The 57671-nt window shown below is 55.8% G+C and carries 55 protein-coding genes and 1 pseudogene (2 of these 56 only partly in view); 20 read left to right on the forward strand and 36 right to left on the reverse strand.

Going from position 1 to position 57671, the window contains the following annotated elements:
- The 5 genes from FY156_17285 to FY156_17305 all read right to left on the reverse strand — a co-directional run.
- A protein-coding gene (locus FY156_17285) for a glycoside hydrolase family 28 protein (protein ID UXS03318.1) crosses the window boundary here: on the reverse strand, nucleotides 1-1165 show its 5' portion. The gene continues 389 nt to the left of window position 1, outside the view; the window shows 1165 of its 1554 coding nt (coding positions 1-1165); it begins with the start codon at nucleotides 1163-1165; the stop codon falls past the left edge of the window.
- A gap of 77 nt (nucleotides 1166-1242) precedes the next feature.
- A complete protein-coding gene (locus tag FY156_17290) occupies nucleotides 1243-2508 on the reverse strand; it encodes a carbohydrate ABC transporter substrate-binding protein (GenBank protein UXS03319.1) in 1266 nt (421 codons plus the stop codon).
- 43 nt (nucleotides 2509-2551) lie between these two features.
- Nucleotides 2552-3652 carry a sn-glycerol-3-phosphate ABC transporter ATP-binding protein UgpC gene (gene ugpC, locus FY156_17295; protein UXS03320.1) on the reverse strand — a complete coding sequence of 367 codons (1101 nt, stop codon included), beginning with the start codon at nucleotides 3650-3652 and terminating at the stop codon, nucleotides 2552-2554.
- Nucleotide 3653: 1 nt separating this feature from the next.
- The gene (locus FY156_17300) at nucleotides 3654-4538 is read right to left on the reverse strand and encodes a carbohydrate ABC transporter permease (GenBank protein UXS03321.1); all 885 of its coding nucleotides are present in this window, start codon (nucleotides 4536-4538) and stop codon (nucleotides 3654-3656) included.
- A 4-nt stretch (nucleotides 4539-4542) separates the two neighbouring features.
- Nucleotides 4543-5424, reverse strand: coding sequence for a sugar ABC transporter permease (locus FY156_17305; protein ID UXS03322.1), 882 nt, complete (start codon nucleotides 5422-5424; stop codon nucleotides 4543-4545).
- A gap of 209 nt (nucleotides 5425-5633) precedes the next feature.
- On the opposite strand from FY156_17305, the gene FY156_17310 reads away from it, so the two are divergent.
- Nucleotides 5634-6563 carry an AraC family transcriptional regulator gene (locus tag FY156_17310; protein UXS03323.1) on the forward strand — a complete coding sequence of 310 codons (930 nt, stop codon included), beginning with the start codon at nucleotides 5634-5636 and terminating at the stop codon, nucleotides 6561-6563.
- A gap of 30 nt (nucleotides 6564-6593) precedes the next feature.
- On the opposite strand, the gene FY156_17315 is transcribed toward FY156_17310, so the two are convergent.
- The 8 genes from FY156_17315 to kduI all read right to left on the reverse strand — a co-directional run bounded on the left by FY156_17315 (nucleotide 6594) and on the right by kduI (nucleotide 14204).
- Nucleotides 6594-7874 (reverse strand): TRAP transporter large permease, encoded by a 1281-nt coding sequence (locus FY156_17315; protein ID UXS03324.1) that lies wholly within the window; start codon nucleotides 7872-7874, stop codon nucleotides 6594-6596.
- A complete protein-coding gene (locus FY156_17320; protein ID UXS03325.1) occupies nucleotides 7874-8395 on the reverse strand; it encodes a TRAP transporter small permease in 522 nt (173 codons plus the stop codon). The genes FY156_17315 and FY156_17320 overlap by 1 nt, the downstream gene beginning before the upstream one ends.
- 72 nt (nucleotides 8396-8467) lie before the next feature.
- The gene (locus tag FY156_17325) at nucleotides 8468-9445 is read right to left on the reverse strand and encodes a TRAP transporter substrate-binding protein (GenBank protein ID UXS03326.1); all 978 of its coding nucleotides are present in this window, start codon (nucleotides 9443-9445) and stop codon (nucleotides 8468-8470) included.
- A gap of 140 nt (nucleotides 9446-9585) precedes the next feature.
- On the reverse strand, nucleotides 9586-10464 hold the full coding sequence (locus FY156_17330; GenBank protein UXS03327.1) for an amidohydrolase family protein: 879 nt from the start codon (nucleotides 10462-10464) through the stop codon (nucleotides 9586-9588).
- Nucleotides 10461-11597, reverse strand: coding sequence for a mandelate racemase/muconate lactonizing enzyme family protein (locus FY156_17335; GenBank protein UXS03328.1), 1137 nt, complete (start codon nucleotides 11595-11597; stop codon nucleotides 10461-10463). The genes FY156_17330 and FY156_17335 overlap by 4 nt, the downstream gene beginning before the upstream one ends.
- Before the next feature lie 25 nt (nucleotides 11598-11622).
- Nucleotides 11623-12534: a 5-dehydro-4-deoxyglucarate dehydratase gene (gene kdgD, locus FY156_17340; GenBank protein UXS03329.1), complete on the reverse strand. Its 912-nt coding sequence runs from the start codon at nucleotides 12532-12534 to the stop codon at nucleotides 11623-11625.
- 105 nt (nucleotides 12535-12639) lie between these two features.
- Nucleotides 12640-13383 (reverse strand): 2-dehydro-3-deoxy-D-gluconate 5-dehydrogenase KduD, encoded by a 744-nt coding sequence (gene kduD / locus FY156_17345; GenBank protein ID UXS03330.1) that lies wholly within the window; start codon nucleotides 13381-13383, stop codon nucleotides 12640-12642.
- Nucleotides 13380-14204 (reverse strand): 5-dehydro-4-deoxy-D-glucuronate isomerase, encoded by an 825-nt coding sequence (kduI, locus tag FY156_17350; protein ID UXS03331.1) that lies wholly within the window; start codon nucleotides 14202-14204, stop codon nucleotides 13380-13382. The genes kduD and kduI overlap by 4 nt, the downstream gene beginning before the upstream one ends.
- Before the next feature lie 131 nt (nucleotides 14205-14335).
- Here kduI and FY156_17355 point away from each other — a divergent pair, with 131 nt between their 5' ends.
- The 3 genes from FY156_17355 to FY156_17365 all read left to right on the forward strand — a co-directional run bounded on the left by FY156_17355 (nucleotide 14336) and on the right by FY156_17365 (nucleotide 16359).
- On the forward strand, nucleotides 14336-15133 hold the full coding sequence (locus FY156_17355) for an NAD(P)-dependent oxidoreductase (protein ID UXS03332.1): 798 nt from the start codon (nucleotides 14336-14338) through the stop codon (nucleotides 15131-15133).
- 140 nt (nucleotides 15134-15273) lie between these two features.
- On the forward strand, nucleotides 15274-16017 hold the full coding sequence (locus FY156_17360) for a FadR family transcriptional regulator (protein UXS03333.1): 744 nt from the start codon (nucleotides 15274-15276) through the stop codon (nucleotides 16015-16017).
- Nucleotides 16018-16044: 27 nt separating this feature from the next.
- Nucleotides 16045-16359: a cupin domain-containing protein gene (locus tag FY156_17365; protein UXS03334.1), complete on the forward strand. Its 315-nt coding sequence runs from the start codon at nucleotides 16045-16047 to the stop codon at nucleotides 16357-16359.
- Nucleotides 16360-16379: 20 nt separating this feature from the next.
- Here the strand turns inward: FY156_17365 and FY156_17370 are convergent, their stop codons facing one another.
- From FY156_17370 to FY156_17395, 6 genes are all read right to left on the reverse strand, one after another.
- On the reverse strand, nucleotides 16380-17612 hold the full coding sequence (locus FY156_17370) for an aminopeptidase P family protein (protein UXS03335.1): 1233 nt from the start codon (nucleotides 17610-17612) through the stop codon (nucleotides 16380-16382).
- Nucleotides 17613-17725: 113 nt separating this feature from the next.
- Nucleotides 17726-19729 carry a Gfo/Idh/MocA family oxidoreductase gene (locus tag FY156_17375; protein UXS03336.1) on the reverse strand — a complete coding sequence of 668 codons (2004 nt, stop codon included), beginning with the start codon at nucleotides 19727-19729 and terminating at the stop codon, nucleotides 17726-17728.
- 39 nt (nucleotides 19730-19768) lie between these two features.
- Entirely contained in the window at nucleotides 19769-20854 is a 1086-nt protein-coding gene (gene ugpC / locus FY156_17380) for a sn-glycerol-3-phosphate ABC transporter ATP-binding protein UgpC (GenBank protein ID UXS03337.1), read from the reverse strand.
- Between the two features lie 12 nt (nucleotides 20855-20866).
- Nucleotides 20867-21703, reverse strand: a complete 837-nt coding sequence (locus FY156_17385) for a carbohydrate ABC transporter permease (GenBank protein ID UXS03338.1) — start codon at nucleotides 21701-21703, stop codon at nucleotides 20867-20869.
- Nucleotides 21700-22560 carry a sugar ABC transporter permease gene (locus FY156_17390; protein UXS03339.1) on the reverse strand — a complete coding sequence of 287 codons (861 nt, stop codon included), beginning with the start codon at nucleotides 22558-22560 and terminating at the stop codon, nucleotides 21700-21702. Before FY156_17390 ends, FY156_17385 begins: the two co-directional genes overlap by 4 nt.
- Before the next feature lie 91 nt (nucleotides 22561-22651).
- On the reverse strand, nucleotides 22652-23923 hold the full coding sequence (locus FY156_17395; GenBank protein UXS03340.1) for a carbohydrate ABC transporter substrate-binding protein: 1272 nt from the start codon (nucleotides 23921-23923) through the stop codon (nucleotides 22652-22654).
- A 92-nt stretch (nucleotides 23924-24015) separates the two neighbouring features.
- Between FY156_17395 and FY156_17400 the strand changes: the two genes are divergently transcribed.
- Entirely contained in the window at nucleotides 24016-24906 is an 891-nt protein-coding gene (locus tag FY156_17400) for a helix-turn-helix domain-containing protein (protein ID UXS03341.1), read from the forward strand.
- 56 nt (nucleotides 24907-24962) lie between these two features.
- On the opposite strand, the gene FY156_17405 is transcribed toward FY156_17400, so the two are convergent.
- Entirely contained in the window at nucleotides 24963-26411 is a 1449-nt protein-coding gene (locus FY156_17405; GenBank protein UXS03342.1) for an alanine:cation symporter family protein, read from the reverse strand.
- A gap of 142 nt (nucleotides 26412-26553) precedes the next feature.
- Nucleotides 26554-27393: an AraC family transcriptional regulator gene (locus FY156_17410; GenBank protein UXS03343.1), complete on the reverse strand. Its 840-nt coding sequence runs from the start codon at nucleotides 27391-27393 to the stop codon at nucleotides 26554-26556.
- Between the two features lie 124 nt (nucleotides 27394-27517).
- On the opposite strand from FY156_17410, the gene FY156_17415 reads away from it, so the two are divergent.
- A complete protein-coding gene (locus FY156_17415) occupies nucleotides 27518-28714 on the forward strand; it encodes an MFS transporter (protein ID UXS03344.1) in 1197 nt (398 codons plus the stop codon).
- A gap of 17 nt (nucleotides 28715-28731) precedes the next feature.
- Here FY156_17415 and ugpC (FY156_17420) read toward each other — a convergent pair whose 3' ends face one another.
- From ugpC (FY156_17420) to FY156_17445, 6 genes are all read right to left on the reverse strand, one after another.
- On the reverse strand, nucleotides 28732-29808 hold the full coding sequence (gene ugpC / locus FY156_17420; GenBank protein UXS03345.1) for a sn-glycerol-3-phosphate ABC transporter ATP-binding protein UgpC: 1077 nt from the start codon (nucleotides 29806-29808) through the stop codon (nucleotides 28732-28734).
- A 6-nt stretch (nucleotides 29809-29814) separates the two neighbouring features.
- Nucleotides 29815-30645: a carbohydrate ABC transporter permease gene (locus FY156_17425; GenBank protein ID UXS03346.1), complete on the reverse strand. Its 831-nt coding sequence runs from the start codon at nucleotides 30643-30645 to the stop codon at nucleotides 29815-29817.
- 3 nt (nucleotides 30646-30648) lie between these two features.
- Nucleotides 30649-31581: a sugar ABC transporter permease gene (locus FY156_17430; protein UXS03347.1), complete on the reverse strand. Its 933-nt coding sequence runs from the start codon at nucleotides 31579-31581 to the stop codon at nucleotides 30649-30651.
- A gap of 152 nt (nucleotides 31582-31733) precedes the next feature.
- Complete coding sequence (locus tag FY156_17435; protein UXS03348.1) at nucleotides 31734-32993, reverse strand: sugar ABC transporter substrate-binding protein; 1260 nt, start codon at nucleotides 32991-32993, stop codon at nucleotides 31734-31736.
- A 37-nt stretch (nucleotides 32994-33030) separates the two neighbouring features.
- Nucleotides 33031-34203: a hypothetical protein gene (locus FY156_17440; protein ID UXS03349.1), complete on the reverse strand. Its 1173-nt coding sequence runs from the start codon at nucleotides 34201-34203 to the stop codon at nucleotides 33031-33033.
- The gene (locus FY156_17445) at nucleotides 34200-34892 is read right to left on the reverse strand and encodes a FadR family transcriptional regulator (GenBank protein UXS05132.1); all 693 of its coding nucleotides are present in this window, start codon (nucleotides 34890-34892) and stop codon (nucleotides 34200-34202) included. The genes FY156_17440 and FY156_17445 overlap by 4 nt, the downstream gene beginning before the upstream one ends.
- 292 nt (nucleotides 34893-35184) lie before the next feature.
- Between FY156_17445 and FY156_17450 the strand changes: the two are divergent.
- The 4 genes and pseudogenes from FY156_17450 (at nucleotide 35185) to FY156_17465 (ending at nucleotide 37394) form a co-directional block, all read left to right on the forward strand.
- A pseudogene (locus tag FY156_17450) lies at nucleotides 35185-35457 on the forward strand (IS21 family transposase).
- A 264-nt stretch (nucleotides 35458-35721) separates the two neighbouring features.
- Complete coding sequence (locus FY156_17455; protein ID UXS03350.1) at nucleotides 35722-36183, forward strand: hypothetical protein; 462 nt, start codon at nucleotides 35722-35724, stop codon at nucleotides 36181-36183.
- Between the two features lie 327 nt (nucleotides 36184-36510).
- Entirely contained in the window at nucleotides 36511-36825 is a 315-nt protein-coding gene (locus tag FY156_17460; protein ID UXS03351.1) for a hypothetical protein, read from the forward strand.
- 179 nt (nucleotides 36826-37004) lie between these two features.
- Nucleotides 37005-37394: a hypothetical protein gene (locus FY156_17465; protein ID UXS03352.1), complete on the forward strand. Its 390-nt coding sequence runs from the start codon at nucleotides 37005-37007 to the stop codon at nucleotides 37392-37394.
- Between the two features lie 211 nt (nucleotides 37395-37605).
- Here FY156_17465 and FY156_17470 read toward each other — a convergent pair whose 3' ends face one another.
- Together FY156_17470 and FY156_17475 are read right to left on the reverse strand one after the other, a co-directional pair.
- Nucleotides 37606-39546: a DUF4139 domain-containing protein gene (locus tag FY156_17470; GenBank protein UXS03353.1), complete on the reverse strand. Its 1941-nt coding sequence runs from the start codon at nucleotides 39544-39546 to the stop codon at nucleotides 37606-37608.
- Nucleotides 39547-39908: 362 nt separating this feature from the next.
- Complete coding sequence (locus FY156_17475; protein ID UXS03354.1) at nucleotides 39909-41312, reverse strand: ATP-binding protein; 1404 nt, start codon at nucleotides 41310-41312, stop codon at nucleotides 39909-39911.
- 481 nt (nucleotides 41313-41793) lie between these two features.
- Here FY156_17475 and FY156_17480 point away from each other — a divergent pair, with 481 nt between their 5' ends.
- Nucleotides 41794-42024: a hypothetical protein gene (locus FY156_17480; GenBank protein ID UXS03355.1), complete on the forward strand. Its 231-nt coding sequence runs from the start codon at nucleotides 41794-41796 to the stop codon at nucleotides 42022-42024.
- A gap of 49 nt (nucleotides 42025-42073) precedes the next feature.
- On the opposite strand, the gene FY156_17485 is transcribed toward FY156_17480, so the two are convergent.
- From FY156_17485 to FY156_17510, 6 genes are all read right to left on the reverse strand, one after another.
- Nucleotides 42074-42676: a hypothetical protein gene (locus tag FY156_17485; protein UXS03356.1), complete on the reverse strand. Its 603-nt coding sequence runs from the start codon at nucleotides 42674-42676 to the stop codon at nucleotides 42074-42076.
- 135 nt (nucleotides 42677-42811) lie between these two features.
- The gene (locus FY156_17490) at nucleotides 42812-43930 is read right to left on the reverse strand and encodes an ABC transporter permease (GenBank protein ID UXS03357.1); all 1119 of its coding nucleotides are present in this window, start codon (nucleotides 43928-43930) and stop codon (nucleotides 42812-42814) included.
- A complete protein-coding gene (locus tag FY156_17495; protein ID UXS05133.1) occupies nucleotides 43927-46701 on the reverse strand; it encodes a ribosome-associated ATPase/putative transporter RbbA in 2775 nt (924 codons plus the stop codon). The genes FY156_17490 and FY156_17495 overlap by 4 nt, the downstream gene beginning before the upstream one ends.
- Entirely contained in the window at nucleotides 46701-47765 is a 1065-nt protein-coding gene (locus FY156_17500) for an HlyD family efflux transporter periplasmic adaptor subunit (protein ID UXS03358.1), read from the reverse strand. Before FY156_17500 ends, FY156_17495 begins: the two co-directional genes overlap by 1 nt.
- A 219-nt stretch (nucleotides 47766-47984) precedes the next feature.
- Complete coding sequence (locus tag FY156_17505) at nucleotides 47985-49010, reverse strand: class I SAM-dependent methyltransferase (GenBank protein UXS03359.1); 1026 nt, start codon at nucleotides 49008-49010, stop codon at nucleotides 47985-47987.
- Nucleotides 49007-49798, reverse strand: a complete 792-nt coding sequence (locus FY156_17510) for a DUF1295 domain-containing protein (GenBank protein UXS03360.1) — start codon at nucleotides 49796-49798, stop codon at nucleotides 49007-49009. The genes FY156_17505 and FY156_17510 overlap by 4 nt, the downstream gene beginning before the upstream one ends.
- Before the next feature lie 190 nt (nucleotides 49799-49988).
- Between FY156_17510 and FY156_17515 the strand changes: the two genes are divergently transcribed.
- The 7 genes from FY156_17515 to FY156_17545 all read left to right on the forward strand — a co-directional run bounded on the left by FY156_17515 (nucleotide 49989) and on the right by FY156_17545 (nucleotide 55644).
- On the forward strand, nucleotides 49989-51362 hold the full coding sequence (locus tag FY156_17515) for an NAD(P)/FAD-dependent oxidoreductase (protein UXS03361.1): 1374 nt from the start codon (nucleotides 49989-49991) through the stop codon (nucleotides 51360-51362).
- Nucleotides 51359-52177 carry a DUF1365 family protein gene (locus FY156_17520; GenBank protein UXS03362.1) on the forward strand — a complete coding sequence of 273 codons (819 nt, stop codon included), beginning with the start codon at nucleotides 51359-51361 and terminating at the stop codon, nucleotides 52175-52177. Before FY156_17515 ends, FY156_17520 begins: the two co-directional genes overlap by 4 nt.
- On the forward strand, nucleotides 52164-53444 hold the full coding sequence (locus FY156_17525; protein UXS03363.1) for a class I SAM-dependent methyltransferase: 1281 nt from the start codon (nucleotides 52164-52166) through the stop codon (nucleotides 53442-53444). The genes FY156_17520 and FY156_17525 overlap by 14 nt, the downstream gene beginning before the upstream one ends.
- Nucleotides 53441-53818 (forward strand): DUF2147 domain-containing protein, encoded by a 378-nt coding sequence (locus FY156_17530; protein ID UXS03364.1) that lies wholly within the window; start codon nucleotides 53441-53443, stop codon nucleotides 53816-53818. The genes FY156_17525 and FY156_17530 overlap by 4 nt, the downstream gene beginning before the upstream one ends.
- 16 nt (nucleotides 53819-53834) lie before the next feature.
- Entirely contained in the window at nucleotides 53835-54263 is a 429-nt protein-coding gene (locus FY156_17535) for a DUF2177 family protein (GenBank protein UXS03365.1), read from the forward strand.
- Nucleotides 54264-54394: 131 nt separating this feature from the next.
- Nucleotides 54395-54937 (forward strand): sigma-70 family RNA polymerase sigma factor, encoded by a 543-nt coding sequence (locus FY156_17540; GenBank protein UXS03366.1) that lies wholly within the window; start codon nucleotides 54395-54397, stop codon nucleotides 54935-54937.
- The gene (locus tag FY156_17545) at nucleotides 54934-55644 is read left to right on the forward strand and encodes an anti-sigma factor (GenBank protein ID UXS03367.1); all 711 of its coding nucleotides are present in this window, start codon (nucleotides 54934-54936) and stop codon (nucleotides 55642-55644) included. Before FY156_17540 ends, FY156_17545 begins: the two co-directional genes overlap by 4 nt.
- A 44-nt stretch (nucleotides 55645-55688) precedes the next feature.
- Here the strand turns inward: FY156_17545 and FY156_17550 are convergent, their stop codons facing one another.
- Nucleotides 55689-56576, reverse strand: a complete 888-nt coding sequence (locus FY156_17550; protein ID UXS03368.1) for a LysR family transcriptional regulator — start codon at nucleotides 56574-56576, stop codon at nucleotides 55689-55691.
- A 124-nt stretch (nucleotides 56577-56700) separates the two neighbouring features.
- Between FY156_17550 and FY156_17555 the strand changes: the two genes are divergently transcribed.
- Nucleotides 56701-57066 (forward strand): antibiotic biosynthesis monooxygenase, encoded by a 366-nt coding sequence (locus FY156_17555; GenBank protein ID UXS03369.1) that lies wholly within the window; start codon nucleotides 56701-56703, stop codon nucleotides 57064-57066.
- Nucleotides 57063-57671, forward strand: partial view of an MFS transporter gene (locus FY156_17560; protein ID UXS03370.1) — the 5' portion only. Its footprint extends 588 nt past the window's final position; 609 of the gene's 1197 nt are visible here — the first part of the coding sequence; the start codon lies at nucleotides 57063-57065; its stop codon lies beyond the right edge, outside the window. The genes FY156_17555 and FY156_17560 overlap by 4 nt, the downstream gene beginning before the upstream one ends.

Raw genomic sequence — 57671 nt, forward strand, 5'->3', positions numbered from 1 at the left:
ACAGCACGCGCCGCATGGCAATATTGGTAACGGAACCACCTCGCCCACGCCTTGTCTTGAGACGCAGGCCCCGATCAGTCCCGATCATTTCACAGTCCTCAATTGTCACATCGTGGACACCGCCCGACATTTCCGAGCCAATCACGAGCCCACCATGGCCACGTTCCATAAGGCAGTGCTTGACGTGCACACCGCGCGTCTCGGCCAGATGGTCATCTTCGCCATTTGGCCCGCGCTTGCCTGCCTTAACGGCAATGCAATCGTCTCCGACAGAGAAGCGAATGCCTGCAATCGTGACGTTACGGCAGCTCTCGGGGTTGAAACCATCCGTGTTGGGGCTGTCGTGAGGTGCCATAATGGACAGACCCGCCGCGGTAAGATCGTTGCACCCTTGGGGATGGATCGTCCACGAGGCTGCGTTGCGAATGGAGAACCCGAAAAGCTTTACGTTACGGCAGGAAACAAGGTGCAGTCCGCGTGGGCGGCGCGCGCCGTTGCGCGTTTCCTTTGGCCATTGCCACCAGTCTCCCTTATCGCCGGAGCCGTCGAGAACACCATGGCCTTCAATCGTAAGGTTCTCTGCGGCGATGGCATGAACGGGTGCGGCAAAACAGGCATCAGGAAGCCCTTCCCAGCTTCCAAGCATCCTGCCGTGTTCATCGCGGGCCGCCAGAATTGGCCAACCTTCACGGAGAGACGGTGCGCGAAGCACGACATCCTTTTCGAGCCGCAACGTCATGTTGCTTTTCAGGCGGATGGGAAAGGTCGTCCAGTTTCCTGGGCCAAGGCGGAGTGTGCCTTGAGCGGGGATACTGGAGAGCGCCTCCTGAAGACACTCCGTGTTTTTTCGTGCACCCTCAAGGTCATCGAGCGCGATATCGGAAAGAATTCCAAAGTCTGTCGCGTTGACAAGCCCGGTGCAGGCCGATGTCGAGAACTCGAACGGCTCAAGCCCTTCCGCTTCGAAGAGGTATTGCGTCGACGGTTCAAGGTCGTGCAGCAGTGTGACGACCGTGTCTGCCTCACCCAGCCGCTCCTCACTTTCTCGACCCGGCACGCTAAGCCGCCACGCCATTTTTGAAGGCAGGGTGTAGAGTGCACCAGGTACCGGTAGACATAGAGCTGCCGTTCGCGCGGAATGCGCGATTAAAGTAGGTCGAAGCATGATTTGGTCTCGTGTTTACCCTTATGGGCTTCCACAGTCCCGCCACGGCTTCCCGTGGCGGGACTGTTCTGCCTGTGTCAGTCGAACTTCGCCAGAACGTCGTTGACCGTATCGATGATCTGTTCAGCTGCCTCGTCAGCCGGGATCTGGCCGTATGCGTACTCCTCGAGAGTGTCGATGAATGCGGACCGGATTTCCGGATGCTCGTTGAACGGTGAGACGGTTGGACCAGACGCTGCCATGACGATCGCATTTGCTGCGCGCACTTCCGGCTCGCCCTTATCTCCGAGACGTGCAGCCGCAGCCTTGGAGGCTGGTAGGCCACGCGACGTCCCGAGTGCATCAATGCCCTCCGGTTCATTCAGCAGGCAGTTGAGAATCTGGGCCGCGGCCTCCTGGTTCTTCGAGTTTTTCGAAATCGAGAAGACCATGGATGGCTTGCGGTAGACGCCTTCCGTGACACCGTCTGTGAGTTTCAGCATTTTAACCGGCTTCAGCACCTGTCCGTCCTTCAACGGGTCGGCGTATTTCGAATAGGTGGAATCCCATTCATAGGATCCGGCAATCTTGCCTTCCGACCATGAGGGTTTTTCGAAGAGGTTGACGTTACCGTCAGCGGCCTCTTCCTTTTGAGACCGGATCGCGCCGGTTTCGACCAGCTTGCCAAGGAAGGAAATGCCTTCCGCCAGCTCCTCAGGTGTCCAGGCAACACGGTTGGTCTTTGTGTCTACCAGATCCTTGCCGTTCTTCTGGACGACTGCCAGCGTTACCAGAAGCTGCGCCGTTTCCTTCACAGCATTGAAGGTATAGTGGTCCTTGCCGAGCTTCTCTTTAATCGTCTTCGTTGCTGCAAAGAACTCATCCCAGGTCGCTGGAACGGCAACACCCGCCTTTTCAAAGGTTGTCGCGTTGAAGAAGAACACGCGACCCGTTGTCGAGACGGATAGGCCCTGGAGAACGCCGTTCATCGATCCTGCGTCAAGATCGGAAGCATCCCACTGCGACAGATCGAGCGGTTTCAGCTGACGGAGATCGGCAAATCCTTCGCCATTCTTCGAAAAAAGCGGTAGCCACGGCCAGTTGACCTGCACAATGTCCGCCTCGGTCTTGCCGGCCATCTGCGTAGTGAGCTTTTCAAGGTAACCATCAAAGCCCGTAAATTCACCTTTGACGGTGTGACCGTATTTTTCGCCGCAAGCGGCAATCGCCTTCTGCGTCGCGACGTGGCGGCTTTCGCCACCCCACCAGGACATGCGCAGCTCAGCTGCACTGAGAGGGCTGGAAACGGCCATTGCCGCATAGGCGACACCCGCAAGCATTGCCATCGTTTTTGCTATTTTCATTGTGTTTCTCCTCCACGAAATATCAGGCACGCAGGTCTCTTCCTCAAAGCGAGACATTGCGGCCGTCGGCCTTGTCAAAAATATGCAGTTTCTCCGGGTCGGGTCGAAGGTGGACGACGCCGTCCGAACCAAGCGCCTCGAATTCCGCTGCCCCGACGACGCTCACGAGCTTCTGGCCCTGTAGATCGGCATGCAGATAAACCTCATGGCCCATGAATTCTGCATTGGTCAGCTTAGCGCTGAGGACGGGACCATCGCCTTTTGCAGCAAGCGAAAAATGCTGCGGTCGGATCCCGATGACAGCATCGGCAGGACGGCGCGAAAGTCGATTTTCGAGGTGCTTCCCAATCGGCAGGCGTTGACCGGCAATAACGAATTCTCCGCCTTCGATACCAATGTCGATGAGGTTCATTTCGGGGCTACCGATGAAACCTGCGACGAAGAGATTGGCCGGATGATTGTAGAGCTCTTTCGGCGTCGCGACCTGCATGATGCGACCCGTCTGCATAACGCAGATACGGTCACCCATCGTCATGGCTTCGGTCTGATCGTGCGTTACATAGATGACCGTCGATGAAAGCCCTTCCGCCTTCAATTGCCGATGCAGGTCGGTGATCCGCACCCGCATGGAGGCGCGGAGTTTCGCATCGAGGTTGGAAAGAGGTTCGTCGAAAAGGAAGACACCGGGCTTCTTGATAAGCGCGCGACCGAGAGCGACGCGCTGGGCCTGACCACCGGAGAGTTGCTTCGGCAACCGGTCAAGCAGCGGTTCAATCTCTAGAATGCGGGCAACGTTGTCGATTGCCTTTTCGATGTCCGGCTTGGCAACGCCTGCGATCTTCAGGCCGAAAGCGAGATTTCCGCGCACCTTCATGTGCGGATAAAGCGCGTAGTTCTGAAAGACCATGGCAATGGAGCGCTTGCCCGGTGGCAGGTCATTGACCCGCTGGTCACCGATCACGATGTCCCCGCCGCTGATCTCTTCGAGGCCCGCGACCATGCGCAGCGTGGTGGACTTCGCACAACCGGATGGACCGACGAACACCATGAATTCGCCGTCCTCGATATTGAGATTTATGCCATGCACGGCCTTGAAGCTGTTACCGTAGGTCTTTTCGAGGTTTTTGAGTTGAACGCGTGCCATTTTAACCTTTGACCCCGCCAGACGAGATCCCTTCAATGAAATACCGTTGGGCTGCGAAGAAGACGATCAGCGCAGGTGCAATCGTCAGGACCGACATCGCCAGGATGCGGTTCCACTCGAACGCCTCGGTGGTATCGATGGAGAGTTTGAGCGCGAGGCTCACCGGATATTTGTCGACCGAAGACAGGTAGATCAGCGGCCCCAGGAAGTCGTTCATCGTCCACATAAACTGAAACAGACATACTGAAATCAGCGCCGGCGCCAGCATTGGTACGACAATGTAGACGAGGGTCTGCAGACTGTTTGCTCCGTCCACGCGAGCCGCCTCTTCCATGTCGGACGGGAGAGAACGAAGAAATTGCACCAGCATGAAGACAAAGAACGCGTCACCGGCCATGGCCGAGGGAACCCAAAGCGGAAGGAAGCTATCCAGCCAGCCGAGATCGCGGAAGAGGATGTATTGCGGGATACGGGTGACGACATTCGGCAGAAGCAGAATGGCGATGACCGAGCCGAACAGGATCTTCTTCAATGGAAAATCGAAACGGGCGAAAGCATATGCTGCCATCGTGCACGAAATCGCCGTTCCGATAACCTTCGGCAAGATGATCAGGAACGAGTTCCAGAAGAACCTGCCGAACGTATAGGGCGTCGAGGTTTCCCAGCCACGGATATAACCGTCGAGGGTCGGATTTTCAGGGATGAAGCCGGCTCCGGAGAAGATCTCCGAATTCGTCTTGAAGCTTGCTCCCACCAGCCAGATGAGCGGGTAGAGCATCAAAAGTCCGACCGCAAACAACAGCACATAGCGAATGCTGGTGGAAATCAGGTTCAGCTTGGCGCGACGGGCGGCCTGGACTTCGTTGAGGGTTAAAACATCCGTCATGAGATCAGTTCCGCTTGTCGCCGGCGTAATAGACCCATTTCTTCGAAGACCAGAAGGCTACGAGGGTCAGCACGGTGATGATGGTGAAGAGGACCCATGCGATGGCAGAGGCATAGCCCATGTTGAACTTCTTGAACGCCTCGTCATAGATGTAGAGGGGCAGAAGATAGGTGGACTTCAAGGGCCCGCCTTGGGTGATGATGTAGGGCCCGTTGAACTCCTGGAACGCCTGAACCATCTGCATGATGAGGTTGAAGAAGATCACCGGCGTCAGAAGAGGCAAGGTTATGAAGATGAATGTCCTGACCTTCCCGGCACCGTCGATCGCCGCCGCCTCATAGAGCGACTTGTCGATGGATTGCAGCGCCGCCAAAAAGATCACCATTGCCGAGCCGAACTGCCAGCAACGCAGAAGCGTGATGGTAAAGAGCGCATTTGTCGGGTCACCGAACCAGTCAACCGGACCCAGTCCGACATAACCCAGCGCCATGTTAACGAGCCCTTCTGAGGCAAACATGTAGCGCCACAATACGGCAATCGCGATCGAGCCGCCGAGGATCGACGGAACATAGAAGGCCGTGCGAAAGAAATTGATGAACTGCAATCTGTAATTGAGGATCGCGGCAATGAAGAGCGCGAAGGCAAGCTTCAGCGGCACGGTCAGAAAGACGTAGAACAATGTCACGTTCAACGACTTCATGAAGGTGCGGTCACGGGTAAACAGGCGCTCGTAATTGGCAAGCCCCGCCCAGGTCGGGTCGCTCATCAGATCGTAGCGCGTGAAGCTGAGATAGAGAGAGCCGAGAAACGGAATTGCGGTAAAGACCAGCAGTCCGATGATATAGGGCGCGAGATACCCCAGCCCCAGAAGGCGTTGAGATTTCATAACGCTCCCCCCCGCGCCTCGAAGAGGCACGTATTCCTGAATACAATTTCGTACAAGTGATTCTCCCGAAGCGGCCAGCGAAGCACGTGCAAATGCGCGGTTCGCCGCACTCCATCTCCTCCCGGATCGATGCAGCGCTGGTAGGCGGTTTATGTTGTATAAAAACCAAAATTCGCTAGGAAGGTGAATTAACAAAGAGGAGGAAAAAGATGGACGAAATCGAAGGTGGAATTCTATCCACCATTCCGCCTGCCGCTCTCACGCTCAACCTGACGCGTGCCACGATCAAGATGGAACATTCACGTACCTGGCAAATCGACAAGTCCAATCAGGTCGATGACCTCATCATCTGCCTTGAAGGACAGGGGCACTATCTGGTGGACGGTGAGCCGCGTGTGCTCGAGCCAGGTGACGCCATGTTGATTTCCAGAGGACAACGTTTTGTCGGCTGGAATGAAAAGACGACGACCTATCGGGGTATCGCCCAGCATTTCACGCTCGACATTTACGGACGGCACAACCTGATCGCGCAGATGGATCTGAAGCCAAAGCTTCATCTCAGTCGCTGGCCGTTGCTCGAACCACTTGCCCGCCATTATCGCCAAAGCGCACCGCCGTCCTCCGTCACCCTTCTCCAGCACCATCTGTTCATGGTGCTGTTGATCGCATTCATCGATGATGCGTTCCTCGGCTGGATCGACCGCCCGAGCTTTCAGCCGGAAGGGGCGGAAGCACTTGATCTCGCCGTCATGAAAGCTGTCACGATGATCTCGGCCAACCCTCTCGATCCGGACATCGCTTTAACTGCGACCGAGGCTGCGCCCTACAATCGGGATTATTTCCTGCGGGAATTCCAGAAGCGAGTCGGGAGGACGCCGAGAAAATATCAGGAGTTCAAACGTATGGAACGTGCCATGCATTTCCTCGAAGCGGGGCTTTCAGTTGCTTCGGCGGGAGTAGAGGTCGGCTATACCGATCCCTATTATTTTTCACGTATGTTCAAGAGAACACTTGGGCTCAGTCCACGCGATCACATGAACAAGATCAGACGAAGCAGGCACGGTAACCTTTTGCAACTCGACGAGCGCGAACAACAGGAAGCGCTGGCCCAACAGACTGAAAAAGCCCCGCTGGTTTAGCGAGGCTTCTGATTTGGAGACGATAATCGCTTACCGGAAAAGTGAGGGAAGCCAGAGCGAAAGCGCGGGGATATAGGTGACGGCAAGAAGAACCGCGACGCTTGCCCCGAAGAACGGCCAGATGGTGCGCATCGCCTCGCGGATTGAAATCCCTCCCACAGCACATCCGACGAACAGAACCGTCCCAACGGGCGGTGTGTTGAGACCGATACCGGCATTTAGGATCATGACGACGCCGAAATGAACCGGGTCAATGCCAAAGGCTTTGACGACCGGCAATAGAACCGGCGTCGAAATAATCACCATCGGCGCCATGTCCATGAACGTTCCGAGCACGAGCAAGATGACGTTGATGACCAGGAGAACAATGATTGGATTGTCGGAGATCGCACTGATTGCCGCAATCATCAGCGTCTGCACCTGGAGGAACGCCATCAGCCAGCCGAAGGACGCAGCCGTGCCAATAACAAGCAACACCATCGCGGTGGTGCGGACCGCCCCCATGACGGCTTCGACAAAACCGTGCCAGTCCAGCTCCCGATACACCAGCATCGCGACGAGAAAAGCATAAAGCACGGCAATGCATGAACTTTCCGTCGCCGTGAAGACGCCGGAACGTACACCACCAAAGATGATGCCGATCAGAAGAATTCCTGGGAAAGACGCCAGGAGATAATACATCAGCTTCGAAAAGCCCGGGAACGGCTCAGACGGATATCCCTTGCGACGCGCAACGATATAAGCCGTGACCATGAGCGCCAACGCCAGGAGAAGTCCTGGAATGATGCCTGCCGTGAAAAGATCGGCAACGGAGACGTTACCGCCCGCGGCAATCGAATAGAGGATCATGTTGTGGGATGGCGGGATCATCAAGGCAATGATGGCGGCGTTAACAGTGACGTTGACGGCATAGTCGCGATCATAACCACGCTTGGCCATTTGCGGGATCATCAATCCCCCCACAGCCGATGCATCGGCGACGGCTGATCCCGAGATCCCGCCAAAAAGCGTCGAGGCGACAATGTTGACCTGACCAAGTCCACCTCGAAGATGACCGACAAGGCCGGCTGCAAAGCGGATCAACCGGTTGGCGATCCCACCACGAACCATCAGGTCGCCTGCGAAGATGAAAAACGGGATCGCCATCATGGCAAAGACATTCATCCCGGAATTCATCTGCTGGAACACCACGATAGGTGGCAGCCCGAGATAAAGGACCGTGGCAAAGGACGCGATGCCCAGGCAGAATGCGATCGGCGTGCCGATCATCATCAGCAAGGTAAAGACACCAAAAAGGATAGCGTAGGCCATTATGCCGCCTCCTGCACGAGAACGTCAGCTGCAATATCTTCACCGATGGCGAGATCGACGAAACGTTCTGCCGCAAACAGCGCAATCAGGAAGCCACCGGCAATCAGGGGGAAGAAATCAACTCCGCCCGGCCAGCCCAGAACCGGGATCGTCGCCGTCCAGGTCCCCATGGAAAGAGACGTGCCGTACCACGCCATGCCGACGCCAAAAAAGAAGATCAGCGCAAGGCTTGTCATGTCCATACCGACCTGCACGCGTGGCGGCATCAGATACCGGACGATATCCAGTCCCAAGTGGACGCTCTCACGAACGCCAACAGCGGCACCCAGCATGATGAACCATGACATCAGATGCAGGGAGAGTGGTTCGGACCAGCTTGGAGAGTCATTCAGGATGTAACGGGCAAAGACCTGCCATCCGACGATCAGCGTCATGGCGATCATGCCGATCCCCGCAATATAAAGGGATGCTCGGCTAAGGACACCAAGCACCGGGCGTATCGCCCTCATAAAATGTCGCATTGTGTTTTTCCTCCTCTATTGAGGCACGCCAAGAAAAAACCGGCCCTGTCCCCAGAGCCGGCTTTCCTGTGATCACTTGACCGCTTTGACGCGTTCCAGAAGATCTTTCATCTTCGGATCGGTGACGAACTTGTCGTAGACCGGCGCCATCGCGGCGGCGAATTCCTCCTTGTTCACCTTGATGACATTGGCGCCACCGGCACGAACCTTCTCCTCGGACGCCTTCTCGCGGGCGCTCCACAATTCGCGCATTTTGCCGACAGAATCCTTGGCAGCCTGACGAACAAGCGCCTGGTCTTCCGGCGTCAGCTTGTCCCAGGTGACCTTGGAGATTACGAGAATTTCCGGATTAAGCGAATGTTCCGTCAGAGTGTAATTCTTGGCGACTTCGTAGTGACGTGCGGACTCGTAGGACGGCCAGTTGTTTTCAGCACCGTCGACAACACCTGTCTCAAGTGAAGAATAAACCTCACCCATCGGCATCGGCGTCGGGTTGGCACCAAAAGCCTGCATCATCGAAATCCAGAGGTCTGACTGCTGAACCCGGATTTTCAGGCCCTTGAGGTCTGCCAGTTTCTCGATAGGCTTTTTCGTGGTGTAGAACGAGCGCGCGCCGGAATCATAAAACGCAAGACCGACAAGGCCATGCGGTTCGAACGCTGCAAGCACCTCGTCACCGATCGGGCCATCTACGGTGTTGTGCATGTGCTCGGTCGAGCGGAACAAAAACGGCAGACCAAGAACGGTTGTTTCCTTGACCAGGTTGTTGAAGGGCGCTGCGTTGACGCGGTTCATATCGATGACGCCGAAACGGGTCTGTTCGATCGTGTCCTTTTCACCACCAAGGACGGCGTTGTTCATAACTTGAACCTTGATGCGTCCCTTGGATCGCTCTGCGAGGAGCTCACCCATGTATTTCACCGCTTCGACGGTCGGATAACCGTCAGGGTGAATGTCGGCAGAGCGCAAGGTAATTTCCTGCGCCTGTGCCGAAATGCCGGAAAGCGCCATACCCATGGCGACACAAAGCATGCCTGCTATCTTTTTCATTGTCTTCCTCCTCCGTTGTACGGCCAGACCCTCCCCAGGATCATTGACCGAATTTTCCCGCCCGTCCGGGCCGGTATGCAAGACCTTTCATAGAAATTCGCCCGTAGAAGCCATTCCCCTTCCACCGGTATCAAAATTCATTAAACAGCCGAAAACGGCGGCAACTTGAACAACGCTTCTGGGTTCTCCACCAGTGCCAGATGGCGCGCCTTTTCATCCGGCAGCCATCCGAGGACGAGGTCTGCCAAACGCGCGTCATCAGGATAGAGCGCCGTCTCCCTGATCGAATTATGTGGCCAGTTGGTCCCCCAGACGATCCGCTCTGGTGCGTGGCGGGCGAGCCGGCGCGAAAACGCCCCGACATCGTCATAAGGCCAGGCCTGGCGTGCGCTCTCGTAAACGCCGGCGAACTTGAACCAGACATTTCCGCGGTCGATCAGCTTCAAAAGTGCTGCAACCTCCGGGCCTTCCGGGTCGATCCCCTTGAAGAACTTGCCATGGTGATCGAACACCCAACGTGCACGCACTTTCTCCAGCCGCGGCAGATGTTCGAGAAGATTGTTGCCGTCGAACTGGATCGCAATCATCCAGTCTGCAGAAACCGCCCGTGCATCGACGGATTCCAGATAGGAAAGATCTACCGCTCCTCCCGGCAGATCCATGATCCGGGCACCAACTGCGCCGGCAGCCGAAAGACGCTCGATATCGGTATCCGTCGTCGTGTCATCGATGATCACCACGCCGCGCGCAACATCGCCCATAGCCGCAACGCAAGCCAGAGTGTTGTCGTTGTTGCGCTGATGCGCGTTGCCCTGCGTGATAATCACCCGGTCAACACCGAGCCATGTCATCAGCTTGCGATAATCGTCCGGCTGCGGTAACGCGCCCGGCGGGAGGCCTGGACCACCGGCAAGCGCCGGATATCCGGGAAGATACATATGCATCTGTGCGTCGACCGCCCCCCTTGGAAAGGCAGGGGACGGTGCAACACCTGAGAGTTTGCGTTCGAGCGCGCTCATGCGTCAGGCATCCTGAACTGTTGAAGTGCCTCACGATTGATCTCAATGCCGAGGCCAGGCGCATTCGGGATGGCGACAACACCGTCCACCGCCTCAATCGGGGTCTTCAGGATCGCCTGCCGGAAAGGATTATGGGTGCGGTCAAATTCCATGATTGGTTCGATCGGGTTAACGCGAACCGGGTCCGGCGTCATGGCTGCCATGAATTGCAATGCGGCGGCAATCTGCACGCCCGTCCCCCAGACGTGCGGCACGATACGAACGCCGTGCAGTGTCGCAAGTGTCGCAATTTTCTGCGTCTCGGAAAAACCGCCACATCCGCAGAGATCAGGCTGCAGAATATCGACGGCCCCGCTCGAAAGGGCCTGCCACATGCCGTAGCGGGAATGCCACGTCTCGCCGCCTGCAACCGGAATTGGCTGTCCGGCGCGAACGCGAGCATAGGCATCGAGCTGCTCGGGAACGACCGGCTCTTCAAACCAGTCAATGCCATATTCCGCTGCCCGGTTGCCAACCGTGATGGCTTCCTGAACCGTATAACCGTGATTGCCGTCGATCATCAGACGCATATCAGGCCCGATTGCTTCGCGCACAGCCTTGATCACCGCCAGATCTTCTTCAAGACCGAAACCGATCTTGATCTTGCAGGCATGAAACCCCTGTTTGCGGCGTTCGGACATTTCGGCCGCGTTGTCAGAAACGCGGTCGACACCATCGCGCTTGAAGCTTCCGGTCGCGTAGGCCTTGACACTTTCACGCCAGCGACCGCCAAGCAGCATCGAAACGGATGCACCGTAATGTTTGCCTTTGATATCCCAAAGCGCGATGTCGATACCGGACAGCGCAGTCAAAGTCAGACCGCGCTGCCCCTGATCACGTAGGGCATTGTAGAGGATTGCCCAGATCTTTTCTGTCTCACGCGGATCCTTGCCGATCAGCCAGCCGGAATAGGCTGCGACGGTGGCCGCATTCGGACGCGCCGGACCGAGGCATTCGCCCCAGCCGACGGTTCCGTCATCGCATTCGATTTCCACCAGGACATGGGCCCGCCGATCGAACCGCATGGATGCGCTCTCGAAAGGCGTATCCAGGCGGTGTTCGAGCAAATGCGTACGGACAGCGGTGATCTTCATGGGCTCTCCTCCCCTTTCACCCCTATCAGGCCTTGCGCTTTTGCGCGCCGATCAGCTTGTCGAGCATGCCGACTTCTTCTTCCGTCAGATCCTTGAGCGGCGAGCGCACTGGACCGGCATTGAAGCCTTGCAGGCGTACACCTGCCTTGATGGCGGAAACGGCATAACCCTTGGCGCGATTGCGGATCGCCATGAAAGGATAGAAGAAGTCAACGAGGATACGCTCGCACGTCGCACGGTCGCCGGCGCGAAGGGCCGCGTAGAACTCGTTGGCAAGACCCGGAACGAAGTTGAAGACAGCCGAAGAATAGGTGGTGAAACCAGCACCAAGGTAGGCTTCGGCAAACAGTTCAGCCGTTGGCATGCCGCCGAGATACATCAGACGATCACCCATTTTTGCGGTGATCTGGCGCACCAGGCCGATATCGCCGGTACCGTCCTTGAAACCGATCAGGTTCGGGCATTCATCGCAAAGGCGGGCAAGTGTATCTGCCTGCAGCACCGAGTTGTCGCGGTTATAAACCATGACGCCGATATCGATCGACTGGCAGATCTTCTTGATGTGGGCGTAGAGGCCTTCCTGCGGCGCGTCGATGAGGTAGTGCGGCAGAAGCAGGATGCCATCTGCACCGACCTTCTGGACCGATTGAGCAATATCAATTGCAATGTCCGTGCCGTAGCCGCAACCCGAAACGATCGCAGTTTCGCCTGACACTTCTTTTGCAGCCGAAACAATGCCAGGAATTTCGCTGGGCTTCAGCGAGAAGAATTCGCCCGTGCCGCCGGCAGCAAAAAGCACCGGTGCCTTGTAGCCCGCAAGCCATTCGACATGCGCCCTGTAGCTATCCCCGGCAAAACGGCCTTCAGCATCGAAGTGCGTTACAGGGAAAGAGAGGAGGCCGGAGCCCAGCGCGGCCTTGATCTGTTCAGGGGTCATTTCAGAAGTCCTTTGTAAATCCACTCGCCGCAATTAAGCAGCCTACCCTACCTTTGTCAACAACTCATCATACAACTTGTATGATGAATTTTTTTGGTTGGCGCATCAGCGCGCCAACCAGCCTCCGTCGACATTGAGAATTGCGCCGTGAATGTAGTTCGCAGCCGGCGACGACAGGAACACAGCCGCACCAGCGATATCTTCGGAACGCCCCCACCGGTTGGCAGGGATACGCTCGAGAATCGCCTTGCTACGCGCAGCATCGGCACGCAGGGCTTCGGTATTGTTCGTTTCGATGTAACCGGGCGCTATGGCATTGACATTGATGCCCTTGCCCGCCCATTCGTTTGCAAGGAGCTTGGTCAAACCGGCGACACCATGTTTGGCAGCCGTATAGGCTGGAACACGGATGCCACCCTGGAACGACAGGAGCGAGGCAATATTGACCACCTTGCCGGTTTTCTCCGATGCCAGAAGTTCCTTTGCGAAGGCCTGGGTCGTGAAGAACAACGCCTTGAGATTGACGTCCATCACGTCGTCCCAATCCGCCTCCGAATATTCGACCGAATCGGCACGCCGGATGATGCCAGCATTGTTGATCAGGATATCGAAACCAGCGCCTTCAAAGACGTCCTTGGCCGCAAGCGGGTCAGCGAAGTCGATGAGGAGCGCGCTCGCCTTACCGCCCTCTTTGGCGACGATCTCGAGCGTCTCGTCGGGCGCACGGCGCGCAGCGCAGACCACCTCCGCACCGGCAGCCGCCAATCCGATTGCTATCGCTTGCCCAAGACCGGTGTTTGCACCTGTTACAAGCGCCTTACGCCCTTGAAGCGAAAAGGGATTTGTCATTTCAGGTCCCCCGGCTGAATGAAGTCCATGTCGGTATAGTCGACGTTATCGCCGGCCATGGCCCAGATGAACGTGTAGGAGCCGATGCCCGCGCCGGAATGAATGGACCAGGGCGGAGAAATCGCACCTTCTTCGTTGGAGATGAAGAGGTGCCTCGTCTCCTGCGGCTCGCCCATCAGATGCAGCACGCGAGACTTCTCATCCATTCCGAAATAGAGGTAAGCCTCCATGCGGCGATCATGCACGTGCGAAGGGATCGTATTCCAGACCGAGCCCTCTTCCAGCATCGTGTATCCCAGCACGAGCTGGCAGCTTTCCATGACAAGCGGGTGGATGAACTGGTTGATTGTACGCTTGTTCGATGTTTCGACCGCACCCAGTTTGACTTCCTTGCTGTCAGCAATGGTGACGAGCTTGGCCGGAAGACTGCGGTGGGCCGGGCATGACGTGATGTAGAAGCGACCTTGGCCAGCAAATGTTACGGCACCGGAGCCTGCACCAAGATAAAGGACATCACCGCGGTTCAAGGTATAGGTTTCACCGCCAGCACTCACGGTTCCGGTCTCGCCAACGTTGACGATACCCATTTCGCGCCGATCCAGGAATGACGGAGTCTTCGTTTCTTCGACCTTATCCAATGTCAGCGACGCACCATCTGGCACCGCGCCACCCATAACGAAGCGGTCGTAATGGGTATAAATAAGCCGGATTTCGCCCGAGCGGAACATGTCATTTGCGAGGAAATGCTTGCGAAGCCCCTCCGTATCGAGCGTTTTGGCAAACTCTGGATTGACGGCCTGCCGCGTTTCGACGGTTAGCATGAAACTCCTCCTTGGGGTTGTTGCAAGAAACACATAATATATGTTATCCACTTATTGTACGATATGTATGACAAGGTCAATAGGCCCACGGGACCGAATGACCGCATCCTGTTTGCTGGAGGAAATTTGCAATGAAACGGCTTCTTGTTACCGGAGCGGCAGGTCAGCTTGGCCAGGTTATGCGACAGCGCCTCGCACATCTTGCCGACGTCATCCGGGTTGCCGACATTGCACCTCTGGGAAAGCCGGGCCTGAATGAGGAATGTGTTCAATGTGACCTTTCCGATGCGGCCGCAGTCAAGGACATGGTGGCTGGTTGCGACGGCATCATCCATTTCGGCGGCGTTTCGGTGGAGCGCCCCTTCGAGCAGATCCTTCAGGGCAACATCATCGGCCTTTACAATCTTTATGAAGCCGCACGGGCGCACGGACAGCCCCGTATCGTGTTTGCAAGTTCCAATCATACGATTGGCTACTACGCGCAGACCGAGCGACTGACACACGACGTTCCGTTTCGCCCTGACGGGCTCTATGGTGTTTCCAAATGCTTCGGCGAGGCGCTGGCACGCATGTACTTCGAAAAATTCGGCCAGGAGACCGCACTGGTGCGGATCGGTTCATGCACACCCGAACCCGCAAATCACCGGATGTTATCGAGCTGGTTTTCACACGATGATTTTACGTCGCTGATCGAAGCCGTGTATCGCGCACCCATTCTCGGCTGCCCTGTCATCTGGGGCGCATCCGCCAATGACGCCAGCTGGTGGGACAATTCGCATATCGGTTATCTCGGATGGAAACCGAAAGACAATGCGGAAAGCTTTAGACAGCACATCGATGCAACTGTGCCAAGACCGGCTGCAACGGACGCTGTGGCACGGTTTCAGGGCGGCGTATTTATCGACAATCCGATTTTTACCGAGAATTGAAACCATGAACCACACGTGTCTGCGGCATCGGAACGAAGACTTCAGTAAAATTTGCAGCGACTGAAGATTGCGCGTCGTGGCGCGATTGGCGTATCCGAAGGCTTCAACGAACCCTGTTCCTCCATGAAACGGCCCTGACCATGACAAAAGCGATCGTATCCGAACCAGTAGCACCGCAAGGCAGGACCCTTGTGGTGAAGGTGTCGGACGAACTGCGCAGCCAGATTGTCAAAGGCCGTTACAAAACCGGTGACCGTCTGCCGTCCGAGGCACAATTAACGCAGGAGTTTGGCGTCAGCCGGACCGTCGTCCGTGAAGCCATCGCCGCCTTGCGGTCTGATGGTCTTGTTGAGCCCCGTCAGGGTGCCGGAGTTTTTGTCCTGGAGCCGCCAGCTGCCGAACGCCGCCCGTTCGACAATGTGGACCTCGCTCGTGTCTCATCATTGATTGAAATGCTGGAACTGCGGACAGCCGTGGAAGGTGATGCAGCAGGTCTTGCCGCAGTTCGCCGTTCTCCCGCGCAGGAAGAGAAAATCATCGAGGCTTTTGACGCCTTTCGCAGCAGCGCCGCAAAAGGGTCACCGACAGCAGAGGCAGACTTTGCCTTTCATCTTGCCATCGCGAATGCAGCCAATAACCCCCGCTTCAGCGAGTTCCTCGAAGTCCTTGGAGCGACACTAATTCCGCGCCGCGCCGTCTCCAAAGACGGCGCAGAAAAGGTGCTGTCACCTGAAGACCTCGAACGCCTCGTTGGCGAACATGAAGCTATCCTCATCGCCATTCAGGATGGCGATGAGGAGGCGGCCCGCGCAGCAATGCGCCTTCATCTGAAAAACAGCCAGATGCGGTATCGCGCCATGCTGCGAACACCGCGCTCAATTTGATCAGCATTTCTATAGAGGAGAATGAATATGCAGCGTCCCGCCTTCCCGACGGTTTCCCCGGATCAGGGTGTCCAGCGAACCGTACTCTCGGAAGCCGCCGAATTGATGGTCGTTTCGTTCCGATTTGACAAGGACGCCGAAGGCAAGTTGCACAGCCATCCCCATGTTCAGTCCACCTATGTTGCCAGCGGTCGCTTCCGGTTTTTCCGCAACGGCGAAGCCTACGAGCTGAAGCAGGGTGATAGCCTGGTTATCCCTGGCAATGTCGAGCATGGTTGCGTCTGCCTGGAACAGGGCGAACTGATTGACTGCTTCACCCCGCGTCGGGATGACTTCCTGTAAGACGTCATCGAAACTTAGCCTCAGCGCAGAGAAAGATCTCTCAGGCTACGTGGCAGGCTCGTCATGCATTCGGCCCCGGTGGCCGTTATGAGGAATTGATCCTCAATCATCAGGGCACCCAGCCCTTCGCCGTAAAAAGGCGCTTCAACAGCAACGACCATGCCGGGTTCGATGATCTCGGCATTGTCGCTCGAGAAAAACGGCCACTCCTCGATACCAACGCCGCCGCCGACCGAATGGCCGAAATGTCCCCGGAAATACTCACCAAACCCATGGTTCCGCATGGCCGCCAGCATTGTGGCATGGACGGCGCCAAAGCTGTTGCCTGGGCGGAGCGCATCAACGCCGTTTGCGAATGCATCTTCCAGTGCTGCGAAGACATCCGCGGCAAGAGAGCTGACCGGACCGAAGGAGAAGGTTCTCGCGCCATCCGACGAATATCCGTCGACCAGCGTTCCGACATCCGCCTTGATCAGCGCACCCGGCGTGACAACTGCCTTCATGTCCGACAAGGCAGGACCAACCGAAATATAATCCCAATGGCCACTCAGCGAAAACCCGTTCTTGCTGGCATAGGCTTGCGCGCCGGATTTCCACGCGGCTGAAAGGCTGGAGAGCGCCACACCTGGGCTGACTTCCTCAGCCATGCTGACAAGACCCGCTTCTGCCGCACGCGCCGCGCGGCGCAGACGTTCTATCTCCACCGACGATTTTATGACACGCAAACGGCGCAGTGTTTCTGATCCATCGACCCAGATCACATCGGGGAGAGCACGTCTCAGCGCATCGAAATCAGCCGCTGGCATGAATTCGAGATCAGCCCCGATACGCCCCTTTGCAAGACCACGCTCGTTGAGCACCTCGAGTAACAGCGTAAAACAAGCCGAACGGTCGAACGTCTCAGGCCGAAAGCCACCAATGTGGGACCGCCGGTAAGCGTCATCGATCTGCGCCAACGTTTCAACACCGGAGAGGTCGACGATATCAATCCAGATGCGATGGCTGCGAATGTCGACGTTTGGCGCAACCTTTCGGACTGATGGAGCAGCATGGTCGCTGACAATGGCTGCAAGAGGGGCCGTCGCATCGGAAGGAACGATTGCAATGGCTGAGCCTGCCCTGCCCCACATGGTTGCGACACCAGCCTGGGCACCGATTGCATAACGGAAAGCCTCTGGCTGGAAGAGCACCAGCGCATCAAGCCCGGCTTCGCGCATCAAGGTTTCGGCACGGTCCCTGTTGATATCGCTCATGAAGCCTCCGCAAGCCTGTTCTACTCGCAGCGCGAGCAGAGTTCATCCGGCTTTCGCTTTAGCAGCCATCAGAAATATTAAAAAGGCGGGAGATCGCTCTCCCGCCTATTGTTTTAGGCCGCCAAGCGTTTGAGCTGATCTTCGGTTAGGCTGATGTCGAGTGCGGAAAGGCTATCCTCCAGCTCGGCAATAGTGCGTGGGCCAATCAGCGGGATAACCGGGAACGGCTGAGCGATCACATAAGCCAAGGCAATGTGGATCGGCAGGCGACCAAGTTCTTGCCCAAGCTCGATTGCCCTGTCACGACGCTCGAAATTGCGATCCGAATACCAGACACGGACGATTTCCTCGTCGTCCCGCTTGTCTCGACCGGCCCGATCCGTAAAGAAACCGCGTCCTTGGCTGGACCATGCAAAATTGGGAACGTTGCGGGCGTTCAGCCACGTTTTCCAGTCGTCGTTGGATGCGGCGACACATCCGGCCCAGATCGGGTCCAGCATCTCGGCAAGCGAAAAGTTGTTGGAAAGTGCGGCCGGCTGCTGCTTGCCATTCTTCTGGGCATAGGCAGCCGCTTCGTCCATCCGCTCCCGAGTCCAGTTCGAGCCACCGAAGATGCCGCGAATGCGTCCACGCCTTACCTCGGCGTCCATCGCATCGACGAATTCACCAACCGGCACCTCAAGATTATCGCGATGCATGAAATAGACATCGACGTAATCCGTCTTCAACCTTTCCAGTGACTGATCAAGCTGCTTGGAGATCATATCAGGATAGCAAAGCGGCGAATGGGCGCCTTTGCCGATCAGGACAATCTCCTCGCGCGGCACGTTCCGGCTCGTATGCCAATCGCCAAAGATCGCCTCGGTCTTGCCACCACCGTAGACGTAGGCGGTATCGAAAAGATTGCCGCCTGCCTCGTAAAAGGCATCGAGTGTCAGCGAAGCGGATGCAAAATTCGGGAAAAATTCAAACCCGAGCGCGACGACGGAAGCCGGTTTCGAAATCCCCGGGATCTGGCGCTTCGGCACGGCGTTGCCTGCTTCGACCTTGCCTCCGGCGATATTGGTGGTCCTCACGGATGCCTTCTCGACGCCGTACTCAAGTCCAACAGCTGCACGCCACTGATCCATGACCCTGAGATTGCCGAGGGTGTCCGCCCACGTCATGCCGGGGGCTTCAAACTCCTGCCGGCCCTCACGGATCGCCTTGCCTGCAGCATCGACCTCAAATGAGTAAAGCCAACGATCCTCCGGTACCTCTATCGTTTCCGTCTCCGTGCCCTTGATGATCTCGATCCGACCAACGCCCCCCTTGTGACCCGAGGCAAACCAGAAATCCTTGACCTCGATGCGCCCCTCAGACCCGATGATCCGGAGGACGTTATCCTGTGAAGCCATGATCGAGCATGAGACTTCCGCGACAATTCCATTTGGAAATTTCAAAACCGCCGAGGCCCATTCATCAACGCCGGATTGGCCGAGATAAGCCACGCCAGAAACTTTATCCGGTTCTGCGAAAGCTTTTCCATCGGCAGCTCCAGCCACAAGTCTTGCCATCGACACGGGGTAGCCACCGACATCCAGAATACCTCCTCCGGCCATCTCGTTGGCAAAAAGCCTGTGGTCAGGCCGGAAGGTGCCCATGTTGAAGCCGAAGCTCGACCGGATGATGCGGATGTCGCCGACAGCACGCTTCCTGATCAACTCGACCAATTTGGCGGTCTGTGGATGCAGGCGGTACATATAGGCTTCACCGGCAAAGACGCCGGCCTTTTTCGCCTCGTAGAAAATCGCGTCCGCATCATAGGCGGAAAGCGCGATCGGCTTTTCGACGAGGACATGTTTGCCCGCCCTGATTGCCTTGATTGCCCACTCAGCGTGGCCCGTATGGGGCGTGGCGATATAAACGGCGTCGATCAGCGGATCGACGAGCAGAGCCTCATAGCCCTTGATGATGCGGGCACCGGCGAAAGCCTCTGCGAGCCCCGGCTTATCGGGGTTGCGTGTCGCTATAGCCTCAAGCTTACCGGTAGTGGAGTGCGATATACCGTCTGCAAAAGTCCGCGCGATGGTACCTGGACCAATAATGCCCCAGCGGATCGGTTGGTCGGTCGTCATGAAAAACCTCGTATGTTCCTGGATGGTTCTTGGGGAAGATCAGCGCAAACGCGCGCCATGGCTGTCGAAAAGAAATGTTTTGCGAGCCATCAGGCCCACGGTCAGTTGATCGCGCTTGCCAACGTCGCGCGATTCAGGCCGTTCAACGATGAGTGGCTCACCGCCTGCCGTACCGGCATAGACATAGCTGGTATTGCCGAGATGCTCGGCCACATCGACATGAAGCTGGAGGTCGGCATCGCCAGAACCGGCCTCGGTGAAATGTTCGGGCCTAATTCCCAATGCAACCTTTGTCCCCTCGGGGATTGGGCTTTCAACAGCAAGCGAAAGCCGCACAGTGGGGTCGCTCGTCAACGCGACGGTCGCATCATTCATGCCGCTGGCAATGACTGTCGCATCGAGGAAGTTCATCTTTGGCGAACCGACAAAACCTGCGACAAACCGGTTGGTGGGATCATCGTAAAGATCGAGTGGAGCACCCACCTGCTCGATATTTCCGGATCGCAACACGACGATCTTGTCGGCCAGTGTCATGGCTTCCGTCTGATCGTGAGTGACATAGATCATCGTCGTGCCGAGTTGCTTGTGCAGGCGCGAAATTTCCACGCGCATCTGGACGCGCAGTTCTGCATCGAGGTTTGATAACGGTTCATCAAAGAGAAAGACCTGCGGCTCGCGGACGATCGCTCTGCCAATCGCCACACGTTGCCGCTGACCGCCGGAAAGCTGTTTGGGCCGGCGTTCCATCAACTCGTTGATTTGCAAGATCTCGGCGGCGCGTGCGACACGCTTTTCGGTATCGGCTTTCGGGTTGCCGTTCATCCTGAGGCCGAAAGAGAGGTTTTCCCTGACAGTCATGTGCGGATAAAGCGCGTAGGACTGAAACACCATGGCAATGCCGCGATCAGCCGGATCAGCATCGTTGACGGTCCGTCCAGCGATGCTGATATCGCCGTCCGAGATATCCTCCAAACCGGCAATCATGCGCAGCAGCGTCGACTTCCCACAGCCGGACGGGCCGACAAAAACCACAAATTCACCATCCGCGATTTCCAGATCGGCACCATGAATGACCTCAAGCGCACCGTAGCGTTTGATGACCTTTTTGAGCGAAAGTTCCGCCATGCGGCCTCCTTCTTACTTGACCGCACCGGCGGAGATGCCGGCGATGAAATGACGTTGCAGAAAGACGAACACCACGAGGATGGGCGCGGTGAGCAGGACAGCCCCCGCCATGATGCCGCCCCATGAAACCTTGGTGAGCCCGATGAGGGTGCCAAGAGCCACGGGTGCGGTCATCATTCCTGGGCGGGAATTGATGAGGAGCGGCCAGAGGTAGTTGTTCCATGACGCCAGGAAGAGAATGATCGATAAGGCAGCCATGGTGGGCCGTGCGAGTGGCAGCGCAACGCGCAGGAATATCTGCCATTCTTTTACGCCTTCGACACGCGCCGCATCGAAAAGCTCAGTCGGCATCATGGAGAAGGATTGGCGCATGAAGAGCACGCCAAGCGAGTTGAACAGAGGCGGTACGATCAATGCCACCCATGTGTTGGCGAGCTTGAACTCGCGCGCCACCATAATGAACTGCGGGATGACGACAACGGCGAAGGGCAGTGTAATTGTCCCGAGAATAATTGCGACGACAACCGTCTTGCCTGCAAAGCGGTAGCGCGCCAGCGCCCAGCCCGCCATTGATGTCAGGAAAACTGAAAGGATCGTATAGATCACCGCGACGGTGATCGAGATGAACATGGCCCTCAGAAAATTCGTATCTGCCTGAAGGTTTCTGAAATTCTCGAGGAAGTTCGTGGAGGGCACCAGCACGATATCGGGGCTGAAAATGCCGTAGTCCGGCATCGTTGAAAACACGAACATCATCCAGAGCGGAAACAGCCAGATAATCGCAAGAGGCGTCAGAACCGCATGCAGACTGAGTTTCTGCCAGAACAGGGATTTCGACTTCGATCTCATTTCGGCTCCCTCCCGATCCATAGGTTGAGAAGCGAAATGGCGATGGCGAGCGCTGCCATTGTGTAGGCGATTGCAGACGCGTAGCCGAAATTCAAAGAGGTAAAGCCCTGTCGGTAGAGGAAGAGCCCCAGCGTTTCGGTACCGCCGCCTGGTCCGCCACGATTGGTGATCAGGAATGGTTCGGCAAAGAGCTGCATTGTGCCGATGACGGAAAGAACCGCGCAGAACAGGATGATCGGCTTCAGGAGTGGCAGCGTAATGTGAAAGAACTGCTGTCTCTTGCTGACCTTGTCGAGTGTGGCTGCCTCGTAGACGTCGCCCGGGATGGATTGGAGCCCAGCCAGAATGATTATGGCGTTATAACCTGCCCAGCGCCACGTAACGGCAATAATAACGAGTGCCATGGCAGCGTTGGCATTGTCGAACCAGGAGATGGGTGACAGGCCAACGGAGGTGATCAGCTTGTTGACGATGCCAAAATCGGCGCTGAACATCAGTCGGAACACCGCAGCGTAGGCAACCTCACCGACGACGACAGGTGCAAAGAACGCGAAGCGATAGAGCGGACGCACTTTCAGGAGTGGCGAATTCAGAAGCACCGCCATGACCGTAGCCAGCGCGATCATCACAGGCACCTGAATGACGAGTATGATCAGTGTGTTGTAGAGGGCGTTGTAAAAGGCCGGATCGGCAACGAGCCTCCCCCAGTTGAGCGAGGGCGCGAACCGCCATGGGTTTATGCGCGTGTTCTGAAACGACAGCAAAAACGAACTGATGATCGGCCAGAGCCAGAAAGTTGCGAAGATCAGAAGATAGGGCGCAAGGAACGCGTAAGCGATCCTGTTCCTTGACGGCATGACGACCTCCCGTTGCCGGTTCAGTAGATTGGGCCGGATGAATGACTTCGAACGTGGCGCCTGCCCGCATGGGAGCAGGCGCCGTCCAATGTCATTGCGTCTGCGGGAGGCCTGTTGCCGTTTCTATCTGCTTGGCGGCATCGTCGAGTGCAGTCTTTGCATCGGGATAACCACCAGCGAAGTACTTCGTCTGCGTGGCCTTGTAGATTGCGTCGGCGTCAGACTGGAATGCCGTGCCTCGGCTTGGGACAATTTTCGGCAAGGTCGCGAGGATATCGGTCCAGACAGCCTGGCCGCCCCAATAGGGCTGCGCCTGTTTGACGAACGGATCATCAATGGCCGAGAGGAGCGATGGTACAAGACCGAACGACTTCAGCATCGTCACCTGGCCTTCGTTCGTGGTAAGTGCGTAGTCCACGAACTTCCAGGCTGCTTCCTTGTTTTCAGACACGGAACTGATGGCGAGTGAAGAGCCACCGAGATTGGCCGCATGCGGACCATCGGCCGTCAGGCTGGGCATGAGATAGGTGCCCCATTTTCCGGAGAGATCGGGCGAGCCGGAACGCACCGTGCCCTCATACCATGCACCGTACATCTGGCTTGCTGCCTTGCCGGCAGTGTTTGCCTGGATTTTTTCGTCCCAGATTGCCGCCGTGATAATCCCGGCGTCTTTCATCTCCTTCACTTTTTCCAGCGTCGCCACGCAGGCAGGCTGGTTGATGGTGATGTTTTGTCCGTCAGTCGAAAAGTAACCGCAACCCTGCTCGTTGGCGATCATGCGAAACCATTCGCTGTCGCCATTGAAATCCGCCTGTGCCATGACCGTACCAGGATTGGCAGACATGACCTTCTTTCCAGCCGCGATGAAATCGTCCCATGTCTTGATGGTGGCAGGATCAACGCCCGCCTTCTCATAGAAATCGCGACGATAAAAAACAGCGACCGGGCCAGAATCCCACGGAACCGCATAGGCCACACCGTCGACCTCAAGTTCCGTTCGCTTAAAATCCGGGAAAAGGGCTTGTTTCTCAGGCGTGTATCCGAGTGCCGTTACATCGGTGAAACAATCCGGAAAGCGGCTCCAGAAGAGTTCGGCCTCAAAATTCTCAACCGTCACGATATCGGGCAGGCCATCGCCGCCAGCCGCACACGCTGCAAGCGTTTTATCGAAAACCTGATTGTTTCCAAGATCTTCAACAACGATATTAATGTCAGGGTTTTGCTTATTGAACCCTTCGACGGTGGACTTCAACGCAGACGCGGCGACGTTCCAGCTCCAGATCGTAACAGTGGTCGATTGCGCAAATGCCGGTGCGGCCAGCAGCATTAGAGCTGTCGACGCGCCAAGAAATTTAGAGCACATTGAAAACCTCCCTTTTTCAATTGCCGTTCTTTAGCGAACGTGGGCAGATTAGCGACGGCAGGAAATCTGTCTCGTAAAAAGGGAACATCGATTTGGCGGAAAGTAAGATTGCCGAAAGAGCCGTTTATCAACCTGGCGCGAGCAGCATCGAAGGCATGCCGACAACCCTGCAGTTCTTCCACAATCACCCGCCGATCATGCTGAGACCCCACTGGCATGCACAGGTTGAGGTGAATTACGTGATGGAAGGATCGGTCCATTACCGCATCGGTGACCACGATCTGAAACTGAACGCGGGCGAGATCTGTCTTTTCTGGGGCGGGCAGCCACATCAGATGGACGACTCATCGGACGATTCGCTTTATGCCGGCGCGCACCTGCCGCTCGTACACTTCTTTCGAATGCGGTTGCCGGCTGTCGTATCTGGCATGTTGATGGGAGGTGCGACGATGGTTACGTCAGCGACCGACGGAGCAGACCGGGAGAATTTTCCCCGATGGTTCCGTTACGCAACGTCTGGCGATCCGGCCAAGGCGCAGCATGCGGTCGAAGAACTGCGGTTACGGGTAGAGCGCATGTTCCTGGAGCCCTACTCCATTGTCTCATCAGCGGCGGACGGAAAGCGCGCAAAAGACGATGAAGGCATGGCACCGTCTGCCGGTGTTGTGCGCATGTGCGACTATATCGCGGCAAATTTTCTCGACGATATCGATGCAGGAGATATCGCGCGCGCAGCATCACTGCATCCGAAATACGCGATGAACCTCTTTCGCAAATCGACGGGCATGACACTGATCAAATACCTGACCCTGCTCAGGCTCTCGCGTGCACAGGCAATGTTGATGAATGGCTCTGACAATATCCTGCAGATCGCCATGGAAAGCGGTTTCGGTTCTGTCAGCGCCTTTAACAAGGCCTTCCGCCAGATTGCTGGCATGTCACCGTCCGACTTTCGTAAGGACATGCGTGCGACGGCCGCCTGATGTTCAATTCAACCCTGGATATCCGCCGGCGGCACCGGCGGATATAAAGCGAAACTTCAGGCTGATGCGGGCGACTGGCGAGCACGTGCTTCCTCAGCCGGGGATCGCAGATGCCAGATCTCAGCATCAATCTTGCCGGCGAGTTCAGGATAATCAGCGGGATTAAATACCGGGGTCGATGTTTTTCGCTGTTCGAAGTAATCGCGCGTCATCTTCACCACCAGCGGCGAAAGTATGCAGATCGCAACGAGATTAATTGTCGCCATCAGCCCCATGGAGGCGTCTGCGGCATCGAAAACGGTCGTCGCACTCTCGTAGGAGCCCCACAGGACCATGCCAACCAATCCCAACCGCGCGACCAGGAGGCCGATCTTGTTATCCAGCCCGAGATAGACCAGCGCATTTTCGGCATAGGAGTAATTGCCAATCACCGACGTCCAGGCAAAGAAGAAAATGGCGATTGCGATGAAATAGTGACCTGCGCCACCAATATGTGCCGCAAGTGCGGCCTGGGTCAGCGGCGTCCCTGTAAGCTCACCACCGGGAACGAGGGCACCGGAGAGTAGGATCATGACGCCGGTTGCTGTGCAAATCAGCAATGTATCGATGAATACGCCGAGCGCCTGGACCATGCCCTGCGACGATGGATGATGCGGGTTGGGCGTGGCTGCGGCCGCGATGTTCGGGGCAGACCCCATGCCTGCCTCATTTGAAAACAGACCACGCTTTACGCCGTTCAGCATGGCGCCTGCGATACCGCCCACGGCCTGCTCGAGCCCAAATGCGCTTTTGACGATAAGCGCTAGAGCCGCAGGTACCTCGGAAATATTGACGATGAGCACGTAAAGTGCGACCGCAAGGTAGGCGACCGCCATGAACGGCACGACATATTCAGCACATTTGGCAATGGACTTGATGCCTCCGAAAATCACGACCGCCGAGATAAGTGCAACGACAACCCCGACCCCGATCTTGGGGACCCCGAAAGCACCATTCATTGCTTCGGCGATCGAATTTGCCTGAACAGCGTTGAAGACAAAACCAAACACCACCAGTAGGCAGACTGCAAAGACCACAGCCGCCCAAGGTGCGTTCAGACCTTTGGCAATGTAAAAGGCCGGACCTCCACGAAACTCGCCGTTATGATCGCGTACCTTGAAAAGCTGTGCAAGCGCGCTTTCCGCGTAGGCAGTCGCCATGCCGAGCGCCGCTACGACCCACATCCAGAACAATGCGCCAGGACCACCCAAGGTCATGGCCACAGCCACACCTGCCAGATTGCCGGTTCCCACACGCGAGGCAAGGCTGGTGCAAAGGGCTTGAAACGGCGTAATTCCAGAGATGTCGTTTTCAGGGGCGCGAGTGACAACGCGGATGAATTCGGGAAAATAGCGCAGTTGGATAAAGCCGAGGCGGACGGTGAAAAAAACTCCTACGGCTAGTAATCCGTAGATAAGCACATATCCCCAGAAGAACGTATTGAGGAACCCGATTACTGCAGTCATGACAAACCTCTGCTTTTGTCTTTCCTGGCACATGGCGGCTATATGCAAGCATGCCCTGAAACCCCGCCAGTTTTCAAACATTTCCGCTGTTAGAACGTTCCAGCCAAGTTTGGCGAAAAATGCGAAGCGGATCTCAGTCGGCTCATCCTCCCGTCAGTGACACTTCTTCCAGGGTGGTGCGCTTGCCATAGGCGCGCGGCGAGCTACCCAGCATGCGCCTGAACATCGTGGTGAAGGCGGAGATGTTTTCGTAACCGGCGTCAAGCGCCACAGTTGTCACTGATTCCCCTTCTGCGAGCCGCGGAAGCGATGCGAAAATGCACGCCTGCTGGCGCCAGGTCACGAAACTTACGCCCAACTCGCTACGGAAAAGCCGTGTAAACGACCGGCGACTGATCCCCATTGCTGCCGCCCAGTCGTCAATCTCGATCTTCACGACGGGTCTTTTCAGGAAATCCCGGCAGAGCGCCGCCAAACGTGCATTTCGCGGGAAAGGCAAGCCGAGCGGACGCTCCGGCAAACCATTGATTTCATCCAGCAGTAACGCCCTGACAAGACCTTGCCGGTGGAACGCTGACGGTTTTTGTTCTTCGCTCAGCAATTCGAGGATCAGGCTGGAAGCCAATCCGGTAATTTCCACGACCTTGGGCGTTTCCGGAAAGAAAAGGTCCGGATGCACGTAGATTGAATACATCTCCACAGTGCTTATTGCATCCGCCTCATGTTTCATGCCTGCGGGAATGATCAGTCCATGATCTGGTGGTATCATCCAGCGCCCGCCGGCAGTACTAACCAACACGACACCCTTGCGCGCACACCAAATCTGCGCCCGCGCGTGATGATGCAGCGGCGTATGGTGACCGCTCGGGTAGATCCGGTGCAACGCCAGCACAGGTTCATTCGTGCCCTCGATCAATCGCAGGCTGGTTTCGTGGTCAACAAGGGTCAGGTCTATCATATCGCGCGGCTTGATTTTCGTCATTTGGCCCACTCTCGAAGATAACAGTCCAAAACACAAAGGCAGGCCAGAAACAATAGCGATAAAAGCAGATCGAAATAAAGATGTATTCCCGCCAACCAGGCTGGGAGCCGAAAGAGGAAATACCATGGCTACCGTGACCGGCACTGGGTTCAGCCCCCAACGCACGACGTTTTCCATCATAGCAGCGGCGAGCTTCTGCCACATGCTCAACGACATCATGCAATCGCTGCTGACGTCGCTTTATCCGCTATTGAAACAGAACTATGCGCTGGATTTCGTTCAAATTGGCCTTCTAACCTTCGCCTTCCAGGTTACCGCGTCACTTCTCCAGCCAGCTGTCGGTCTCGTCACCGACAAGTACCCCATGCCATTCTCCCTGCCGGTGGCAATGCTTTCCACCTGCGCCGGTCTGATCACACTGGCCTTCGCGCATAGCTTTGCTGTTCTGGTCGCAGGCGCCTGCCTGATTGGCATCGGTTCGGCAATCTTCCACCCTGAAGCCTCCCGTGTTGCCCGCGTTGCTTCAGGCGGCAGACACGGATTGGCTCAGTCGTTTTTCCAGGTCGGTGGGAACACCGGCACGGCAATTGGCCCGCTGCTTGCAGCCTTTATCGTCATTCCGCTCGGCCAGCAGAGCCTGAGCTGGTTTTCGTTGATTGCGCTGGCTGGTTTTGCCGTACTTTCTTGGGTGGGCGTCTGGTACAGCCGTCATCGCCGGACCACAGCCGGCAAGGCAACGATCAGCCGCGCATTGCCATTGTCGCGCGGAACCGTGATGATGACACTCGGCGTTCTCGTGGTCCTCACTGCGACGAAGAATGCCTATCTTGCAAGTCTTTCCAGCTACTTCACCTTCTACACGATCGAGAAGTTCGGTATCGGCGTGCAGGACGCACAATTGCTTCTGTTCCTGTTCCTTGGAGCCTCTGCAGCGGGTGTATTCTTCGGTGGTCCCATCGGTGATCGGTTTGGATCGCGCGTAGTCATCTGGTTCTCGATCCTCGGTGTCATTCCCTTTGCGCTGCTTCTGCCCTACGCAAATCTGTTCTGGACCGCGGTTCTCGTCGTTGTGATCGGTTTCGTATTTTCTTCGGCGTTCTCCGCAATCGTTGTTTTTGCCCAGGAACTGGTTCCAGGCCGCGTCGGTCTGATTGCCGGCATGTTCTTCGGCTTCGCCTTTGGCTTCGGCGGTATTGGCGCAGCCGTACTCGGTATCTTCGCGGATCGCGAAGGCATCGAATTCGTCTATCGCATCAGCTCATACATGCCTCTGCTTGGCTTGCTGACGGTGCTCCTGCCGAAGTTGCCGAGCCACCGCTAAAAAACGCGGGTAGGAGATCAAGTGTCTCCTACCCGATCTCCGTTCCTGTCAAAGACATGGAGACGTTCCTGCGGGAAGCCCACCCGCAAAGACTTTCCTGGCTGAAGAAGTGCACGATCAGAAGAGAAGAGCTTAAAGGGCAGGCCGTGCACTGTCAGGTGCAGGATGACGCCCAGGCCTGTCGGCTCGACGAGATCGACGGCCGCCTCGACGCCGTCATCAGAGGACGTGACTGAAACATGCTCAGGCCTGATGCCGAGCGTAACCTGCTCCTCGTTGCCGACCGGCACAACGCGTCCAAGCGCCAGACGCGTGCCATTCGGTAGAACGACGAAACTTGTGCCTGCTTCCTGAATGCAGCGGCCTTCAAGGAAATTCATCCCGGGCGATCCGATAAAACCCGCAACGAAGAGATTGGCGGGACGATCATAAAGATCGAGCGGCGCGCCGATTTGCTGGACGTAACCTGCGTTCATGGCAACGATACGCGATGCGAGCGTCATTGCCTCGATCTGGTCGTGTGTCACATAAACGGATGTTGCACCGAGGTCGGCATGCATGCGCTTGATTTCAGCGCGCATCTGTTCGCGAAGGCGGGCGTCGAGGTTTGACAGCGGCTCGTCGAAGAGAAATGCCTTCGGTTGGCGCACAATGGCCCGGCCCATCGCGACGCGCTGCCGCTGGCCTCCCGAAAGTGCCTTTGGACGCCGTGCGAGGTAAGGATCAAGCCCAAGCTTTGCAGAAGCGCCGGAGACGGCAGCGGCGATCTTTTCTTTTGGACTCCGTCGCAGCCGCAACGAGTAGCTCATATTGTCCGCGACGCTCATGTGCGGATAAAGCGCATAGGACTGGAATACCATGGCGATATCCCGGTCCTTTGGTTTGCGGTCGTTGACCCGTTGACCATCGATAGAAAGTTCCCCGGACGAGATTTCCTCAAGGCCGGCGATCATACGAAGCAAGGTTGATTTTCCGCAGCCGGATGGACCGACAAGAACAATGAACTCGCCGTCATCAATCTTGAGGTCAACTCCGTGAAGGACCGGATGGTCGCCATAGGTTTTGACGATCTTCTTCAGCTCGATTGAAGCCATGGGTAATTATCCTTTCACCGCGCCGGCCGTCAGGCCCTGCACGAGGTAACGTTGAATGAGCAAGAAGAAGAGGCAGGCCGGAATGAGTGCCAGCACGCCCGCAGCCATCATCTGCCCGAAATCGACGGAGAATTTGGAAACGAAGGTCAAAAGTCCGACCGGGAACGTCGCGCTTTGGTTGCCTGAAATCAGCATGAGGGCAAAAAGCAACTCGCTCCATGCGGCGGTAAAGACAAAACCAAGCGTCGCCGCAATCCCGGGAAGCGTGAGTGGAAGGATGATTTGCCGAAACGCCACGAAGCGGCTTGCACCGTCGATCATGGCCGCCTCTTCCAGATCCTTCGGAATGCCATCGAAGAACGATTGCATCAGGAAGGTGGCGAACGGCACGTTGAAGGCGGTATAAACGATGACGAGGCCGGTCAGACTGTTGGTCAATCCGAGCGGCGACAGCATTTTGAAGATTGGTGCTACGAGCATGACCAGCGGGAACATCTGCGTAATCAGCATCAGGGCGACGATCCAATACTTTCCCTTGAAGTGAAAACGCGACAGTGCATAGCCCGATAGCGACGAGAGTAACGTAACGGCAAGTGCCGTTGAGCCTGCAACAATGACACTGTTCTTAAAAAACGTTGGGAAGGCACTGTTTTCTATGACGAAACGGTAATGGTCCAGCGTCGCTTGCGACGGCCAAAGTCTTACTCCTTCGCTGTAGAGGAGGTCATTTGGCGTCACAGACACCTTTAGCAGCCAAAAGAGCGGGAAAAGCGCAAAGACGATGTAGGCAAGAATAGCCAGGCGGTGCGCCAGTGTGAGGAAAATCCTGCTAGCCATCGTCTAGTCCTTTTCAATCAGGCGCTGACGCATGATCACGATCACCATCGAGTATGCCAGCAAGAGCACCAGCAAAACGAGCGCGATTGCCGATGCGTAACCGAAGTCCAGGCGCTTGAAAGCCTGCGTGAAAATGTAACTTGCAACGATCTGCGTCCGGTCCGCTGGTCCGCCATTTGTCATAACGATGATGAGATCGGCAAAATTGGCAATCCATACGGTTCGAAGCAGGACGGTGATCGCAATCGTCGGCGCGAGAAACGGCAAGGTAATCGAGGTAAAACGCTGCAACGGATTGGCGCCATCGATTGAGGCTGCCTCATAGAGATCGCGCGGGATTGCCTGTAGCGCTGCCAGAAGGGTGATTGCGAAGAATGGAATGCCCCACCAGACATTGGCGATGATCGGGCCCCACATGGCAAGCTGCGGGTCTGCAAGAATATTGTTGGGCGCTGACAGCAGACCAAGCGACACCATCCAGTGCGGCAAAGGTCCGATAACGGGGTTAAAAAGCCACGCCCAGTTCAGCCCGGCGAGAAATGTCGGGACGGCCCAGGGAAGGAAAACGAGAGCCTGTGCAATTCCCCTGCCCGCAAATGGCTTGTCCAGCAGCAATGCCAAGATGAGGCCGAAAAAGAACTGCAGGAAGACCGAAGCGCCCGTCCACCAGAGGGTGTTTTTCAAGGCGCGATAGAAAGCGGCATCCTGGGAGAGCGTCTTCAGGTGTTCGAGCCCGACAAATCCCCCGGAAAACGGGTTGAGGAGCTGCACGTCCCGGAAGGCATAAGACAGGCCCAGCACCAACGGTACCAGCATGACGGCAACGATCAACACAAGAACGGGCGCGCTGTAGAGCCAGGGCTCTGCCCAATCGGCAAAACGCTTGAGCGCCGGTTTGCGCGCGACCACTGGCCCAGCGCCAAGGGCATAAGACATAGTTTCGCTCCCCGATCGGCCATCGGTCGAGAACGACTGATCCAGCGATCAACCGTGCCGATCTACAAAATCTGGAAAATGAGGCCGATGGCCCGAGGGCCCCGGCGAGAGGGCCACACGGGTTGGAAAACCCGTGCGGCCGTTATTGTCAGTTATTTGGATGCCAAAAACTTCTGTTGCGCCTTGGTCATGTAGTCTGCCCACTGTTTGGCGAGGTCTTCAGGCGTGATATCGCCAAGCAGTGCTTCCTGTGACGTCTTGATCACGAGCGAATCCTTGAAGAAGGCAAACTCCTCCAGATAGGTCGGCATCGTGGTCGGCACGGCATTCTTGTCAGCAAGCTCATCGAACCAGCCCTTGAACTGTTCGCTCGCATAGAAAGGATCCTTTTCAGCCGACTTGTGCACTGGCAGAGCACCCGTCTTCTTGTTCCACTCGATATTGCCTTCCGGCCCTTCGAGGGTTTCGATCAGCTTCCAGGACAAGTCCTTGTTCTCGGATTTGGCCATCATTGACCAGCCCGCAAAACCAATCGTCGGGAACGTCTTTCCGTCTGGGCCCTTCGGCATGGTCATCACACCGAAGTCCTCCGCCTTCATGCGCTGAGCAATTGCGATCAGTGCGTCAGGATCCTGATCGAGGAATGCGCAGGTGCCAGAGTAAAAACCGGCGACAATCTCGTTGAAGCCCCAGTTTACGCTGTCCTTTGGAGCATAACCGTTCTTGTAAAGATCAACCACATAGGTGAGACCCTTTACCCAGCCTGGGCTGTCGAAGGTCGACGTTCCATCCTTGGTAAAGAACTCATTGGAGCCAGCCATCGACGCGCCGAACATCACCCAACCGTTCAGTCCACCCGGTCCACCGCGCATGCAGTATCCGTATTTGCCTGGCAGGGCGGCAACCTTCTTCGACGCGTCGGCAAATTCGTCCAGCGTCTTCGGCGGCTCTTTCACACCGGCCTGCTCCAGGAGTTTCTTGTTGTAGAACATGGCCCTCAGATAAAATCCGTAGGGCAACATGTAGGCCGTGTCCTTTACGTCGCGGCCAAGCTCAAGTGTCCGGTCACTGAGGCCCGGCGTATGCTTCCATTTGGCGAGGTAAGGCTCCAGGCTTTCGAGCATGCCATTGTTGGCGTAGAGCGACAGCCAGGTATCGGGCATTTCCATGACATCCGGGACATCTCCGGCTGACACCATGGTTGCGAATTTCTGGAAGGCTTCGCTCCAGGGCAAGGAGATGATTTCGACCTTTGTCCCCGGATTGGCGGTTTCAAATTTCGAAACGATGCCTTTGAGCGTTTCCGTGCGCTCCGGGCTTGTAATGACCTCAACTAGTTTCAAGGTCGTGTCCGCCATAGCCGTTCCGGCCATCATGGCGGTGAAGAGTGCTGCGGTTACCAGTTTTTTCATGTTGTTCTCCCCTTTTGTCGTCAGTTTCAAGAAGCGGTCAGGCGGCTGAAGCCTCCTTGATCGCCGGTTCAAGGTCCTTCCAGAGCGCCTCGGTGCCTTCGAGCCCGACATGCAGGCGCACCGAACGTTCGCTGATGCCGAACGTGTGGGCAGAGTTTGGCTGCGCCTTCTGTTCGAGCACCACTTCACCGGGGACGATCAGGCTTTCGTGTCCTCCCCAGGAAACACCGAGTTTGAAAAGCTTGAGCTGGTTCGCAAAAGCGCGCACATCAACTCCAGGCTTGAAGATGAAAGAAAACAGACCCGACGTTCCGTTGAGGCCGGGCGGCAGACGGTTGGCGAGGCCTGGATGGCAAACCGTTTCAACCACATCGAGCGCCTGCAAGCGGTTGGCAATTTCGAGTGCCGATTCTTGATGCGCCTTCATGCGGATAGGCAGTGTGCGCAGCCCTCGGATGAGGAGCCAAGCATCGAATGGTGACATCTTGCCACCGAGATAGGGGTAGGTTTCGGCACGAATGCGATCAATCATTGCCTTGGAGCCTGCAACCACACCGGAGACGACATCGCTATGGCCGCCAAGATATTTCGACGCCGAATGCAGAACGAGGTCGACGCCGAGCGAGATCGGTTTTTGGAAGATAGGGCTCGCCCATGAGTTGTCGATGACGGTTATAGCGCCGTGACGGCGTGCGATGGCCGCAAGTGCGCCGACATCATGCGCTTCCATAACCCAGCTTGTCGGACTTTCCATGTAAAAGAGTTTTACGCCGGGCATCGCTTTTTCAACGGCAGCCTCATCGCGACCATCAACATAGACGACCTCGATATTCATGCGCTTCATGTAGGTGCCGAAAAGACGGAACGCATCGGGGTAAACATGGCGAACCGCCACGATGCGATCACCCGGGGACACAAACGACAGAACGGTCGACGAAATGGCCGACATGCCACTTGCAAAACCGAGCGCATCCTCCGCACCTTCAAGCTTGGCGAGCATTTCCTCAAACAAACGGACGGTCGGATTAAGACCACGCGTGTAGACGGGACGCGTCTTTTCACCGCGATAGGTCGAGACCATCTCATCATAGCTGGAGAAGGTGAATAGCGACGTCTGCACGAGCGGTGGCACCACGGCTTCGAAAGCATGGGTCTCATCGTGTGCAACGATCAGGGAGGCGGGATCAAAGAGATCGTTGCCTTGGCTCATTTCGACATGTCCTTGATATCTTCCTCGACCACGGCGAGGATTTTAAGTGTTTCTTCGCGGGCAGCATCAGCATTGCCAGACGCGATTGCGTTAAAAAGCGTCCGGTGGAACGGAAAGGATCGCCCTGCGAAATCCGGACGATCAAAAGGCTTTGACCAGAAGCGTTCGAACCCTTCACGCATCTGCTCAAGTAGCTGTTTGAAAAGTGGGTTATGCGTGGCGTCATAAATCGAAAGGTGGAAGGCAAGGTCTGCTTTGCCGGACGTTCCTTCCGCAAGATGGACCCGTTCCATCTCGTCGAGCCGCGCTTCCATCGTTGTGATATCATCAGCCGTGCGCCGGCGCGCCGCTGCCATTGAGGCTTCGACCTCGATGCCGCGCCGAACCTCGAGGGTCATCAGCAGGGCATCACGGAGGCTTTCGGCCTCAATCGAAATTGGCATATGCACGGTGGCCGCAGAGATCGGCTTGAGCAGGTAATTGCCGCTACCCTTACGGCTATCGATGACACCCAGTGCCTGGAATTTACGAATTACTTCACGGATTGTGGAACGACCTACACCAAGTGCTGCCATCAATTCTCGTTCGGCTGGAAGCCGATCGCCGGCTTTAAGATCAGCCCGCTCGACATAATCGGAAAGGGCAGCTTCGACCTGGCGCACACGGTCGCTCGGCGGTATCGGCTGCATCAATTCCCGGCTGCTGGTCCTGTCCAAGACGACTCCTTAAATTGGTCTGACATCTTACCATTTCAAACAGAAAATCGGTTGTCAACTGGCAAGACTGATGCATTAAGCAACTCTGGCTCGGCCCAAAACTCGGGTTTCGTGTCCCGAAAGGAAGTCTCACGTGCCACAAAGCGATTTCGGTGTTGGTTTGCACGCAGAACTGATCCGGTTAAGCGCATAATTTCCATTGAGAATTGAGCCATGTGAACCTTCCCCCCAACGCGGAGAGCGACGGGGGCAACGGGGCAACGGAGTGATCCACATGGGACTTTCAAATGTCATCCGTCGGATGGCGCTGCGTGAGAAGCAGTCGATTTTCCGACAAACTGGCGGCCTGGCTGAATACAGAGGCCGGAATGTCGCGCAAGCAGCGACGAAGACCGAAGCAGGTTCTTGCCGGTCCGGTGGCTCTCGGCTTTACCGGCTTTTATGGTCGGGTTGCCGCCTTTGCCCGTGATTGGCGAGCGAACGACAGCGTTAGCAGCAGACGACGGGCCGCGGCATATTCGTTCCGCTGTCCTTCCGCGCCCATTCGCTCGAAATTTAACGACTTTCAAAATCTCAACGTAATCACCGCCACCTATAATTGTGACCTGATTGATTTTTCACTTTTGGTCATCGCGTCTCCGGCGGCCGCCTTCCTTGCGGGAGGCGCATATTCTCTGGTTCCACGTGAATTGTATGATCCCGAATGCAATATCAAAGGCAACAATCATTCGTACTGAATTGGCGAGCGGTGGTTCTGTTCCGAAGCAGAGCGCGCGAGCGCTGGTTGGAGGAAAGCGTCGAGATGATAGTCACAAGGGGCACGATATTGCGAAGGGTCATTGGGTTCTTTTGTTTTATGGCAATAGCGTTTGGCGCTTTAACCCAAGTGAGGGCTGACCAGTCTCATTTTACAGGGAGCTGGCAACAGATCGTTTCAAATGCAGGGCAATGCGACCGTTGCCAGATTGCCATCGAGCAGCAAGGCTCTGTGTTGCGAATAACGTCAAGTAATGGCTGGTTTGCTGTTGTTGATGTCGATCAGAGCGGAGCCTCTGAGACAGTGAGTGGTATAGGGCGATGGAAACCCGGGCATGGAGGCGTTTACAGCAGCGCGCCATTTACTGTTGATTTCACAATGACGGATGGACAGCTTTATATGAACATGAGCGTCCCGGACGCAGACAAGCGTACCCGTGTCATCAAGGCGATTTTTGATAAATTGCCACCAACCAACAGTGACCGTAGCCCGTCGATCAAGGCCTAATGATCGGCCGTTAAATTGGCATTGTTTCACGGTTTCCTCCAACAGACCAAGCCTCAACCGGCGGTGAGTAAGAACCACGTTGGTGAGGATTTTCACCTACGCAGCGAGTTCAAACCGCGCTGGCAGACCAGCCCAACCCATTGGAAAAGAGGGATATCCAGCCACTCGGTCAAACCACGGCTTCGTTGGGCGAGCCCGGTTCCTATTAAACATCGCCTGCGGAAGAAATGGATCAGAAGAAAAACTATCTGGTGGGGATCGTGGTGCCTCGGAACCGAACGACCCACTATCCGTTTTGCCTTGAAAGGATTTCTCGGGAGAAAGGTCATGAAACTCAAGCTGGTTCTGAGCACAATAATCGGCCTCACCTGCGCGGCAAATATAGCCGAAGCACGGAACGACTGGCACCTTTACGGCGCGGTCCACGTTGCCGGTGATCCCGTACTTGAGACGGCTTATCGAAACGCGCTTTATCAGTGCGGTTACGACGGGCATCCTTCACCCACTCGCTTCGGCGCTTATAACAACCCGAATGCCTCTCCAGAAATGCGCATCTGCCTGTCCCGCATGGGGTTCATCCTGGAATATGGTGAGCCCTTCGCCTACCCTGTTCGTAAAGTGGTTTACCACTCCACATATTGATCCCCGGATCACATAGGGTGGCTGCGTTTGAAGTGAAATGGTCCTGGCGACAGGCTGGCGTCGACGCATACGACAGCAACGGAGTCCTCATCCCTGAAGCCAGTCTGATGTGCTGAGCGCTGCTGCATATTGAAAATTGTGCCGGGAGTGCCGACCTACAGGATAGCCTGGAGGTCAAGATGTTTTATGTTTCCCTAGCACTATGCGCTGTCGTCACGGCATTTTTTGTTTGCCGATACTATGCCGCAAAGACACTCCTTGTCGAAAAAGATATCGAGAAAGCTATCGCGCGCAAACTTGCGTCGAGCGGGATAAAGCTTGAGCTGGCAAATGTCCAAGAGGAAAACGCCGTAATGCGGAACCTCTTGCTTGACCTTCTCGAGAACGAAGCAGCGTTACCGATCAAGCAATCCACTGTGTCTAGGGATGAGTTCGTTCGCATGAAAACAGCCAAGATCCAGCGGTACCGCGAGATTTTGGCAGAAAGTGCACATGTTTTGCGACAGAGCCAGGCCAGCCATGTTGCCCAGCCCTCCAGTTCGATCAATTCCGACGATCGCAGCCCATGAATTTTAGCGGATATTGCGGTGTCGTAGACTGGTCAAGATGCAGGTCCCAAAGGCACCTAGGTTGCAATGGAGACATCATTCGGCGCCGATAGGTGGAGCCCAATATGAGCGAATAGGATCAATAACGCAGAAGAACGCAACCTCAGCTGCCTTCGAAACGAAGGCAACTGAAATCGTTCCTCTTTGCCCATCGCATTTGCAGATACATCGTTCAGAAAGTTCTGATGATCTTGCCCACTTTTGCTGTAAAATCGTCTAGAATTTTTCGCTGTTCAACCCGCTGCCCCTCGATTGAAGTGAGCTTGTCTTCCAGAAGGTTCAGCTGCTTGTCGAAGCGATTTTTCGTATCGCCGTCTCCAACAGCCTGCAGATTTTCGCGAACCCTCGCCTGCTCCTGCGATGCCCGGTCGTAGTCCTGATCGAGAACCTGCAGTCTCAGTTGAGCGTCATTCTCGCTCCGGCGCGCATCTGCCAGTTCTATGAGCTTTGCCTTCGTCTCGTCATCGACAGCAGCCTCTTGCCAGGCGACCAAAGTGAACGCGTCCGCGTCGACGAGCGAAATGGTTTCATCGTTGATCAATTCAAACCGTGTTGAGACAGTCTTCGTCTCGGCGGCTTTCAGTTTTGTCTTTATTCGATAATCACTGACGGTTGGATCATCCTGTCCCTCGGCCTTAAACGTCCAGCCGCTCCGTTTTGGAACCTCAATCACGACGGTACGCTCGCCATCCTGAGCGCCCGTGATAGTGTAGGTCGCCTCTTCAACGGTTGATGACTTTGCGTGCATCATGCCATCGATGACCTTGAGATTGACGATGTTCTGGCTGGTCTTAACCGCTGGGTCTACATTCACCTTCTGATCGACCGCAAAGCTCACCGATTGTTTTTCGTCCCTTGGCAGTCCATTTATTTGCGCGTCACCGACATATCCGACACTTTCATCATAAACAGTCATGATGCCGGGCGGCAGACTGATCCCGGCATTATTTTCAATCAGTGCAGCCGCTACCGGGTGGTCACTCACCATCCCGGCTCGAAAAAGTGAGACCATTTCAGCCTTCACTCCCTGATCAATGATCGGAACCGAAATAGTGTCACCATTCTTGACGTCGTAGGTGCCATTCAAAGCGAATGTGGACGTAACATCCTGTTCGGCAACGCTCGCTTCTTGACCCGCAGCCATTGCGAAAGGAGCTGGCGCGGCCTCACCAGCCATTGCATCTGCCGCGGGCGAGGAAAGGAGATTTGAAATCTCAAAGTTTTGTCTAGCCATCATTGGTTTCGCCATTACTCCGCGCGGAAGTCTGGCTGCCGCCGTATCAACTGGCACTTCGGTGCGGTCACGCATGAAGTGTCGATGAAGCGCTTGCTTGAGGGTGACCGGCTTTCCGGAAGAAAGTGTCACGCCGACACCGTTCCAATCTTCTCCTGACGCATTTTCGAATACTGCCCAGGCCTGGAGGCGGACTTCGCCATCCTTGCTCGTTACAAGGCGGTATGAAGTCTTCCAGATCGGAGCTGGTACGACATATGAGATATCAACGTCCCGGGAAGCAGCGCCATCGAGCTTCAGCGTTACAGTGCGCGCTCCATCTGTATTACCTTTTGCAATCACATCCATCGCGGTCTTGAGTTTGGCTCTGACAGAAGTGTCCAGAATTTCAACCTTTGTGCCCGGCAGCGGAACCATCGCAACTTCGCCGTTGTCCATCATCAGGGATAACTGCCAGCTTTTGGATGTTTTTTCATCTTCGCTGGCCGTAACACCAAGAATGACGCCATCTTTATCCCCTGCCCTGACCCGTGCTCCCTTGATCGCATCCAGTAGCTTGGGCATTGAGGTAAGGTCAGACGCTTTGAACGGCAGTGTGCGGAAAGTCTCTTCAAGCGGGTTGGGTCCAGCAAGTGACAGGTTCTTGACCCTACCTTCCTTATCCCGGACAACGAGGCTCTTAAGAACATCATCGATCTGATCGAGCGGCACCTCGATGGTGACCTCGGAATCCTGACCAACTTCAGCAGACCTGACAATTTCGGCTAGCCCGCCGGAAGACAGCGTTACGGATTTTACGGGGCCGTTGACGGCAGCAGACGCTGTTGTTGCGATGAGTGTGAAGAAGAGAGCTGGTAGAACGCGCTTGGTTTTGGTCATAAAAACTCCCTGGCCGGTTCATGGCGGAGCGCCAAACAACCTCCGACTGCAATTTTTCGACTATCATCACCGTTTTAGCGTAATTTGAGGCGGAGGTGGCGTAGACGAGATTGGCCCACTTATGCCGAGTTCGTATCCGTCACGCTTTCGCCCTTACCCCACCGATTGCCTTTCAAAGGCCTAGCTTTCGCCAGATGGACCGCATTTGCGGAGACATGCCTTTACTTGCGGCATTACGGAGCAAAGACTACCAAAAGCAGCTTAGGCATCGAAATTACTACTGAAATTACCGACGTTATGGAGCAAATGCCACATGCGACAGGCCGCGCGCTAGTAGTGGCAATGGCCCCAGGTTGCCGCCTCTACCGACGCGGTTTCACCAGTGTTTCTGGGGTTATCAGATGCAAGTGCTCGTCTTCTTTCGCCAAACTCTCGACATCGCTTGAAAAACCACGTCTACTGAAAAACAGGTAGTGCTTGCCCGTCGATCCTTCCCCGTAAGTCGTTTTCTCGGATCGCTCACGCAACAATCGGACGTGGCCAAGGTCGATCACACGCGATCGCCATTTGCATTCGCCATAGAAGAATGCACCATCCAACAATCGCCCCGCGACATCGATGTCGAAATCGACGTGTCCCCAAATCTGGCCAACCTCCTGGGTCGGTACCGCAAGGACCTCTTGCATATGAAGCCTTGCAAATTGAATGGCGATCGGTTCGAACGCCATCCCCATGTATTCGGAGAACCGAGGCTCCACAACGCGGTCGTAAACCTCCTCGCCAAACCCGCTGCTGATCGCGCTCAGGTTTGTTCGCACGAAACGATGCCAGAACGACATCAGGCTGTCTGCGACGCGATAGCGACGGTTTCGGCCCTTTTCGTTGGCATCTAGCGATTTCGAATTATCGATCAAATCAAGCGCGAGCAGTTTTGCCAGGTAGGGTCCAATACTGTCGCCTTTGACACCCAGTCGGTTTGCAATCTCCGATTTAGTGCTGCAACCGTCAGATATAGCCGCAACCACGCTTGAGTAAAAAGACGGCTCTCTGAGTTCGGTCTGCAACAGCGTGTTCGGTTCGTCGATCAGCGAGCCTGTCTCTGTAAGCAAGAGTTTGATGACGTTATTGCGGAGCGGCTCCTGCGCATCGCAAAGCTGAAGATAGTAGGGAATGCCCCCGAAAACCGAATAGGTTCTGATTATGTCATCGGCAGTGTACTCTGGGAAACACTTGGCTACATCGACAAGGGGCAAGGCCTTCATGTCGAGCGACAGGGTTTTTCGCCCGTAAAGCGGGTTCCGTTCCGCCAACAGGTCTTCCATTTGAGAAATGGCTGAGCCGCAAAGGATCAATTTCATCGACCCATCTGCAAGCGCGCCGGAATCCCAGAATTTCTGCACGATCGATGGCAGTGCTGGCTCGTTATCAAGCAGATACGGAAATTCGTCGATCGTGACGATCAGTCCCGGATGCTCGCCGGCACGCTCGGCAACATAGTGCAGTACCCCCTCCCAGCTTGATAACGCTTCTAGCTGTGGCTTTGATCCGATTGCCTTTCCGACATCGGATTTGAACTGCTCCAGGTTTAAAAGTGATGAGACGCGGGTTGCCTGAAAGTAGATTTCCGGGCGATCCTTGGCGGACTCCCGAAGGAACCGCGATTTGCCGATCCGCCGTCGGCCAAATACGATGATGAGGGAAGGTCGTTGCGAATCCAATTCGGTCCGCACCAGCCTGAGTTCACGTTCGCGACCTACAAACTGCATATACCCGCCTCAAAGTAATTATAATTACCTTAATCGTACATACCTTAATGACGATTCCTTTGTCAAGTTCTGTGCGAGTCATGGCGACCCCGAAGAGACACGCCCAAGGGCCAGCACTTCCTGATATCGCCAGAGTGCCGAACGCTGACCATGCTCAATCTCCAAGATGCGGGATACGACTGCCTACGACTGGTTTTTGCACCTGCGCTGGCACGAGACGGATGGCGAATTTTTTTGCCCGAAGTGCGGAACGTTGCGCTGCCCACGATGAGCCGAAATCGCTTCAAATGCACCCAGAAGACCTGCCAGACCGTGTGCGAAGCTCATTTAGGGCAGCGCTATAAACGTCGCGCTGCGCCAGGACAAATCGCTCGACATCAAATGACGGCATGGGCTACTCCCACGTTTTGTCAGTCAAGCGACCAACACTAAGCCTCCTGCAAGCAGAAGACATTCAGGCCAATTTCGATAGAATAGCGACATGAGCACATTTAACGAGACTGAAACCGCGCTTTTCGAGCGACTTCGCGCCTTGAAAGCGAAGCCGGAAATGGCAATCAATCTTTACGACATTGGCGTACCGATGACCGCCGCAGGCTTCACGGAAGAAGAAATCATGAGCGTCCTCACAGCTCTTGAACAGGACAAGATCGTCGCATTCTCACCGGGCAACCGTCTGCTGATCCTGAAAGATCTTCCCGATACAGTATGAGAATACGTAAGTCGCAGCACAGGACTGAAAGTCGGGCGACGCCGATCACTCAGAACTTGTAACGAACGCCAAAAACATTGGCATTCGTTGCCCCCTTCATGTTTCCAAGTGTCTTCCCCCCACCGGACCGATGATGGAGGCGCCAGAAGAACTCGGTCGAAGAATCCTCGCTAAAGGAGACGTTGATTTCTGGGCCGAGGTAGAAAAGGACATTAGCGTTGCCGTCGTCCTTGATCTCCTGCTCGCGTTCCCGACCTGGTTGCGCATCGGTGACAAGACTGAGGCCTGCTGTAAAACTCGGTGTTATGAAGAGCCGTTCGCCAAGTTTGATCTGCTCATAGCGCGCAACGGGACCTGCCCAAATTTCGCCGGTAAAACCCTTGCCAAACCTCGCGGCTACTCCGATTTCCCCTCCCAGTCTCACATTGCCGATCTGATAGGGATAGAACTGATAACCGCCGCCGAGAATGGCATTGCGCTCGTAGTCGACCGGGAAAAGGGCCGCACTCTTCAGCATGTCTTCCGTGGTCAGCGCGCCGGCAAAACCGAAAATTGCCTCTTGGGTCGGTTCTGCCATGTCCTCGGACGCAAAGGCTTGCGTTGTCGCCATCGTTAACATGGTTGCCAGCATCAAACCGTGCACAATCTTCATGTCTGTACTCCTGAACGTACCCGCATAGGCATGATCCAATAGGGACATTTCCATGATCCTAACATCCCGCAACCGAACACAAAAAGTTCAATGCCGAACGAAGGAATGGTTTCTCGAACCAAACTCAGTCGTGCATCAGCGCAGGAATGTCCTGAAACGTCGCAGGGCAAGGTAGAACATGACACCACCGATCGCCGCAAGCGCCATGAGTTGCGGCCAGACGACGTCAATCCCCGCCCCCCTGAACAGAATGGACTGCGCAAGGATGACGAAATGGGTATTGGGTGCGAGCAGCATAATGTACTGAATGATGTCGGGCATGCTCTCTCGCGGCGTTGTCGCGCCTGAAAGCACCTGAAGCGGCAGGAGAACCAGGATCAGCAACATACCGAATTGCGGCATGGAACCGGCCACAGTCGCCATAAAAATACCCATGGACGTCATGGCGAACAATTGCAGGGCGGTACCCAAAAGAAAGAGCCAGAGCGAGCCCTCAATGGGGATGCCGAGCAGCCCTTGGACCACGACGAAGAGAGAAAACGCCGATGCCACGAGGACGACAAGTCCCATCGACCAGACTTTGCTCAGCATAATCTCCAATGGCGTGACTGGCATGACGAGGAGATGCTCGACCGTGCCGTGCTCCCGCTCCCGGATCAGCGCGGCTCCCGTCAGCACGATAGAGAGCATCGTGATGGCAGTGATGATGTTGTTGATCGACCCGAACCAGGATTTATCCAGTTCCGGGTTGAAACGCGCCCTTAATGTCAAATCCACCGGGACAGACGTTGCGCCTCTATAACGGTTCACATATTCCTGAACTTCGCTCGAGATGATGGTCTGAACATATCCACCCCCGCTGAACGCCTGGCTCATACGCGTCGCGTCGATATTGAGCTGGATCGCCGGCTGCTGGCCTGCCATCAATCGGCGCTGAAAATCGGGGGGGATGTTCAGAGCAAACGTATCGAGGCCCGCATCCATACGCTTGTCCATTTCGGCAATCGAAATCTGTTTTGGAGGCGCAAAGTATGGCGGGTAGAACGCGGTGCTGATACGTCCGGAAAGCGGCGACTGATCCTCGTCGACAATGGCAATCGCAGCATTGTTCAGCGTTTCCGGCAAAGCACTCGAGCCGGTGTAAATCTGCAGCGTGAAGGCATAGACGATGAGGACAAGCAACATTCCGTCGCGGGCAAGACCACGCAACTCCTTGATGCCGAGCTGAAAGATGTTTGAGGAAAAAAACGTCATGACGCCTGTTTCCTCAAAAGTGCGGCTCCGGCAACAAGCAGGACCGGCACGGCAATCAGGAGGGGCACGAAGGACCCGTATAGTCCGGCAAAATCAAGTGCCTTCGAGAAAGTGCCGCGTGAAATCGTCATGAAGTAGGTCGCGGGATAGATCTCGCCGATAACAGCGCCAGCTCCGCGCAATGACGAGACGGGATCTATCATGCCGGAATACTGGGTCGCAGGGATCAGTGTCAGAAGTGCAGTCCCGAAGATCGCGGCAATCTGGCTCTTCATGAACGACGACATGACGAGACCGATCGATGTGGCGATGATGACGAAGAGCAGCGCCCCTGTCGCATAGGCGAGATAGCTTCCAGTAAACGGTACCCGGAAAATAAAGATCGCAAAGGCCGTCAAAAGCAGGAAGTTCAGCATGCCGAGAGCGACATATGGAAGCTGCTTGCCGATCAGAAACTCCAGTCGCGTCGTTGGCGTGACGTACAAGTTGACGATCGACCCCAGTTCCTTCTCGCGTACAACGCTCAATGCCGACAACATGGCCGGAATGAGCATGAGGAGGAGCGGAATGACTGCCGGCACCATGGCCACCAGGCTCTTCACATCAGGATTATATCGGTAGCGAGTTTCGATGCTGAAGGAATTCTGTGTTGCAGCACTACCATAAAGTTCAGTCGCTTTGCGCGTCAGCCACCCCTGGTGCATTCCCTGAACGTAACCGCGCACGGTCTCCGCGCGTTGCGGCATGGCGCCATCGATCCACGCCCCGACTTCAACCGTTTTGCCACGCAAAACGTCACGCCCGAAACCAGGCGGAATTTCAATGGCGAGGCTCAGCTCGCCATCACGCATTCGCCGGTCCATATCGGCATAGTCACGGATTGGCTCTTTCTCGATGAAGTACCGGGAACCGGCGATATCCAGGACATAATCTCGACTGATCGTGGAATCATCGCGGTCCAGAACGGCAAAGGTCAGATCCTCGACATCGAGGTTGATGCCGTAGCCGATAACAAACATCAGTATCACGCTGCCAAGGACGGCGAGCGTGCCGCGGATCGGGTCACGTTGCAGTTCCAGAGCCTCGCGACGGGTATAGCTGAACATCCGCCTGAAATCGAAAAAGCGCTTTTTTGAAGGGGGTGCGTGGGTTGTCTGGACAACGGCGACTGGAGGCGCGGCAGCGGCGTCCGTTTTCGTGATGCCCGAGGCATCTTCAAGATAGGCGATAAATGCGTCTTCGAGCGTCGCTGCGTTGCGGCTTTTCGTGATCCCTTCCGGGGTATCACTAATCAGCACCTTGCCGGCATGCATCAACGAAATTCGGTCACACCGTTCCGCCTCGTTCATGAAATGGGTCGAGATGAAGATGGTCACATTGTCGTTGCGGGACAGCTCGGCAAGGATTTGCCAGAAACCGTCGCGCGCCACCGGATCGACGCCCGACGTGGGCTCGTCAAGGATCAGGATGTCGGGAGAGTGGATCATGGCAACAGCAAGAGACAATCTCTGGCGGATCCCGAGTGGCAGGTCATCCGGAAGATTTTCCATGACGTCACCGAGATCAAAGCGCTTCGCCATCTCCTCTATGCGGGGCCCAATGGTTTTTTCCGGCAACTTGAAAAGTCGCGCATGCAGATCGAGGTTTTGACGTACCGTCAGCTCTGAGTAGAGTGAAAATGCCTGGCTCATGTAGCCGACGCGGTGGCGGATCGCCATGTCGCTCGCATCTACAGTGTGGCCGAACAGCTTCGCTTCGCCCTCGCTGGCGGCAAGCAATCCCGTTAGCATCTTCATGGTGGTGGATTTGCCACAGCCATTCGAGCCAAGAAAGCCGAATATCTCGCCGCGCGGGATTTTGAAGCTGACATTGTCGACCGCTGTAAAATCCCCGAAACGCATGCTCAGATGCGAGGCTTCAATCGCATAATCGCCGTCATCTGATGCCTGGCGCGGTGCAATATGCACCTCCTGATACCCCTGTCGCTTCGTCTCTGGCAGAAGGGCAATAAATGCTGCGTCGAGATTGGCGGCCGACGTGCGCTTGAGGAGTTCGTCTGGCGAACCCGTAGCCAGGATTTTGCCCGCATCCATCGCGACGAGCCAATCGAAGCCGGCGGCTTCCTCCATGTAGGCGGTGGCGACAATCACGCTCATGCCCGGGCGACCAGCGCGAATTGTGTCGATCAATTCCCAGAATTGCCGGCGCGAGAGCGGGTCGACACCTGTCGTCGGTTCGTCGAGGATCAGAAGGTCCGGATCGTGGATCAGGGCACAACAAAGACCGAGCTTCTGTTTCATGCCGCCAGAAAGTTTCATGGCTGGCCTGTCGGCGAACGGTTCAAGTCCGGTACTTTTCAGGAGATCGGCAATACGGGCCTGGCGCTCCTTGCCGTCCTGGCCAAAAAGCCGGCCAAAGAAGTCAATATTTTCGAACACCGACAATGTCGGATAGAGGTTCTTTCCAAGGCCTTGCGGCATGTAGGCAATGCGTGGGCAGGTATCTTCGCGGTGGCGGGCGCTCGACATATCACCGCCCAGCACCTCAACCTTACCTGTCTGGATAGCCCTCGCACCCGACACCAGCGACAGAAGAGACGATTTTCCAACGCCATCGGGACCGATGAGGCCAATCATGCGCCCGGCTGGAATTTCGACGGAAATGCTGTCGAGTGCCACTGTATTCTTGAAGGCCAGCCGCACACCACTCAGTCGCGCGACCGGTTCAATTTCCATTTTCGCTTCCAAACGCTCAGCCATGGCGGAAACCATCACTTGACGAGGTTGCGTTCAAGGTTCTCCGGCCAGGCGGCATTCGGATCAAGCCGGACGTAAGCCATGCCAGGCAGACCTGTTTTCACGTACTGGATATATTTCTGCAGCAGTTCCAGGGGAATCTGGGCACGGACGCGGAACGTCAGTTTCTGGCGCTCCTCCTCGGTTTCGACCGTTTTTGGTGTGAATTGCGCGACATCCGCCACGAAAGACACCTTGGCCGGGATCGTGTATTGCGGCGCGGCATCCAGAATGAGGCGAACATCGGAACCGATCGATGTCCGACCAGCCTCCGCTGTCGGGAGGAAGAACGTCATGTAGACATCGCCGAGGTCGACAAGATTGAGGACCCGCCCGCCGGCCGAAAGAACCTCGCCGGGCTGCGCGATCCGGTACTGGACGCGGCCATCACGCGGCGAGACCAGCGTAGCATCCTTGATATCTGTCTCAATGCTTTCGATATCAGCCTGTGCGGCGTCAACGGCCGCCTCAGCATCGACAATCTGAGCCTTGGCTGCATTGATTGCGGCATCGGAGGCTGCAAGCGAGGCCTCTGCCGAGGCGAGCGTAGCACGTGCCGAGAGCTCGGCCGCCTCGTTATCATCGACAATCTGTTGCGAAACCGCATTACCGGTCAGCAACTGTCTGGAGCGCGTGTAAGTCTTTGAAGCAGAATCGAGCTGCGCCTTACGTTGCTCCACCACAGCCAAAGCTGATGTCTTCTCGGCTTCCCGCTGCGCAACAAGGCTATGGGCTGTATCGATCGCGATTTTCGCCCGGCGAAGCTGGGCTTCCGCCTGTCGTTTCTTGGCTTCGAGCTGGGCAGTATCCATTTGCGCCAAAACCTGACCGGCCTTGACGAAATCACCCTCGCGCACAACGATATCCTGAAGGCGTCCTGCAGTTTTCGTGGAGATGTCGATTTCGACTGCTTCGATACGGCCATTGCTGGCAATGAAGCCGGAAGGTAATCCCTCACCTGTCAATTTTGACCAGGAAACATATGCGACGGCAGCAAGAACAAGAACTGCCAGACCAATGAGCAAGCCTTTTTTCGACATTCGTCTTCCCCAAAAACCCCTCGGAATTCAACCATAGTACGTTAAAATCCGAGAAGCCAGCCACCATAGCTTTTAAAATCCGCCTCCAATTCCTCATCCTTTTCATGGTGAGGAAGGTCCTTCGAATTTTGTCTAAGCCGTGTTCTGACGCATCACATTGACACAAGTCAAAATGGGCTGCGGTTTTTGAAAAGTATCAGACCGTGCTCGTGGAGGCCCTTAAGACGGGCGCATCAGGTAATGACCGACACCCCAGACATTGCCGTTCTCATGACCGAACAATCCGGCCGTCGCAAGGAAGAACAGTCGCCACCGGCGGTTCCAGAGTACAGCGTCTTCGCCGTAGGTTTTATTCAGTATTGGCTCGATCTGCGCTGCTTTTCGATCGAAATTCTCAAGCCAGTGCAGCGCTGTGCGTTGATAGTGGACACCAGACCAGCGCCACTCTTCCTCGACGCGAAAGAGATCGCCAAACCGGCGCGGCAGATCGAAAGCGGGCATGATACCGCCTGTGAAAAAGTGGCGAGCGATCCAGTCTGCGGGATTGTTATGGTCGAACCGGTAGGACCGATTTCTATGGTTGAAGACGTGAAGGAAGAACTTGCCCTCCGGCTTCAGCCAGCCATGGACCCGTTCGAACAACGCCCGCCAGTTCGACATATGTTCGAACATCTCGACCGAGACGACCCGATCGAATTTTCCCTCTGTTGCAAAGTCATTCATATCGGCCGTCACCACGGAAAGATTTGACAGCCCGCGTGCCGCGGCGAGGTCGAGGATGTATCGACGCTGAGATTTGGAATTCGAGACAGATGTGATGCGCGCATTTGGATAGCGGGCAGCTATGTAAAGCGACAGCGAGCCCCATCCACATCCAAGCTCCAGGATATCCATGCCGTCAGCGAGACCGGCGTGATCCACGGTCTCTGCCAGCGCCGCAATTTCAGCTCCGCCAAGGCTGGTTGTCTCATCGGCATAGAAGCAGCAGGAATATTTGCGATGCGTGCCGAGGACTAGCGAAAAGAACTCCGGCGGGACCTCATAATGCTGCCGGTTCGCGTCATTGGTATGGGTCGCGACAGGAAAGCCTGCCATGCCGGCAACAAAAGCAGCTTCGGCTTCGGGAGAAATACGGGCAAGCCTTCGCTTCGTTCTTGCACAGAGATAATCTATTCCGGCAAGCGTCACGCTATCACTTAAGGGGGCGCGTTCAGCAGCGTTGATGGCAAAGGCAAGCATGTTCATGGACGACCTCCGGTCTTGCGTGGTCCAGGGAAAAAGGCATTCACACGACTTTGCAGGTCACGGAACCTGGTGCCGCGGGATTTCAGCATATGCTCCTCCAGAGGCGGGATGCCGGAAACATGGACCAGCAGCCAGTACATCATCAAAGGAGCGACGAGCGAAAGCCATGACAACGGCAAAGCACCGACTGCCAGAAGCGGGAAACTGCACCAGAACAACCATTCAAAAAAGTAGTTTGGATGTCGGGAATACCGCCAGAAGCCAGTCTCGCATATCTCGGTTTTTGCCTGCGGTGTTTTCTTGAAAGCCGATAGCTGGGCATCGGATGAAGCTTCGCCGGCCACTGCGAATGCTCCGATCAGCAGCGCGGTGATATCGATGAGCCGCGGAAATGCAGCTGTGTTTGAAGCAGCGAGGTAGACCGCAAGAACCAGGACGAAGGCAGCCAGCGCCTGCACCTGCAGGAAAAAGAAGAGCCGCATGCTGGCTTTCTCGCCCCACTCCTCCAGCAAACGTGCATAACGTGGATCTTCGCCACCGCCGCTGGTGCGCGTGCCGATGTGACTTGCGAGCCTTAAGGACCAGACAATCACGAGCGCAAGAACAGCGAAATTTCGCCAGTCCGCACCTTCTGCAAGAACAGCAGCCACAGCACCCGCGAGACCAACGCCGGCAGACCAGATTGTGTCAATCCAGCCGCTTGAGCCTGTGACCCGTTGAACCGAGAATGCCGCCGCCATGAGAAGCGACAGGAATATCGCGAGAGATGCCAGTACCTGCCAATCCATTCCTTCACCACTCTACTTGAGAGCACTCGATACCGCGATGAGTGCAACAAATACGGGAATGGGCGCTAACAGGTTTCAGGCAGCGCGAAAAAAAACAAAAAACGTTCCGGCCCATGAAACTCATCAGACCGGTTCCTCGTAGTTGTTCTTGCATATGCGCAAACACTTTATGCGTGACCAAGAGGACCCCATGACCGAAACTGGAACGTCCGATCAGAAACGAGGCCTTAAAATAGCGGTCATCGGTACGGGTATCTCCGGCCTCTCTGCCGCGTGGCTGCTCTCCAAACGTCACCAGGTGACGGTGTTTGAGGCCGCGAGCCGGATCGGCGGCCACAGCAACACTGTTGATTTCGAAAGTGTGAGTGGCCCGGTTTCGGTCGACACAGGCTTTATTGTCTACAATGAGGTGACCTATCCCAATCTGACGGCTCTTTTCAAAGAACTCGACGTCCCAACGACGGCATCCAACATGTCCTTTGCCGTATCACTGAACGAAGGTGCGTTCGAATATGCAGGCGGAACCCGTTTTGGGCTCTTCGCACAAAAGAGCAATTTGCTGCGGCCACGGTTCTGGAACATGCTGGCAGATCTCTTGCGGTTTTACCGCGATGCCCCAGGCGACCTGCCAGAGATGGGCAATATGTCAATCGACGAGTATCTCACACGCCATCGATATGGCTCTGCATTTCGTGATGATCATCTCTATCCGATGGCAGCTGCCATATGGTCTACACCTGCGATGGACGTCGGGCGCTACCCGGCAGCGCAGTTCGTGAAGTTCTGCCACAACCACGGCCTGCTTTTGCTGCGCAACCGCCCCCAGTGGCGCACTGTTACCGGTGGAAGTCGCGAGTATGTCAGACGCATCACCACGGGTTTTAGTGACAGGATCCGGCTGTCGACCCGTGTGACGGAGATCCGCCGGACACCGGATGGTATTGCGATAACAGACGGTTTCGGACGAAAACATCAATTCGACGACGTGGTGATCGCAACCCATGCGGACCAGGCACTTGAGATGCTGTCGGATGCCACACACGCGGAAAAGAACATTCTTGGGGCCTTCAGCTACACAAAAAACCGCGCGGTTCTTCACACGGACGCGGACCTGATGCCCAAGCGGCGGGCCGCGTGGTCGAGTTGGAATTACGTCACCCATACGAACAACACCAACCGCCAGCCGACCATCACCTACTGGATGAACAGGCTCCAACCTCTGGGCCACGCGCCCGAGACGTTCGTCACACTCAACCCCGTTCGCGAACCCTCTGCGCAGAGCATCGTTTGCGAAGAGATTTACGATCATCCCGTTTTCGATGAACACACCGAGCGCGCACAACGTCATTTGTGGGCTCTTCAGGGCTACCGGAACACGTGGTTCTGCGGCGCGTATTTCGGTTCCGGTTTTCATGAAGATGGCATTCAGGCAGGTCTTGCCGTCGCTGAAGACCTTGGCGGTATCAGACGCCCCTGGCAGGTTAAAAACGAAAGTAGCCGCATTGTCCGGCGTCCCCTTGCTGGAAGGCCAAACCGCGAGGAATGGATGGAGGCACCGGCATGAACGAGCCCCTCGCCTCAGCCATTTTTCCAGGACATGTCACGCATGTGCGGTTCAAACCCAGGGAACACCGGCTTAGCTACCGGATTTACTCGCTCCTCATCGACCTCGATGAACTGGGCACACTCAACAGGCGTTTGAGGCTGTTCTCGGTTGACCGTTTCAATCTGTTTTCGTTCTTCCCTAAAGATCGAGGCGACAGAAGTGGCGATGACCTGCGCGGGCAGATCGAAAATGCAATGAAAGCGGCGGGTATTGAGCCAGACGGCGGACCCATCAGATTGCTGACCATGCCACGCCTCCTCGGCTGGTCTTTTAATCCACTTTCTGAGTTTTTCTGCTACAGGCGCGACGGTTCACTGGCCGCAATTTTATGGGAGGTCGAGAACACCTTCGGTGAGCGTCATTCCTACCTCATCCCGGTTGAGACAGATAATGGCAACGACATCGTCCAACGCTGCGACAAACGGTTTTATGTCTCTCCCTTCATGGAGATGGATCTTCACTACACGTTTCATGTAAGCCCACCCGGTGAGACGCTTAAAATCCGTATCGACACCTTCGACGCTGAGGGAATTGTCCTGAGAGCGCGCCACCTAGCCCGCCGTGCGGCGCTGACAGATGGTGCTCTTTTGAGAGCGTTTTTCATGATCCCGTTTCTGACGCTAAAAGTCATCGGCGGCATTCACTGGGAAGCTTTGAAAATCTGGCTCAAAGGCGTGACGTTGAAGAAACGTCCTCCGCCTCCTCGAACCCCCATTTCCTTTATCCGCCCTTCACCAAACCAAACCGAGGCCAAAATCCATGACCCCGTTTGAAAACCTGACTGAAATTTCTGCTGCGAATCCAGCGAGCACACGGCCGATCGGCATGGGTGGCTGGTTGATGAAGCGGCTCTTGAACAGGATTACCACTGGAAGATTGCGTGTCATCTTGCCGGATGGAGCATCAGTGGAAAAATGCGGTGAAAACTCGGGTCAGGAGGCCACATTCATAATCCATCGCTGGCGCGCGCTGAGACGACTGGTGCTCAATGGTGATATCGGGTTCGCAGATGGTTACATAGCCGGCGACTGGTCTACCCCTGACCTCACGGCCCTCATCCGTTTTGCCGCCCAAAATCGCCAAGCACTACGCGGTTCAATGCGGGGCAGCCTGCCGATGCGCCTGGCAAACCGTCTCGCCCATAGTCTGAACGCCAATACCAAGAATGGCAGTAGACGGAATATCGAAGCGCACTATGACCTCGGCAACGAGTTTTATCGCCAGTGGCTCGACCCCTCGATGCTCTATTCTTCTGCCGTTTTTGACGAGACCACATCGACGCTGGAAGATGCCCAGGCCAACAAACTTCGGCGAATTACGGAAAAGCTTCACTTGTCCGGGGGCGAGACCATTCTTGAAATCGGTTGCGGATGGGGAGCGCTTGCGACGCACCTGGCACGCGAACATGACGCGAAGGTCACCGGTATCACGCTTTCACCGTCACAACTGGCTTTTGCCAACGACGCCGTTACAAAAGCAGGTCAATCTGACCGCATTGATCTCAGGCTCCAGGATTATCGCGATACACGTGGGCGTTTCGATCGCATCGTCTCAATCGAAATGTTCGAGGCTGTCGGCGAAGCCTACTGGCCGAGCTATTTCGAAACGCTGAAAAGGTGCCTGAAGCCTGGCGGTCGGGCGGTGCTGCAAGTGATCTCCATTGACGAAGATCGCTTTGAAACCTATCGGCGCAAGGCTGATTTCATCCAGCGCTATATTTTCCCTGGCGGCTTCCTTCCATCGCAGAACGCCATTGAGAAATCAGTCGAAAAATCAGGCCTAAAACTCTGTGAAAAGGAACTTTTTGGGCTTTCTTATGCACGAACTTTGGCTGAATGGCGGCTCCGTTTTGATGCGAAATGGCAGACGATTGCGCTGCTCGGCTTCGATGATCGTTTCAGGCGTCTCTGGGACTATTATCTCTGCTACTGCGAAGCGGGTTTTGCAGAGGGAGCGATCGACGTCGGCTTTTACGTCATCGAGAACAGTGAGCGCTATCAGACTTCGTCAAGCGTTGAGCATGAGAGAGGCGTGTTATGAAACGCGTTGTCGTGATGGGAACAGTTGCGATCCTGCTCGCGTCAGCCGCGACCAGCATCCATGCTGGTGAACTTGACGGAGATTGGGCGCGCGGCGATGGCAACGCCAAAGTCCGCATTGCTCCTTGCGGCGAAAATATCTGTGCCACCAACACCTGGATCAAGCCAGGAACACCTCGTGAAAAAGCAGGCGACCAGCTCATTATGGATATCAAGCCGGATGCCGCAGGCGGATATTCGGGAACTGCCTTCGATCCCCAGCGCGATAAATCCTACCGGCTATCCATCACCATTTCAGGAAACAGCATGACGACAAAGGGCTGCATTGTCGCAGGACTTCTTTGCAAAGGGATCAATTGGACACGGATCGACTGAACGAAGGAGGACAAGGATGAAAACCGCTCTCGTAGCTTACGTGTCGACACTCATCGCCTTTCTGGTGATTGATTTCATCTGGCTTAGTGCCATGGCATCAAGGCTATACCGCCCGGCGATCGGCGACCTTTTGGCTGACACCTTCAGGGTCGGTCCGGCGATCGCATTTTATTTGATCTACGCCGCAGGCCTTGCTTTTCTCGCGGTAAAACCGGCGCTGGTTTCAGGGCAGTGGAATACTGCCTTGCTTTACGGCGCCATTGTCGGGTTCATGGCCTATGCCACGTATGATTTGACCAATCAGGCAACGCTGAAAAGCTGGTCAACGACACTCACCCTCGCCGATCTGGCATGGGGAACGTTTGTCTCGGCAGCAGCTGCCACGATTTCCTATCTCATCACCATGCGCCTGGCCGCTCCAGATACAACTCCGGCAGGTCTATGATGATAGAGGCGCTCCCGCTTTCATGGCCATTGTCCCCTTTCGCACGAAAGGGATGGGAGCTTACTTTACCCTCAACCTTGCTTTCGCGCCGGAATGAATTCTATAAAGGAAAAACAGCAGGGTATATGCGAATGCAGGGTAATGAGATCGCTACTCTTATCAACCGCGTCGGGATGGGCGATCGCGCAGCATTCGCGTCACTCTATCGAGCCACCAGTCCTCGGCTCTTTGCAATCTGCTTGAAAATCCTGCGCGACAAAACAGATGCTGAAGAGGCTCTCCAGGAGATATATATCAAGGTGTGGCAGCGTGCCAAAACCTTCGCCGTCAGCGCCGGGACAGCTACAACCTGGCTGGCGACAATTGCGCGCAATCACGCGATAGACACGATAAGGGCGCGTAAACCTGAGGCCGACGACATCGATGAGGCCTACGATCTGGCAGACGATAGCATTCGCTCGCCCGAGCAACAGGTTGTTCTTGCGGATGAAGGGCGAAGGATTGACGATTGCATGCGGCAGCTGGACACCACACATGCGCAAGCCGTACGCCGCGCCTATGTCGAAGGATTGAGTTATCTCGAGCTTGCCGACGAATTACGGGTCCCGTTGAACACCGTCAGAACATGGCTGAGACGTAGCCTCCTTAAACTGAGGGAGTGCATGCAGCGATGAGCGAGGGATCACACAGCGGCGGTATGGGATCGCGCGACGAAATCCTCGCCGGAGAATACGTTCTTGGGGTCCTGCCGTTTGCGACGCGTCGCGCGCTCGAAGAGCGGATGAAGGAAGACAAGGCGTTTGCGCACCTCGTTGAGCGCTGGCAGCAGGAACTCGCTTCTTTCAACGATGAGTATCTGGAAGAGATGCCAGACGCCGCGATTTTCGCGCGCATCGAGGCACGCCTCTTTGGCTCGAAAGAAGAGGCCGTCAAGCAAGGTCTATGGAACTCGATCCGGTTCTGGCGCTGGACTGCGCTCGGGACTGGCGCGCTTGCCGTGGTTGCGTTGGCTCTTGCTGTATTGCCTGTCATTCAACCCAAACCGACAGCGCTCGTGGCAGAACTCGCGACGACCGACAGTCAGGTTAATCTCCTTGCCTCTTACGATGCTGAGAGCGGGCGAATGCGCATCGTGCCTGTTGCGGTCGGCAAACCGGACGAGAAGTCGCTGGAACTCTGGCTTGTTCAGAAGAATGGCTCCACTCGCTCGCTTGGTGTGTTCCAGCCCGGCGCGAGTGGTGACCTGATCATCCCGGCTGACATGCGTTCCGACATCGCAGAAGGCACAACTTTTGCAGTGAGTGTGGAGCCGTTCGGCGGTTCGCCAACCGGTCAGGCCACCGGTCCGGTTATTGCTGTGGGTACGGCTCGTCATCTATAGTGGAGATGATCCAATTATGGTGAGGCAACCTCCTGCGGCAGAATTCACGCCGCGAACAGGTTGGCTGCCATGAAGTCTACGAACGCCCTGACCTTCGGTGACAGATAGCGGCTGGTCGGCCACAACACGCGAAACTGACCAGTCCCTGCCAGATAATCATCGAGCACCGGCACCAGGCTTCCCCCAGCAATTTCGGATGTTACCGCGAAGGGGGGAAGACAGGTAATGCCGAAAGAGCGCTGCGCGAGAAAGATCAGCGGCTCAAGTGTGCTGGCAACGGTGCTGACGGGTAAATCGAGTTTGATGTCGCGACCGTCACGAACCAGCGGCCATGGTTCGAGCTTGCCGGAATTGGCGAAACGGTGGTGGAGGCATTGATGCTGAAGGAGATCTTCCGGCAGCTGCGGAGTGCCGTTTTTTGCGAGATAATCAGGCGAAGCGACGATAACATGCCTGAACGTCCCGAGCTTGCGGCTCATCAGGCGAGTGTCTTTGACGTCACCGGTGCGGATTACGGCATCGAAACCTTCTTCGATGACGTCAACAATACGATCCGTGAAGTCGAGATCCAGATTGACCTCAGGGTAGGTTTTCATGAAATCGGCGATTGTTGGCATCAGCAACATGCCCGCTAGGGGCAGGCTGACACGCAGTTGTCCGCGAGGCGTAGCGTGCGACCGCGACAGTCTCGCTTGTACCTCTTCATATTCTGCTTGAATGCGGCGGCACGTATCGAGAAAGAAGCTGCCTTCCTCCGTTAGCGCCATGCTGCGGGTAGAGCGATTGAACAGGCGGACACCAAGTTCTTCTTCGAGCCTTGCTATTGCCTTGCCCACGGCAGAGCCGGAAATCCCAAGACGATGCCCGGCCGAAACGAAGCTTCCGACCTCTGCAACCTGCACGAAGATACTGAGCGTTCCGAGCTTGTCCACGGCCCCTCCATTGCGGAAATTTTTTCCGTTATATCAAGAATTCAAGCTCATTTATCCGACATTTGCATCGAGATATCCAGATCATGCACGCCAATCAGGGCGGCAAATTTCAGTGGAGATTTCGATGGTAACGACCACATCAGCCGGTTTTGCAATCCAACCCGTACCGACGACTTTCATCGTCAACGTCATCCACGTTCACCCTGAAAAACAGGATGAAGCGTTTGAAATCATTCAAGACGTTGTCCACTACGTTGCTGAACGCAAGGAAGGGTTCTTATGGAGTAGCCTCGCAAAAAGCACCGACGGGCTGACGGTCGTCAATATCGAAGCGATCCAGGGTGCCGACAATGTTGGAGAGTTCTTTTCAGACCCGGTCTTCGTCGAGAAGTTTGCGCGACTGGATACGGTCTCAACCAGCGAATTTCACACTTATAAAGTGGATGACCTCGTCCTGCCCAAGCGGACGGCCGGCGAGGACGCAAGATGACTGATCTCGCTTCCCGGCACGACACACGTGAAGATTCGCATAGCACGAAAGATGCCTTTCCGTTGGCTGCGTTGATCGCCCTGGCACTATCGGGGTTCATTACCATCCTGACCGAGGCACTTCCCGCTGGACTTTTACCTCAGATATCCAGCAACCTTTCAGTCTCTCAGGCATCCGTTGGTCAGATGGTCACGGTCTACGCGATCGGTTCACTCGTCGCAGCGATCCCTCTGACCCGTGCGACGCAAAACATGCGTCGACGCCCATTGCTTGCTGTGACCATCGCAGGCTTTGCATTCGCGAACCTCATCACGGCTATCTCAACCTCCTACAGCCTGACGATGGTTGCCCGTTTCCTTGCAGGTATTTCAGCTGGACTGTTGTGGGCACTGCTTGCGGGCTACGCAGCCCGCATGGTTCCGGACGCGCAAAAAGGTCGCGCGATCGCTATCGCTATGGCCGGCACGCCCCTGGCGCTATCGATCGGAGTTCCCGCAGCGACACTTCTGGGAACTGTCATTGGGTGGCGAGCCTGCTTTCTTCTCATGAGCATAACGGCAGTTCTACTCACCCTTTGGATCGCTACCCAGCTCCCCGATTTTCAG

The sequence above is a fragment of the Agrobacterium tumefaciens genome, from assembly GCA_025559845.1.
In the GTDB taxonomy this organism is placed as follows: domain Bacteria; phylum Pseudomonadota; class Alphaproteobacteria; order Rhizobiales; family Rhizobiaceae; genus Agrobacterium.

Coding starts and splice junctions, on each gene's coding strand:
- FY156_17460 (UXS03351.1), top strand. CDS start 36,511: ATGAAACTCAAGCTGGTTCTGAGCACAATAATCGGCCTCACCTGCGCG.
- FY156_17440 (UXS03349.1), bottom strand. CDS start 34,203: ATGAGCCAAGGCAACGATCTCTTTGATCCCGCCTCCCTGATCGTTGCA.
- FY156_17395 (UXS03340.1), bottom strand. CDS start 23,923: ATGTGCTCTAAATTTCTTGGCGCGTCGACAGCTCTAATGCTGCTGGCC.
- ugpC (UXS03337.1), bottom strand. CDS start 20,854: ATGGCGGAACTTTCGCTCAAAAAGGTCATCAAACGCTACGGTGCGCTT.
- FY156_17500 (UXS03358.1), bottom strand. CDS start 47,765: ATGTCGAAAAAAGGCTTGCTCATTGGTCTGGCAGTTCTTGTTCTTGCT.
- FY156_17470 (UXS03353.1), bottom strand. CDS start 39,546: ATGACCAAAACCAAGCGCGTTCTACCAGCTCTCTTCTTCACACTCATC.
- ugpC (UXS03345.1), bottom strand. CDS start 29,808: ATGGCTTCAATCGAGCTGAAGAAGATCGTCAAAACCTATGGCGACCAT.
- FY156_17320 (UXS03325.1), bottom strand. CDS start 8,395: ATGCGACATTTTATGAGGGCGATACGCCCGGTGCTTGGTGTCCTTAGC.
- FY156_17485 (UXS03356.1), bottom strand. CDS start 42,676: ATGAAGATTGTGCACGGTTTGATGCTGGCAACCATGTTAACGATGGCG.
- FY156_17465 (UXS03352.1), top strand. CDS start 37,005: ATGTTTTATGTTTCCCTAGCACTATGCGCTGTCGTCACGGCATTTTTT.
- FY156_17360 (UXS03333.1), top strand. CDS start 15,274: ATGACAAAAGCGATCGTATCCGAACCAGTAGCACCGCAAGGCAGGACC.
- kduD (UXS03330.1), bottom strand. CDS start 13,383: ATGACAAATCCCTTTTCGCTTCAAGGGCGTAAGGCGCTTGTAACAGGT.
- FY156_17385 (UXS03338.1), bottom strand. CDS start 21,703: ATGAGATCGAAGTCGAAATCCCTGTTCTGGCAGAAACTCAGTCTGCAT.
- FY156_17505 (UXS03359.1), bottom strand. CDS start 49,010: ATGAACATGCTTGCCTTTGCCATCAACGCTGCTGAACGCGCCCCCTTA.
- FY156_17305 (UXS03322.1), bottom strand. CDS start 5,424: ATGAAATCTCAACGCCTTCTGGGGCTGGGGTATCTCGCGCCCTATATC.
- FY156_17300 (UXS03321.1), bottom strand. CDS start 4,538: ATGACGGATGTTTTAACCCTCAACGAAGTCCAGGCCGCCCGTCGCGCC.
- FY156_17390 (UXS03339.1), bottom strand. CDS start 22,560: ATGCCGTCAAGGAACAGGATCGCTTACGCGTTCCTTGCGCCCTATCTT.
- FY156_17415 (UXS03344.1), top strand. CDS start 27,518: ATGGCTACCGTGACCGGCACTGGGTTCAGCCCCCAACGCACGACGTTT.
- FY156_17430 (UXS03347.1), bottom strand. CDS start 31,581: ATGTCTTATGCCCTTGGCGCTGGGCCAGTGGTCGCGCGCAAACCGGCG.
- FY156_17370 (UXS03335.1), bottom strand. CDS start 17,612: ATGAGCGATATCAACAGGGACCGTGCCGAAACCTTGATGCGCGAAGCC.
- FY156_17290 (UXS03319.1), bottom strand. CDS start 2,508: ATGAAAATAGCAAAAACGATGGCAATGCTTGCGGGTGTCGCCTATGCG.
- FY156_17495 (UXS05133.1), bottom strand. CDS start 46,701: ATGGTTTCCGCCATGGCTGAGCGTTTGGAAGCGAAAATGGAAATTGAA.
- FY156_17330 (UXS03327.1), bottom strand. CDS start 10,464: ATGAGCGCGCTCGAACGCAAACTCTCAGGTGTTGCACCGTCCCCTGCC.
- FY156_17410 (UXS03343.1), bottom strand. CDS start 27,393: ATGACGAAAATCAAGCCGCGCGATATGATAGACCTGACCCTTGTTGAC.
- FY156_17365 (UXS03334.1), top strand. CDS start 16,045: ATGCAGCGTCCCGCCTTCCCGACGGTTTCCCCGGATCAGGGTGTCCAG.
- FY156_17355 (UXS03332.1), top strand. CDS start 14,336: ATGAAACGGCTTCTTGTTACCGGAGCGGCAGGTCAGCTTGGCCAGGTT.
- FY156_17405 (UXS03342.1), bottom strand. CDS start 26,411: ATGACTGCAGTAATCGGGTTCCTCAATACGTTCTTCTGGGGATATGTG.
- FY156_17435 (UXS03348.1), bottom strand. CDS start 32,993: ATGAAAAAACTGGTAACCGCAGCACTCTTCACCGCCATGATGGCCGGA.
- FY156_17515 (UXS03361.1), top strand. CDS start 49,989: ATGACCGAAACTGGAACGTCCGATCAGAAACGAGGCCTTAAAATAGCG.
- FY156_17545 (UXS03367.1), top strand. CDS start 54,934: ATGAGCGAGGGATCACACAGCGGCGGTATGGGATCGCGCGACGAAATC.
- FY156_17490 (UXS03357.1), bottom strand. CDS start 43,930: ATGACGTTTTTTTCCTCAAACATCTTTCAGCTCGGCATCAAGGAGTTG.
- FY156_17475 (UXS03354.1), bottom strand. CDS start 41,312: ATGCAGTTTGTAGGTCGCGAACGTGAACTCAGGCTGGTGCGGACCGAA.
- FY156_17315 (UXS03324.1), bottom strand. CDS start 7,874: ATGGCCTACGCTATCCTTTTTGGTGTCTTTACCTTGCTGATGATGATC.
- FY156_17535 (UXS03365.1), top strand. CDS start 53,835: ATGAAAACCGCTCTCGTAGCTTACGTGTCGACACTCATCGCCTTTCTG.
- FY156_17445 (UXS05132.1), bottom strand. CDS start 34,892: ATGCAGCCGATACCGCCGAGCGACCGTGTGCGCCAGGTCGAAGCTGCC.
- FY156_17555 (UXS03369.1), top strand. CDS start 56,701: ATGGTAACGACCACATCAGCCGGTTTTGCAATCCAACCCGTACCGACG.
- ugpC (UXS03320.1), bottom strand. CDS start 3,652: ATGGCACGCGTTCAACTCAAAAACCTCGAAAAGACCTACGGTAACAGC.
- kduI (UXS03331.1), bottom strand. CDS start 14,204: ATGCTAACCGTCGAAACGCGGCAGGCCGTCAATCCAGAGTTTGCCAAA.
- kdgD (UXS03329.1), bottom strand. CDS start 12,534: ATGACCCCTGAACAGATCAAGGCCGCGCTGGGCTCCGGCCTCCTCTCT.
- FY156_17510 (UXS03360.1), bottom strand. CDS start 49,798: ATGGATTGGCAGGTACTGGCATCTCTCGCGATATTCCTGTCGCTTCTC.
- FY156_17530 (UXS03364.1), top strand. CDS start 53,441: ATGAAACGCGTTGTCGTGATGGGAACAGTTGCGATCCTGCTCGCGTCA.
- FY156_17525 (UXS03363.1), top strand. CDS start 52,164: ATGACCCCGTTTGAAAACCTGACTGAAATTTCTGCTGCGAATCCAGCG.
- FY156_17375 (UXS03336.1), bottom strand. CDS start 19,729: ATGACGACCGACCAACCGATCCGCTGGGGCATTATTGGTCCAGGTACC.
- FY156_17335 (UXS03328.1), bottom strand. CDS start 11,597: ATGAAGATCACCGCTGTCCGTACGCATTTGCTCGAACACCGCCTGGAT.
- FY156_17480 (UXS03355.1), top strand. CDS start 41,794: ATGAGCACATTTAACGAGACTGAAACCGCGCTTTTCGAGCGACTTCGC.
- FY156_17310 (UXS03323.1), top strand. CDS start 5,634: ATGGACGAAATCGAAGGTGGAATTCTATCCACCATTCCGCCTGCCGCT.
- FY156_17540 (UXS03366.1), top strand. CDS start 54,395: ATGCAGGGTAATGAGATCGCTACTCTTATCAACCGCGTCGGGATGGGC.
- FY156_17455 (UXS03350.1), top strand. CDS start 35,722: ATGATAGTCACAAGGGGCACGATATTGCGAAGGGTCATTGGGTTCTTT.
- FY156_17325 (UXS03326.1), bottom strand. CDS start 9,445: ATGAAAAAGATAGCAGGCATGCTTTGTGTCGCCATGGGTATGGCGCTT.
- FY156_17520 (UXS03362.1), top strand. CDS start 51,359: ATGAACGAGCCCCTCGCCTCAGCCATTTTTCCAGGACATGTCACGCAT.
- FY156_17425 (UXS03346.1), bottom strand. CDS start 30,645: ATGGCTAGCAGGATTTTCCTCACACTGGCGCACCGCCTGGCTATTCTT.